The following is a 57671-nucleotide window of genomic DNA, read 5'->3' as shown; positions in this document are numbered from 1 at the left end:
AGGTCGACAAGCGGCTGCTGGCGATCTGTCGCGAGGCGATGGTCGCGCTCGAGCGGCGTGCCGTGCGGGCCGAGAAGGACTTCGAGCAGGCCCAGCGCCGGACCGAGCAGGCCGAGACCCAGGCCGGCCGCCACGAGCGGCGGGCCGAGGAGCGGGTGACCGAGGCCCAGGAGCTGCGCGGCAAGCTCGACAAGGCCGAGCTCGAGCTGGCGGCGCTGCGCGAGGAGCTGAGCAGCGCGCGGGCCCGCGGCGAGCAGCTCGCGACTGCGCTCGACGACGCGCCCGACGCCCCGGCCGAGACCTCGGGCGAGGAGCTGGCCGAGGACCTCCGGGCCCGGCTGGCGGAGCGCGAGGAGCTGCTGCTGGAGGCCCACGCGGAGCACGAGCGGCTGGAGGCGGCGCTCGACGCCGCCCGCCGCGAGGCCCTGCGGCTGCACCACGAGGCGGTCGAGGACGACGGCGACGACGACGGTGGCGAGGAGGAGCTGCCCAAGGTCGAGTCGGTGATCGAGGCGGTCGAGGTCGCCCGCGAGCGCTGCAAGCACCTGGTCTTCACCGAACGAGCGCTGGAGACCGCCGCCGACAGCCCGTTCTGGCGGCCGGACATGGTCCTCGCCGATCTGATCAAGCTCGACAAGGTCGCCGAGGCCTACCTCCGGCCGGAGGGGATCGGACAGCCGGTCGGCCAGTTCGCCCAGGACCTCGGCCTCGACTGGCGGTCCGGGGTCGGCGAGGTCTGGTACGGGATCCACCCCAACGACTACCACTTCACCTACGAGGGCCAGACGTTGCGGGTCGCCGAGCATGTGCGGGTGGCGAACGGTTCCGGCGCCCAGCGTTGCGCCCGGGTCTACTGCGCCTTCCACCCGGGATCGGACGCCGAGGGCGACCTGCCGCGCGGCGTCTACGTCGGGCCGATCGGGCGCAAGCTGCCGGATTCCACCACCGGCTAGCCGCGGTTGGTCTGGGGCGGCCGTGGACGCTTCGCATCTCGGGCCGGGTGGCGCTCGGCAGGACTGGCGTCCAGCTCTCGCACCACCCGACCCGACCTGCTTGGTCCACGACCACCTCAGACGCAACCGCTGCGGTTGGGGTGCGTCTTCTCGGTCCGGGTGGACCTCAGCGGGGCTGGCGGCCAGCTCTCGGGGTGGGCGGGCCAGTCTCACGACCTGCTCGGCCTACGCCAATCGCGGACGCAACCGCGGGTGGGCAGGTGTCCGAGCGGGTTCTGGGGTCATTCCGCGTCGGGCTGCCGGTCTGGGGTCAATCCGCGTCGCATAGCGGGGCGGAATGACCCCGGAAGCTGAAGCCGGGGCGGAATGACCCTACGTCCTCCCGCAGCCCGCGCCCCTCCCGCAGCCCACGCCCCTCCCGCAACCCACGCCCCTCCCGCAACCCCCGGCGGTCAGGCGGGGTGGCTGACGTTCAGGCGGGGTGGCCGTCGGCGGGCGGCGGGGTCTCGAGCGCGGCGTTGAAGGCGTCGGCGGCCTCGCGGATGCCCTCGCCGTGCTGCGGGCGCAGCGTCGCCTCGACGTGCCACCAGTAGCGACGCGGGGAGTGGCCGGGCAGGACGATCGACGCGAGTGCGCGCAGCAGGTAGGGCGCGGCCGCGAACGGACGGCAGCACCAGGCCACGAACGGCCCGTGGTGGGCCACCAGGTACCGCTCCTGGTTGCGGTGCAGCTCGACGATCCGGCGCCGTGCGCCGCTGCCGGTCGACAGGCCCTCGTGGTGGACGCAGCGGGCGGCCGGCACGTGCAGGGTGTGCCAGCCGGCGTCGGCCAGTCGCCGCTGGAGGTCGACCTCGTCGCCGTAGACGAAGTACTCGGGGTCGAGGTGGCCGATCGTCGCCGAGGCGCTGACCCGCACCAGCAGGCAGGCCGACTGGCACCAGTCGACCTTGCGGGTCGGGCCGGGCCCGGACTGGACGACCAGCGCCTTGTGCAGCAACAGGGCCTGGGCGACGGTCGTCCCGAAGCCCGGGAAGCGCCACGCGGACGGCTGCTCGACGCCGTCCGGCCGCAGCAGCGTCGCCCCCGCGCAGGCTGCCTGCGGGTCCCGCTCGAGGGCGTCGAGCAGCTCCTTGGTGGCGCCGGCCCGCAACTCGCTGTCCTCGTTCAGCAGCAGCGCGTAGCGGCCGTGGGCCTCGTCGAGCAGGCGACTGTCGTTGGCCGCCTTGCCCTCCCGCCGGTCGAGCGCGATCACGCGCGCCCCGACCGGGTGCTCGCGGGCGATCCGGACGCTGTCGTCGGTCGAGGCGTTGTCGAGCACCAGGACCTCGGTCGGGCGCTCCAGCAGCCGCTGCTCGAGCGCGATCGCATCGAGGCAGGCCGGGAGGAACTGGGCCCCGTTGGTTCCGACGACGCAGAACGTCACCAGCGGGGTGGACTCCACGGACGGCACGGGGCCACGGTATCGACGTAGGCCGCGGTTCGGCAGACTGCACCTGTGTGCGTCTGCGACCGTGACCGGGGATGACCGTGCCCGAACCCGGTGATCTGATCGACGACTACCGCATCGAGCGTCAGCTGGGTGCGGGCGCGATGGGGACCGTCTGGCTCGCCGAGCACGTGACGCTCGGGCGGCAGGTGGCGCTCAAGCTGCTGTCTCCGCAGCTCGCGGACGATCCGGCGTTCCGCGAGCGGTTCGCGCGGGAGGCACGACTCGCCGCCCGCCTCGACCACCCGAACGTCGTTGCGGTCTACGACGCGGGCACGGGCCCTGCCGGGCTCTGGCTGGCGATGCGCTACGTCGAGGGCGAGGACCTGCGCGCCCGGCTCCAGCGGGCGGCGCCGAACGGCCTGCCTCCGGAGCAGGCGGTCGCGATCATCGAGCAGGTCGCCGCGGGGCTCGACCACGCCCACGGCCTCGGACTGGTCCACCGCGACATCAAGCCGGCCAACGTCCTGCTCGAGCGGGCCGCCGACGGGACCGACCCGGGGCGGACCGCGATCTCCGGGGTCCAGCGGGTCCTGCTCGCCGACTTCGGGCTGACCAAGGAGCTGGACGAGACCCGCGACCTGACCCAGACGGGGATGATGCTGGGGACGGTCGACTACGTCGCGCCCGAGCAGATCGAGGGCCGCGCGGTCGACGCTCGCGCCGACATCTACGCGCTGGCGGCGATGCTGCGGGTGCTGCTGACCGGCCGCCCCGCGTTCGAGGGCACGACGATGGCGAAGCTCTACGCCCACGTCAACGCCCCGCCGTCGCCGGTCGCCGCGCTCGACGGGGCGCTGGCGCCGTTCGACGGCCCGCTCGCCCGCGGGCTGGCCAAGGACCCGGCCGACCGCTTCGCGACCGCCGGCGAGCTGGCCCAGGCCGCCCGCCACGCGCTCGCCGATGCGGTCCTCGCCGACACCGAGGCGACGATCGTGGTGCCGACCCCGCGCCGGCCGACCCCGCCCGCCGGTCCGCCGACCCCACGTCCGCGGCAGCCCGTCGCGGCCGTTGCGGCGGCGCCGACCGTCGCGCGGCCGGTGCGATCGGCACCCGTGACCCCGCCGCCGGGCCCGCCCGCCGGCCCTCCGGTCGACCCCTCCGGGAACGACTGGACCCGCTACCTGCTCCCCGGCCTCGGGCTCGTGGTGCTCGTGGTGGTGCTGGGCGCGATCGCCGCGCTCGCGCTCGGTGGGGACGACGACGGCGGCACGACCCGGGCCGGCGACGGCGACCGGACGACGACCCGCAAGCGCACGAAGACCAGCACGGCCCGGACCGCGACCACCGCGAGCACGCCGACCACGACCGCGGCCCCGGCGACGACGAGCACCGCCGAGACCCCGCCGGCGGACCCGAGCAGCACGATCCCCGTGCCCGGCGGCGGGACGATCACCGCCGGCGAGCCCGCGGGCGACAGCCAGGCCGGGACGCCGCTGGTCGGCGACGCGGCCTCGGCCGAGTACCTGGCGCCGGACGGGAGCTGGACCACGCTCGTCGCCCGCCCCGGCGACGGCTGGGAGACGCCGCAGCGGACGTCGATGAGCGGTGGCGCGCTCTTCCGGCTCCGGCAGGCCGGTCCCGACGGGCGGGTGATCCTGGTCGACCACACCCCCGACCAGGCGGCCAGCTTCGACACCAGCCCCGGCGTGCTCGAGACGCGCGCGATCGGCGACACCGGCTTCGGCGAGGTCCAGGGCTTCCGCTTCCGCGACCAGCGGCTCGGCGACATCGCCCCGTGCAGCAGCATGAGCTGCGTCGACGTCCCGTTGAACGCGGACGAGGACGGCCCCGGCTGGGGCGTGCTCGTCGCGGCGCCGACGGCGAGCGAGGCGTGGGCGACCGCCGAGCGGATCGTCCGCGCGACCGGGCCGACCGACGGCTGAGCGCGGCTCCGCCGATCCACGGGGCGTCTCGACCGATCGTCGGCGGAACCCGGCCGAGCGACGCGCCGCCGGGCGGCGTGCAGGCTTCGGCCCAGCGGCAGGATCCGCGGGCCCGGAGGCGTAGGGCAGGACGTCGTGTCCTCGCCCCTCCACCCCGGTGATCGTCTCGCCGGCTATCGCATCGAGCGCGAGCTCGGCCACGGGGCGACCGGGGTCGTCTACCTGGCCCGCCAGGAGACGCTCGACCGGCAGGTCGCCCTGAAGGTCGCGGGCGCGCCGCTGGCGACCGACGCGGCGTTCCGCGAGCGCTTCCGGCGCGAGGCCCAGGCGGCGGCCGGCCTCGACCATCCCAACGTCGTGACGGTGCTCGACAGCGGTGACGACGACGCTCACCTGTGGCTGGCGATGCGGCTCGTCGACGGCCCCGATCTGCGGGTCCTGCTGCGGCGGACGGGGCGGCTCGAGCCGGAGCAGGCGGTCTCGGTCGTCGAGCAGATCGCCGCGGCGCTCGACGCCGCGCATGCCGCCGGCCTCGTCCACCGCGACGTCAAGCCCGGCAACGTCCTGATCGAGGATCGCCCCGGCCGCGAGCTGCACGTCGAGCTGGCCGACTTCGGCCTCGTCCGGCCCGCCGGCGCGACCACCCCCGAGGACCCCGAGGGCACCCCGGGCTACGCGGCGCCCGAGCAGCTGGCGGGCCAGGACGCCTCCCCCGCGGTCGACGTCTTCGGCCTCGGCTGCGTCCTCTACGAGCTGCTGACCGGGGTTCCGCCGACGCCGGTCGCGGCCCGCGCCGCGACCGGGGACCAGCTCCCGTCGGGCGAGAGCTATGTCCACCGTGAGGGGCTGCGCCCGTCCGACGCGCTGCCCGCGCTCGGCGTCGCCTTCGACCGGATCGTGCTGGCGGCGACCGCGCCCGATCCCGCGGCGCGCCCGGCGTCGGCGGGAGAGGTGGCCGCGGCGGCGCGGGCCGCGCTCGAGGCGCCGCGGGTGGCTCCGCCGGCCTCGGCGGCGGAGGTCCGGGCCGCGGCTGCGGCGCCGGCGACGCCGGACGAGATGGCGATTCCGCCGGGCCACGACGACGAGCAGGACGAGCACGAGGACGAGTTCGAGCCGGCGGCCGCCGCGACGACGCTGGTGGCCCCGCCGCGGGAGCACCGTCGGTCGCGGCGTGCGCTCGGGCTGTTCGTCGCCGCGGTGCTCGCGGTCCTCGCCGCCGCCTTCCTCTTCATCGGCCCGCTCGGTCCGGCCGAGCGGGCGCGGGTCACGACCAAGGGGGCCACGGCCTCCGGGGGCGCCACGGGCGGCGCGCCGCGCGACCTGACCGGACGATCGTCGTCGGGCGGTGGGACGGGAGCGAACGGCTCGGGCGGGACCCGCTCGGGCGGGGCGGCCGCCGGGAGTCGCGGATCGGGCGCGGCCGGCGGCGGGACGTCCGCGCCCGGCGGGCGGGCGTCGTTGAAGGGTGGCGCGGCCGGCGGAGGGAGGACCTCCGGCGGCGGAGCTGCTGCGGCGCGCAGCGGGGCGGCTTCCGGGACGGCAGCGGGCCGCTCGGCGTCGGCTGCGGCCGCCGCGACGAGCGGGCAGGCCGCTCCGGGGGGCGCAGGCGCGGCTACGGCCGGGGGGTCGGGGTCGGGTGCCGCTGCGGGGGCGGACCGCGGGTCTGCCGGCGGCGCGGCGTCGTCCGCGCGCGGTTCGTCCGCCGCGGCCACCGCCGTCGGCAGCGGCCGCAGCCGGGCCTCGATCCCGGTCGTGCCCGACGGCGCGCCGGGCACCGGCAGCCGCGCTCTGGTCCGGCCGGCGCCGGCCGCCGGCAACGAGCGGTTCGGCGGCGGCGGCTGGTCGCTCGACCTGCCGGTCGCCGAGGGCTGGCGCCAGACCACGGTCCAGGAGCACGACGGCGGACGCCGGATCGTCACGCGGCTGCTCCGTCCCGACGGCGCGCGGTTGATCCTCGAGTACCTGCCGGGAGGCACGGCGGTCTTCGGCCTCGGGCCGTCGCTGTCGTTCCCGGCCCGTCCGGTCGGCGGCGGCCGGGTCACCGGGGCGCTCTTCCGCGGCGGCCGCTACGCGCCCTGCCGACGGGGCGTCTGCGCCGCGGTTCCGGTCAACGGGGCCGACGGCGGCGTGCTGCTGATTGCCGCAGCCGCCGAGCCCGACGCGGCCGAGCGGCTGGCGGTCCGGGCCGTCCGCGGCCTGCGCGTCCGCTGACGTCCGCGGCCGGCCGGGCAGCGTCGAGGGCCCGAATCCCGGCCGGCTCGCCTTCTGCGACAGACTCCTCGTACCCGTGCAGATCAGGATCGTCGACCCGTCCGCCTACACCCCGCCGTACGACCACGCGCTCTGCAGTGCGCTGGCGCGCGGGGGCGACGACGTCACGCTGGTCACCAGCGAGTTCCCCTACGGCCAGGTGCCGTCGCCGGAGGGCTACGCGATCGAGCGCGGCTTCTACCGCCGGAGCTTCGGGCCCGCCGGATCGCGCATGCGGCGGGTGGCGAAGCTCGCCCAGCACGTTCCCGACATGCGCCGGTTGGCGCGGAGCTCGCGCGGGGCCGACGTGCTCCACTTCCAGTGGCTGGCCGTGCAGCCGCTCGACGTCCACCTGCTGCCGCGCGACCTGCCGGTCGTCCTGACCGCCCACGACGTGCTCCCGCGCGAGCCGCGGCCCGGGCAGCTGACCGCCCAGCAGCGGCTCTACGAACGGGTCGACGCGGTCGTCGTCCACTCCCACCACGGTCGCGATCGGCTGGTCGAGGCGCTCGACATCGATCCCGAGCGGGTCCACGTGATCCCGCACGGGGCCTTCGGGTACCTGACGACCATCGACCCGGTCCCGCTGCCGCCGGTGCTGCAGACGGTCAAGCGCCCCGTGGTCCTGTTCTTCGGCCTGCTGCGGCCCTACAAGGGCCTCGACGTCCTGCTCGACGCCTGGGGCCGGATGGCCGGGGACGGCGGGGCCTCGGCCGAGCTGTGGATCGTCGGCCTGCCGAAGATGGACGTCACCGCGCTCAAGCGCGACGCCCCCGCCGGGGTCCGGTTCGTCGACCGCTTCGTCACCGACGCCGAGGCCGCGGCGTTCTTCCGGCGGGCCGACGCGGTCGTCCTCCCCTACCGCGAGATCGACCAGTCCGGCGTGCTCTTCACCGCGCTCGCGTTCGGGCGGCCGCTGGTCCTGACGGACGTCGGCGGCTTCCCCGAGATCGCCGCCGAGGGCGCGGCCGAGCTGGTCCCGCGGGGCGACGCGGCGGCGCTGGCGGCGGCGCTCTCCGGCCTGCTCGAGGATCGCGGTCGCCGATCTGCGCTGGCCGACCGGGCCGCGGAGCTCGCTGCGGGCCCCTACTCCTGGGACGGCGTGGCGGCGGCCCACCGCCGGCTCTACGCCCAGCTGCAGCGCTGAGCCTGGTTCCGCCGATTCCCGACCCGGTGGGGCCACGCGGGGCCGGAGTCCGATACCGTCGGTAGGATTGGCCGGGAGATGCCCGCTCTGAACCTGCCCGCCGCGTACCGCAAGCTCGAAGGGCTGCCGCTCGGTCGCGCGGTCGTCTCGCGCGTCTACCGGACCGCGGCGCCGTACTTCCTCACGATCCCGGCCTCGCTCGACGCGCTCGAGCCGGGCCGCGCCGAGGCCTCGATGCGGGCGGTGCCGTGGACCCGCAACCACCTCGGCACGGTCCACGCGATCGCGCAGTGCAACCTCGCCGAGTACGTGATGGGAGCGCTGGCCGAGGCCACGATCCCGCCGTCGCACCGCTGGATCCCGCGCGGCCTGAGCATCGAGTACCAGACCAAGGCGACCGGGCGGCTGCGGGCCATCGCCGAGCTGGAGCTGCCCGCCGAGCTCGGCGAGAAGCAGGAGCTGCCGGTCCAGATCCGGATCCTGAACCACGAGGACGTCGAGGTCGCCACGGCGACGATCCCGATCTGGGTCACCGCCCGCCCGGCCTGAGCGGCGCGCGGCGGGCTCGGTCGTCCGGCCCGCCGGTCGTCACCGATGGATCGCCGTGATCGGGCGGGTCCGGCCGATCGGCGCGGAGATCGCCGTCGGCCCGGCGGGTCCGAGCGACGTCGGTCGCCGGCCCCGATCGGCCCCGGGCGACGGCGGGGCGTCCGCGGCCGGCTGGCTGGCCCCGGAGGGCGTGCCCCTCGCCGCGAGTGACCTGGGGCTGAACGGACAGGGCGACGCGCTTGCCGTCGGGCGCGGAGCGGGTTCCGGCGGAGGCACGGCGATCCGGGCGACGGACCGGCCGCGCGGTGGTCATTGGAGCGGATCCGTCGCTGTCTCCGACAGTGGGGACAGCGCGGTCGAGCCCCCGCGGGTGGCGGTCGATCGCAACGGCGACGCCGTGGCGATCTGGTCCTCGTCCAACGCGGACGGAGCGAACCGGGTCCGGGTCGCAAGCCGCCCCGCCGGCGGCGTCTGGAGCGCGCCGGAGCGGCTCTCCGCCGCTGCGTCGTTCCCGGGCGCTGACTACGACGTCGTCATCGATGAGCAGGGCGGCGCGACGGCGACCTGGGTCGAGCACAAGGCCTCCGCCTCGGCCTACGTCGTGCGGAGCGCCAGCCGCCCGCGCGGTGGCCTCTGGAGCGCGCCGGTCGACCTCTCGGACGGCGGCGACGGCAACGCGGCCGATCCGCGGCTGGGGATCGACGCGCAGGGCACGGCGACCGCGATCTGGGCGGTGACCGACAGCGACGGCGCGGTCGTGCAGGCGGCGCGGCGCGCGGCTGGGGGCGACTGGAACACGGCGGTCGATCTCTCGGACGGCGACGACGGCTACGCCGGCGATCCACAGCTGGCGGTCGATCCGCAGGGCAACACGGCCGCGGTCTGGAAGTGGTTCGAGGTCGGTGGCGACCACGTCGTGGAGGCCGCGTATCGACCCGTCGGGCACGCTTGGAACGGGGCGTCCGTCCTGGGCGAGGGCAGCGCCCCGCAGGTCGCGATCGACCAGCAGGGCAACGCGACCGCGGTCTGGTGGTCGCTCGGGATCCTCCGGACCAGCACCAGCGCGGCGAGCGGACCGTGGAGCGGCTCGGCCGACGTGCCGGCTGATTCTGACGCCGGCAACCTGACCTCCTCGTGGGTGGGCGTCGATCCGCAGGGCGACGTGACCGTGATGTGGGGGCGGTTCGGCGGGGGCCAGGCGACCGGTCACGCCGTGCGCCGCACGTCCCGGGGCGCGTGGGGCTCGGTGATCGACCTGTCGGTCGGGCCGATCACCGCGGAGCCGGCGGCGGGCGTCGATCCGCAGGGCAACGTGACCGTGGTCTGGTCCGCGTCGCTCTCGTCGGGCTCCAGCAGCGTCTTCGACCCCGTCGCTCCCGAGCTGCGGAGTCCGTCGGTGCCGGTGAGGGGGATCGTCGGGCAGCCGGTCGCGATGTCGGTCGATCCGTTCGACGCCTGGTCCGCGGTGACGACCACATGGGAGTTCGGTGACGGCCAGTCCGGCTCGGGCGCCGCGGTTGGCCACACGTACGGCTCGCCGGGCGAGCGCACGGTGGCGATCACCGGCGTCGACGCGGCGGGGAACACGTCCCGGACGACGCGGACGATCACGATCGATCCGGTCCCGGTGGGGGCTCCCCCGCCGGGGCCCGGCCCCGCACCCGGCCCGGGCCCCGCCCTGACGGCACCGGTCTTGTCGGGCCTCCAGCAGTCCGCCTCGCGCTGGCGGACGCGCGCGGTCAAGCGCGGGCCGCGGCTGCCGGTCGGCACGAGCTTCCGGTTCAAGCTCGATCGCGCCGCGCGGGTCCGGTTCGCGTTCTCCCAGATCGCTCCCGGCCGGCGGGTCGGCGGGCGCTGCGCCAAGCCGACCAGGGCGAACCGCAAGAAGCCGCGCTGCGATCGCTCCCAGGCCCGGGGCACGCTGAGCGTCGCCGGCAAGGCCGGGGCCAACGCCTACGCCTTCCGCGGTCGGGTCGGCGGACGCACGCTGAAGCCGGGGCGCTACCGGGTGCTCGTGACCGCGCTCGCCGACGGCAAGACGTCGAGCGCCGCGTCGGTCCGGTTCACGATCGTCCGCTGACCTCTCCGGGAGCGTCCCGGCGCGGACCCGGGCGGGCGGGGCCGCGCGCCGGCGGCTTGCGACCGGTCGTCCGGATCTCGTCGAGGGTCCGCCGCTGGTGCCCGTCGGCGTCGAAGTTGGCCGGGGCCAGCCAGGTCCGGAACGCGCGGTCGGCCGCCGGCCACTCGCTGTCGAGCAGCGAGAACCAGGCCGTGTCGCGGTTGCGGCCCTTGACGACCATGTCCTGGCGGAAGGTCCCCTCGTAGGTGAAGCCGAACCGCTCGGCCGCCCGCCGCGAGCGCCAGTTGAGGGCGTTGCACTTCCACTCCAGGCGACGGTTGCCGAGGCCCTCGAAGGCGTGGCGGGCCATCAGCCAGATCGTCTCCGTCGCCGCCGGCGTCCGTTGCAGGGCGGCCCCGAACCAGATGTGGGCGATCTCGATCCGGCCGATCTCCGGGGCGATCCGGATATAGGCCAGCATCCCGGCGGGTGCCCCGGTCCGCTGGGCGACGATCGCGTAGAAGGGATCCACTGCGGCGGCCCGCTCGCGGAGGAAGGCGTCGAAGCTCGGGCGGTCCGGGAACGGCCCGTAGGCGAGGTAGTCCCACAGCCGCGGATCGCCCGCGTCGGCCGCGACCCGCAGCCCGTCGCCGTGGCGGTCCGGGTCGAGCGGCTCGAGTCGGACCCGCTCCCCGCTGAGCACGTCGGGGCCCGGCGGCCGGGCGGGGACCCAGTCGATCGGGATGCCGAGATGATCGCCTGTGCCCATACCGACAAGGTAGTCCGTGGAGCCGGCCAGCTCCAGCGTCTGGGACAGGTTCCTCGAGCGCCGACGCGAGCCCGCCCGCCCGGTTCTGGGACGATCCGTACGTGCGTCTCCTGCAGCTCTCGGCCCTCGGCCTGCTCGCCTGGACCCACGTCGGCTGGGGCGTGTTCCTGCGGCTCGCGCGGCGGCTCGGCCTCGGGCGGGTGGCGGACGACCGCGAGAGTCGTGCGGCGGGCTCCGGCGACGGGTCGTCCACGACCGACGCCGCCGGCCCGGGCGCCACCGGCGAGCCGCGTCCGATGGTCTCGCTGATCATCGCCGCCTACGCCGAGGAGGACGCGATCGCGGCCACGATCGGTCGGCTCCGCGCCCAGACCTGGCCCGCCGACCGGCTCCAGCTGATCGTCGCCTGCGACGGCTCGACCGACGCGACCGCGGAGCGAGCCCGGGCGGCCGGGGCCGACCTGGTGCTCGAGCTGGAACGCGGCGGCAAGCACCACGCCCAGGCCGGCGGGGTCGCCGCGGCCACGGGCGAGATCCTCGCCTTCAGCGACGCGAACACGCTCTGGGAGCCCGACGCGCTCGCCGAGCTGGTCGCCGCCTTCGAGGACCCGGAGGTCGGCTACGCCTGCGGCCGGGTCCGGTTCGTGGCCGAGGACGGCGCCACCAACCAGGAGGGCGCCTACTGGCGGCTGGAGATGGCCCTGCGCCGGCTCGAGAGCGACTGGTGGTCGGTGACGGCCGGCAACGGCGCGATCTACGCGCTGCGGGCCGAGCTCTGGCCGCGGCTGCGGACCCGCTTCGGACACGACCTCGCGCTCCCCCACCAGACCGTCCGCGCCGGCGCGCTGGCCGTCGACCGTCCGACCGCCCGAGCGAGCGAGCCGATGGTCCCGACCGTCGACGGCGAGTGGCGCCGCAAGCGGCGGATGATGAACCAGGCCTGGCGGGTCGTCCTGCACGGCGGCGAGGACGACGGCCTGCGCGGCGGGATCCTCGACCCGACCGGGCTGCCGCCGGCCTACCTCGCGGCGCTGGTCAGTCACCGCTGGCTGCGCTACGCGAGCCCCTTTCTGCACCTGATCGCCTACGCGGCTGGGGCGGTGCTGCTCGTGCGCGGACGGCGTGGGGGGCGCCCGACGCTCGACCTGCTGCTGCTCGCCGCGCACCTCGCCCTACCGCTCGGGGCCGCCGCCGCGGGCCGCTGGCGCTGGCGGCCGTTGCTGCTCTGCCGCTACTACGTGTTGATGACCGCCTCGATCGCCGCCGGGCTCGCCGACCACCTGCGACACGGCACCCCCGCGGGTTGGGATCCGGCGGAGGGCACGCGGTGACCGGCCGGGAAGCGGCGGACGTCGATCCCCGTGACCGCCACGCCGCGCTCCGGTCGGCGATGCGCGACGCCGGGATGGCGGTCGGTCCCGACGGCCCGATCGCGCGCCCCGGTGGCACCCGCCTCGGGGGCCTGGTCCGGCGTGCGTTCGACGTCGTCGTCGCGGCGGTGGCGCTGCTGATCCTGGCCGTCCCGCTCGGGCTGGTCCTGCTGGTCGTGCGGTTGGAGTCGCCGGGCAGTCCGATCTTCCGTCAGCGGCGGGTCGGCCTCGACGGCGAGGAGTTCGACGTGCTCAAGGTCCGGACGATGGTCCAGGGCGCCGAGCGGATGGGGGCCGGGCTGGCGATCGTGGCCGGCGACGCCCGGATCACCCGGCTCGGCCGCCTGCTGCGGCGGACGTCGGTCGACGAGCTGCCGCAGTTCGTCAACGTGCTTCGCGGTGAGATGTCGATCGTCGGCCCGCGACCGACCGTCCCGGTCCAGATCGCCGGCTACGACGACCGCCAGCGCGAGCGGCTGCTGGTCCGCCCCGGCCTGACCGGGTGGGCGCAGATCCAGGGTCGGACGACGCTCTCGTGGCCCGAGCGGATCGAGCTCGACCGCTGGTACGTCGCCCACCGCTCGCTGCGGGTCGACGTCGGGATCCTGCTGCGGACGGTGCGGGTCGTGCTCGGTGGCGCCGGGGTCCAGCGCGACGGCGCCGCCTGGGCGGTGCCGCCAACCGCCGCCGACGGAGCGCCTTCGAGCCCACCGAGTGCGAGCCTGACGGGCCCGAGTGCCGAGGCCCCGGACGCTGGTCTGGACGGTTCGTCCACCGCCGTCCAGCCGCCCCCGGCCGATCCGCGGCGCTGACCCGGACGATGGTCCAATCCGGCCCGGAGGCGCATGGCGCCCGGTGGTCCGGGTAACAGCATGTCGTGATCTACTCTCTCGTCGTACTCCTCGCGATCGTCGCGGTCATCCTGTTCATCGCCAAGGTCGCGGTCGGCGGTGGCATCCTGGCGATCGCAGCCGTCGTCGTGTTGCTCTACCTGCTGCTCAACGCCCGTGGGGGCCGCGGCACGCGGGTCTGATCTCGGCCTCCGCCCGCTGGCCGCCACCTCGCGCCCGCCGCGGCTCGCCGCTCACGCCGCGCCCACTGCCGTGCGCCCAGCGGCCCGCCGGCTATTCCCGCGGATCGAGCCAGGAGACGTGCAGCGAGGTACGGCCGCCGTCCTCGGCCCGCAGCGCCGCTTCGACCTGCCAGACCTCGGCCAGTCGCTCCGGGGTCAGGACCTCGGTCGGGGGGCCGACGGCGACGGTCCGTCCCTGCGAGAGGACCACGACCCGGTCGGCGATCGCCGCGGCGAGCGCCAGGTCGTGGACGACCAGGATCACGGCCAGTCCGTCGTCGGCCAACGAGCGCAGCAGCCGCGCCATCGCGGCGGTCGCGCCGAGGTCGAGGGCCGAGGTCGGCTCGTCGGCGATCAGCACCGGCGTCGCCTGGGCCAGGCCGACGGCGACGTGCACGCGCTGGAGCTCGCCGCCCGAGAGGGTCGGCAGCGAGCGGTCGGCGAAGCGGAGCGCGTCGGCGCGCGTCAGCGCCGCCTCGACCACGTCGCGGTCGGCCTGCCCAGCCCGTTGGAGCAGGCCGAGGTGGGGCGCCCGGCCGATCGCGACGGCCTCGCGGACGGTGATCCCCTCCGGCACCCGCGGGCGCTGGGGGACGAAGGCGCGCAGCTTCGCCAGCTGGCGGCCACGGAGCTTGCGGACGTCGTCGCCGCCCCAGCGGATCGTGCCGCCGGCGGTCGGCTGGAGCCCGGCGACGGCCCGGGCGAGGGTCGACTTGCCGGCGCCGTTCGGTCCGACGACGGCGACCAGCTCGCCGGCGGCCAGCGTCAGGTCGGCCCCGTGCACGATCGACTTGCCGGCGATCGTGACCCGGACGTCACGGGCCTCCAGCAGCAGCGGCCCGCTCTCGGGGTGCTCCGCGTGCGGGTGGACGTGGATCGGCAGTTGCTCGGCCGGGGATGGATCGGCGTGGTCGCCGGTCCGCGGGGTCTCCGCCAGCCGACCCGTGCTCGCGCCCGCGCCGTCGGGGCCGTGCTCGCGCCGCTCGTCGCCGTTCGGCCGCTCGCTCATACGGCCTTCCGCAGCAGCCAGAGGAAGAACGGCACCCCGATCACGACCATGAACGGGCCGACCGGCAGGTCGACGCCGGGCACGATCGTCCGCGAGACCTCGTCGCCGAGGGTCACCAGCGCGGCACCGCCGACCGCGGCGACCGGGATCACGAACCGGTGGCTCGAGGTCCGCCCGGCGATCCGGACCGCGTGGGGCACGATCAGGCCGACGAAGCCGAGCAACCCGGCGAGGGCGGCGGCCGAGGCGGCGAGCAGCGCGGCGGCGGTCGCGGCCACGATCCGGATCGTCGTCGGGTTGACCCCCAGCGAGCGGGCGACGTCGTCGCCGAGCGCGAGCCGGTCGAGCGGGCGGATCAGGACCAGCGCCGCCGCCAACCCGATGCCGATGTAGGGGGAGATCGGGCCGAGCTTGGCCCAGCGGTCGTAGGCGAGGAAGCCGGAGAGGAACGGCACCGCCGACGGCACGCGGTCGGGGTAGATGTTCATCACGGCCATCGTCGCCGCGCCGAACAGGGCGCTCATCGCGATCCCGGCCAGGATCAGCCGGACGACGCTGCCGCCACCCGGCCCGAGGGCGGCGACCGCGAAGACGACGACCGCCGCCAGCAGGCCCATCCCGAGCGCCAGGACCGGCAGTAGGTTCGGCTCGTTGGGGAAGATCAGCAGGGCGATCATGCCGCCGAGCCCGGCTCCCGCCGTCACGCCGATCACGTCGGGTGAGGCGAGCGGGTTGCCGAGCGCGCCCTGCAGCAGGGAGCCGGACACGGCCAGCGCGCCGCCGACGGCGATCGCGGTGACCGTACGGGGGATCCGCAGGTCGACGACGATCTGGACCGCCTCCGGGCTCGGATGCCCCGGCGTGCCCGGGAGGATGTCGCGCAGGAAGCCGGGCAGGACCTCCCAGTAGAGGACCTGGAGGACCTCGCCGATCGGGATCCGGACCGAGCCGAGCGCGAGCGACGCCACCGACACGACCACGAGGGCCACGAGCGCGACGACGGCGACGGTGAGCTGGCGCTTGGTCACCCGGCGGTGGCCGGCGACGGTCGTGACCGGCGCGGCGCCGGCCCGTGGCCCGCGGGCCGACTGCGCTTCGCGCGCGTTCGTCCCGCCGGTCCGCACTAGTTCTTCAGGTACTCGCGACGGACCTTGCTGATGCTGGCGCCCGGGGTCGTCGAGGCCTGCAGCAGCGTGTCGGGATCGGAGATGTAGATCCGGTTGTTGCGCGCGGCGGAGGTGTTCTTCCAGCCGGCCCGGTTCTTCATGTTCTGCTTCGTCTGCTCGATCGACGACGGCGTCCCGTGCGGGACGGCGATGATCACGTCGGGGTTCTTGGCGACCACGATCTCGTCGCTGAGCGGGGCGAAGCTGCCCGGGGTGCCGGAGATCGAGGTCCCCTTCATCCCGTCGGTCAGCAGCCGGCCGCCGGCGTTCTTGACGATGTCGCCGCCCCAGCTGTTGGGCAGGAAGGCCGAGGTCGAGCTGCCGACGCCGAGCACGAGCAGGACCGTCGGGCGGCCCTTGATGCCCTTGCGCGCGGCGGTGATGTCGCGGTTGATCTTGGCGACGAGCGTCTTGCCGAGCGCCTGCTTGCCGAACCGGGCGGAGAGCTTGCGGGTCGCGGCGGAGACGGTGTTGAGGCGCTGCGGGTCGATCCCGTCGTCGACGGCGATCCCGGACTTGCGGATCTGGTTGGTGCCCTGGCGCCAGTTCGGCGAGGAGAGGACCAGGTCCGGCCTGAGCGAGATCAGGTTCTCGAGGTTCGGCCCGTTGGGGTGCGTCAGGACCAGCCGCTTGACGCCGTTGAGGCGCCGCGAGAGGCGGTACGAGCTGCCGATCGGGGAGCCGACGGCGATCGGCTTGACGCGCAGGTCGGCCAGCGTGTTGGCGACGAACGGCGAGAGCGCGACGACCCGCTTCGGTGGGGCGGCGTCAGCGGCGGCGGGCAGCAGCGTCGCGCCGATCACGGCGGCGGTGGCCAGGGCGCCGGCGCGATGCGCGCGGCCGGAGCGGAGTGCGGCGGGCAGGGAGAACAAGCGAACCTCGGGCGTCGGGGTCGGGGGCCGTCGCGGAGACGGCGCCGCCGAGCGGTCGGTTAGGCAGCCCGAAGTAGAGTACCCGAACGTACCTGGGCCGGCGTTGCTGCGGCCGGTCGATCGGGGCTGGACGCTACCGCTGGTGGGCGCCGATCGGGGCGGTCGCCTCACTCGCCTGCTCCGGCCAGAGGCGCTCCAGGTAGGCCGCGATCTCGTTGGTCAGCCGCTCGGGGGCGATCCGCAGCTCGAGGATCGAGCTCGCCTCCAGCAGTCGCCCGTTCGGCAGCTCGGCCGCGAGCATGCCGGCGTCGGTGAACGGATGGACCGGATCGATGCGGTGGCCGATCACCAGCGTCGGGACCGTGATCGAGATCCGGTCGGCGCGCGGGGGCGCGACCCGGCCGAAGAACAGCCCGAGCAGCACGGCCGAGGTCGCCCGCGGGTCCTGGCGGACGGTGTCGAGCAGGACGTCGGCGGCCCAGATCCGCTTCGTCGGCAGCCGCCGCAGTCCGCGCCCGATCGCCCGCACCACCGGTTCGCCGCCCCGCAGCAGCGCGAACAGCGGCAGGAAGGTCGCGCCGATCGCGACCAGCGAGTTCTCGAGGACGGGCATCTCGATCACCATCCCGCGGATCTTCGAGGCGTCCGCGACCGCCGCCTCGAGCGACGAGTTGGCCCCGAGCGAGGTCCCGAAGAGGACCGCGTCGTCGACCTCGAGGTGGTCGATCAGGGCCAGCAGCAGCCGCCCGAAGCGGGTCATCGAGTAGGCCCAGCTGCGCTCCGGGCGGTCGGACTCGCCGTGCCCGAGCAGGTCGACGTTGACCACCCGGAAGCCGTGCCCGGCGAGCGCCGTCGCCAGCGGTCGCTGCATCTTGCGGTTGAGCGTCAGCCCGTGGATCAGGATCACCGTGCGGTCACCGGACCCCGACTCCTCGTAGGCGATCCGGTGGCCCTCGAACTCGAAGCTCTGCGCCATGGTTGCGCCAGCATACGACGCGGGGTAGGGTCGAACCTGACGGAGGCGTCACGTTTTGCGTGGGGCCGTCCCGACGATGCCCGCCACGCCGCCCTGTGCGGCCCGAGGAGACGACGCCAGCCATGGCACAGAACCGACAGCCCCGCGTCCTGGTCGGCCAGGTGGCCGCGATCACCGGCGGCGCCCGCGGGATCGGCAGGGCGACCGCCCGTGCGCTCGCCCGCGAGGGCATGAAGGTGGCGATCGGGGACGTCGATCTGGAGCTGGCCGAGGCGACCGCGCGGGAGCTGTCGGCGGGTGGGGCGACCGTCCGCGCCTACCCGCTCGACGTCACCGTCCGCGACTCGGTGCGGGAGTTCGTCGACGCCGTCGAGCGCGACCTCGGCCCGCTCGACGTCTTCGACAACAACGCCGGGATCATGCCCGTCGGCACCTTCCTGGAGGAGTCCGACGAGAGCACCCGCCGCCAGGTCGACATCAACGTCTTCGGCGTGATCCACGGCGCCAAGGAGGTCCTGCCGCGGTTCGTGGCTCGGGGCCGCGGGCACCTCGTGAACGTCGCCTCGATGGCCGGCAAGGGGGGCTTCCCGGGGGTGGCGACCTACTGCGGGACCAAGCACTTCGTGGTCGGGCTGTCGGAGGCCATTCGGGGGGAGCTGCACTACGCCGGCTCGCCGGTCGACGTCAGCTGCGTGATGCCGGCGATCGTGCAGACCGAGTTGGCGACGGGGCTGAAGGACACCCGCGGGGTCAAGAAGATCACGCCGGAGGACGTCGCCGAGTCGATCGTCGAGGTCCTCAAGAACCCGCGCTTCGACGTCTTCGTGCCGAAGTCGGCGGGGGTCGCGAACACGATCGTCGGAGTCCTGCCGCGGCGTGGCCGCGAGGGCCTGGTCCGGGCGCTGAAGGCCGACGTGGCCCTGATCGAGGCCGACCGCTCGGCCCGCGCGGGCTACGAGCTGCGGGCGACCGATGGCGGTCCGCAGCTCGAGGCCGGGGGCACGCAGGCCCGCTTGCCGGGCGGCGACTGAGCGGACGGCGCGGGGCCTGGGGTCGGCCGAGCGCCGGCCCCGATCGTGTCGCTGCCCGGGCTTCGGGCGGTTGCGGTCAAAACGTGTCTGGATGTCCCACATCGTGTGGCGGATGGTGTCCGCGCGATTCCGGCAGATGCGGGGTGTTTCCCGTCTGGGACGGGCGTACGCGGCGTCCGTCTCGGGGCCAAGACGTTTTGTACGTATGCACATTACGCGTTTCCGAATCGATCGGAAACTTGACACGGCCGCGTCGCAACTGTTCTACTTCACCCGCTTACGTGGCTATGGGGGTTAGAAGTGGAGCAAGAGATGAGCGCAGCGGGAGAGCGTGCCGCAACGGCACGAGGCCGCCTCGGAGAACGGGATCGCGAGCCAGGGGAGCGGCGTAGCCCAGGGGCCGCGGGCGTGCGCTCACGGCGCCGGATCGGCGGGATCGGGGCGCGGGTGAGCGCCCTCGCCCTGACCGCCGTGGCGCTCGGCATCGGCGCCGCTCCGGCCGCGGCCGCTCCGGGGACGACCCCCGACGGCAGCCGCGCCTACGAGCTGGTCTCGACCGGCGACAAGAACGCCGACGGCGTCCTGCCGGGCGCCGGCTTCGGGATGGGCCCGCCGCTGTTCGCCGCCGACGGCGACCACGCGCTCTTCGTCAGCGTGACCGGCTTCATCGGCGCCCACACCGCGCCGTTCTCCCAGAACTACGGCGCCCGGCGGACGGCCGAGGGCTGGACCTGGAAGCCGATGATCCCGGCGCCGCCGGCCGGCGCGACCGGGACCGTCGCCACCGGCGGCGACTGGCAGTCGGTCGGCTGGAGCAGCGACTTCCAGACCGAGTTCGCCCTCGCCTACACCGCCGCGTGGGACGCCGACGACCGCGACGGGGAGGGCGGCACCGACCTCTACGCCAGCGACGGCAGCGCGACCCCCAGCTGGGTCTCGCGCGGGAGCGGACCGAAGCTCGTCCCGGACGCGCCCCAGTACGCGGGCAGCAGCGCCGACGGGCGCTACGTCGCCTTCCAGACGCCGGCCAAGCTCGATCCGCGCGAGACGGACCCGACCAGCGGTCGCCAGAGCGGCGATGGCCTCTACCTCCGCGATCGCCAGGCCGGGACGACCACGCTGGTCGCGACCGGCGCGAACGGCGGCCTGCTGTCGCGCTGCGGCGTGTCGGGGATCTCCTCCTTCTCCACCGCGGGCCTCAACCAGATCTCGCGCGGCGGTGAGCGCGTCTTCTTCCGCTCCGGCTTCGCCTACGGCCCGGGAGCGCCGTGCAGCGCCTCGGCCGTCAACGGCCAGCTCTACGTGCAGCGCGACGGCGAGCCGGCGCAGCTGGTCTCGCCCTCGACCCGGACCACGCCCGACCCCGCCGGCCGGGCCGCGGTCGAGTTCCGGGCGGCCACGCCCTCCGGGAGCGACGTCTTCTTCGTCTCGACCGAGCTGAAGACCAACGACGCGACGATCACCAACGCGCTCTACCGCTTCCAGCTGCCGACCGCCGCCCACCCCGACGGCGTGCTGACGAACCTCACGCCGAAGGCCTACGGCGCCACCGCCCTCGATCAGTGGGGCCCGCCCGCGGTCTCCCCCGACGGCTCGGTCGTCGCGTTCAGCTCGACGACGGCGCTGACCGCCGACGCCCCCGTCGACGGCAGCAACAAGCTCTACCGCTACTCCGACGGCCAGCTGCGGCTGGTCGGCGTCGTCGGCTCGGACACGCCGAAGCTGCTCGACGGCAACCTCGCCCTCAGCGCCGACGGCAGCAAGCTCGCCTTCGCGACCGCGGCGCCCCAGTCGGGCGCGCCCGACCATACGGGCACGACGCAGGCGTACATCACCGGGACGTCGGGCGACGCGAAGCCGGTCTGCGCCACCTGCGGGACCGACGACCAGCCCACCGGCCCGTCAAGCATCGGCTTCAGCGTCGGCCGCAACGACGCGGCCGGGGCGTTCACGCGCAACCCGGTCACCAACGACGGCCGGCTCTTCTTCCAGACGGCGAGCCCGCTGGTCCGCGCTGACACGAACAACCGCAGCGACGTCTACGAGCGCCGGGCGGACGGCAGCTTCGCCCTGATCACCACCGGTCGGGCCGCGGTCGACGCCGACTTCATCGGCGCGTCGTCGGACGGCAGCAGCGTTGCCTTCTCCACCGGCGAGAGCTTGACCTGGGACGACGTCGACAACGGTGACGTCGACCTCTACGTCGCGCGCATCGGTGGCGGCTTCGACGCTCCGGCCGGTCCCGCCCGCTGCGAGGGCGACGTCTGCCAGGGGCAGCCGACCCCGCAGGCCCCGCTCGACCGCGCCGCCTCGGCGTTCGTCGTCGGGCCCGGCAACGTCGTGCCCCCGAAGGACGAGGTCGGTGGCGGCAGCAGCAAGCTGACCGTCCAGGCCGTGACCGCCAGCGAGCGGCGCAGCTTCGCGGCCGGCAAGCGCCTGAACCTGCGGCTGCGGGTGACCCGCGGCGGCACCGCCACGGTGACCGCGAAGGCCCGGATCGGGAAGCAGACCCGGACCGTCGCCCGCGCCAGCCAGCGCAAGCAGAGCGCGGGCACGATCAAGCTCGGCCTGCGGCTCTCGCGGGCCGCCCGCCGCGAGCTGACCCGCACGGGCCGGCTGCGGGTCACGATCACCGTTCGCCACACGGGCGCGCCGTCGCGGACGACGGCGCTCACCCTCACGACCAAGAAGGGCCGTTAGCCCATGCGTACGTTCTCCACCACGACCCTCCGGCGCGGTGCCGTGGTCCTGGCGACGGTCCTGGCGAGCTCGCTGGCCGGGGTCACGGCCGCCCAGGCGGTCGACATCGGCTTCGTGCCCGGGAGCCTCGTGTCCGAGGCCCAGAACGCCGACGGCACGCCCTACACGACGGCCGGCGGCACGCCGTTCCAGGTCGTCAACGCGTTCAAGCTCGAGCGCGACGCGGCCGGCACCCAGCCGAAGGGGTTGCTGCGCGACCTCGACGTCGGCCTGCCGGCCGGCCTGACCGGCAACCCGCAGGCCCTGAGCGTCTGCTCGCGGGCGGACTTCAACGGCCAGGGAATGTTCGGGCCGAAGCTCTGCGCCGCCAGCTCGCAGGTCGGGCAGATCGAGCTGACGATCCGCAACCTGGGCTACGTCGACGAGACCACCCCGGTCATGAAGATGACCCTCCCGGTCTACAACGTCGCCACCCGCAAGGGCGAGGTCGCCCACTTCGCGTTCCGCGTGATGACCACGGCGATCCACCTGTCGGCCCGCGTGCGCCCCGGCGACTTCGGGGTCAGCACGTCGTTCAAGAACCTGGCGACGACGCTGCCGCTGATGGACCAGAAGCTGACGCTCTGGGGCGACCCGAGCGCGGCCGACCACGACGCCGCTCGTGGCTACGAGTGCCTCACCGTCGACGGCGAGGAGCTGATGTGCGGTGGTGGCGGGCTCACCAGCGGCGCCACCTCGACGGCGTTCTGGCGGATGCCGACCCGCTGCGCCGACGTCCAGCCGACCACGTTCCGCGCGACCGGCTGGAACTCGACCAAGGTCCTCAACGAGACGGCCAACGCCGAAGCGAACGTCGATTGCGACCTGCTGCCGTTCGCGCCGACGCTCGACGTCACGCCGGACACGACCCAGGCCGGCGCTCCCGTCGGGCTGAAGGTCGACCTCGGCGTGCCGCAGTCGCAGGACCCGAAGGCTCTCGCGACCGCGCACCTGAAGGACGTGGCCGTCAAGCTGCCGCCCGGGATGACCGTCTCCGCGTCCAGCGCTGATGGCCTCGGGGCGTGCACCGACGAGCAGTTCGCGGTCGACAGCAACGAGCAGGCGACCTGCCCGCTGTCCTCCACGCTCGGCACGGCGACGATCGACACCCCGGTGCTCGACGGCCAGGTTCCGGGCAAGATCTACCTCGGGACCCAGCAGCCGAACCAGCTGCTGCGCGTGTTCCTCGCCTTCTACGACGAGCAGCGCGAGCTCTCGATCAAGCTCCCGGGGCGGCTCGTTCCTGACCCGATCACGGGCCAGATCACGGCCCACTTCGACGGCAACCCGGAGCTGCCGTTCACCAACCTGAGCCTGCGGTTCAAGGGTGGTCCGCGCGCCGCGCTGGCGAACCCGACGACCTGTGGCACGGCATCCACCAGCGGCCTGCTGACCTCGTGGGGCGGCCAGGTGACCGCAGTCCGCGACGAGTTCCAGGTCACCGGCTGCGGCGATCCCAATCGCTTCGAGCCGACGGTCGACGCCGGCACGCTGAACCCGCTGGCGGGGGCGTTCTCGCCCTTCTCGGTCACGGTCGCGCGGACCGACGCCGACCAGGAGCTGAAGCAGTTCGGCGTGCAGCTGCCGCCGGGCCTGCTCGGCGCGATCGGCAGTGTGCCGCTCGGCTCGCAGGTCGGTCGGGTCGCGGTCACCGCCGGTGCGGGCAACGCCCCGTACCAGCTGCCCGGCAAGGTCTACCTCGAGGGCCCGTACAAGGGCGCTCCGTTCTCGCTGAAGATCGTCGTCCCGGCCAAGGCCGGTCCGCTCGACCTCGGTGAGGTCGTCGTGCGCTCGCCGCTGCAGGTCGACGCCACCCGCGCGCAGGTCAGCGCGCCGGCCGACCCGCTGCCGACGATCCTCGAGGGGATCCCGCTCAAGATCCGCTCGGTCAACCTGACGCTCGACCGCGCCGGCTTCATGTTCAACGCGACCAGCTGCACCCCGCAGCAGGTCGGTGTCTCGCTCGCGAGCACCGCCGGTGCGAACGTCACGCGGTCGGTCCGGTACCAGCCGTCGGGCTGCGGCGATCTGCCGCTGAACCCGCGCCTGAGCCTGGACTTCAAGGGCAAGAGCGAGCTCACCAAGGGCAAGCACCCCGGTCTCGTGGCGCAGCTCTCGCAGCCGAAGGGGCAGACGGGACTGAAGCAGGTCGAGGTCAAGCTGCCGGCGGCGGTCGCGCTGGCCGCTGACAACGCACAGGCGCTCTGCACCCCGGCGCAGGCTGCGGCCCGCGCCTGCCCGGCGGCGTCGATCGTCGGTCGCGCCTCGGTCCGGACCCCGGCCCTGCACGAGCCGCTCGCCGGCCCGGTCTACTTCGTCGAGGGCACCCGCCAGACGGCGAGCGGCAAGACGGTCAAGACGCTGCCGAACCTCTGGCTGAAGCTCGAGGGCGAGGGCGTGCCGCTCGACCTCTGGGCCAAGTCGCAGGTCGACTCGTCCGGTCCGGTCCAGCGCCTGACGACGACGTTCGACGGGGTCCCCGACGCGCCGATCAGCGACTTCCGGTTGGAGCTCGCCGGCGGCAAGCACGGGATCCTCGCGGCGACGCAGGCGATCTGCACCGCTGACCGCAAGACGCAGACCCGCTTCGACGGGCAGAACGGCGCGCGCCGCAACGGCGCGGTCACGATCGGCGCGGCGGAGTGCGGCGTGCGGGTGGCCAAGGCCACGACGACGCGCTCGGCGGTGCGGGTGACGGTCTCGGGGATCTCCGCCGGCCGGGTGACGGTCTCCGGCCAGGGGATCGTGCGCACCAGCCGGACGATCAAGCGGGCGACGTCGGCCGCGGTCACGGCCCGGCTCTCGGCCGCGGCCCGCCGCTCGGTCGCCCAAGGTCGCTCGGTCCGGGTGCCGGTCCGCGTCTCCTTCACGGCGAAGGGGCAGAAGAAGGCCAAGACGGTCACCCGCACGGTGACGGTCCAGGGCGCGCGCCGCTAGCGGCACGCACGCGGACGGGGGCCGATTCGGCCCCCGTCCCGCCCCGCTCGGCGCAGGCCGAACGGGGCTTCAGCGGGGTCATCGAACGGGGCGCTTCGGCGACCCGTTTGGCGTTGCGTGCCAACTCGGGTCATGATGACGCGATGGACGCACCGTACGAAGTGGACGTTCCAGCGCGATCAGCGACCGGCCCGCGGCCCCTGATCGGTGAGCCGCTGGCCCTCGACCTGATCAACACCGTCTGGCGTCAAGCCGGGGTCGACTACGACCTGCTCGTCGACGACGACGGACTTCGGCGGTGGATCGACGAGCACGCGGACGAGGCCCACGCGGGGCCACTGGTGGTCCGGCCCCCGGCGGCTTCGCGGCTCGCCGACCAGCGGGCGGCGCTGGTCGAGGCCCGAACGGCGATCCGTGGAGTGCTCTCGCAGCGCGACGACGCGTCAGCCTGCGCCGCGCTCAACGCGGTCCTCGCTCACGGACAGGTCCGGGCGACGCTGACCGCGGGCGAGCCGACCGAGGCGATCGAGTTCGACGATTCGCGCTGGTCGCTGCCGTGGCGCGCGGCCCAGAGCCTGCTCGTGCTGCTGCGCGACCGGCCCGAGCGGGTCCGGGGCTGCGCCGGCGAGGGCTGCTCGCTGTTCTTCCTCGACGTGACCCGCAGCGGGACCCGCCGCTGGTGCTCGATGGAGCGGTGCGGCAATCGGGCGAAGGCCCGGCGGCACTACGCGCGGGTCCGGACCGAGGGCTAGGACCCGGTCGGCGGCGGACCCCGCAGGATCCGGCCGACCGGGAGTCGCTCAGGCCGTGGTCTTGCTGTCGATCAGGCGCTGCTTGGCGGCGGAGACGGTCTCCAGCGCCTCCTCGCGGGTGCGGAAGCCCTGGACCTCGACGACCTTGCCCTCGGGCTGCTTGTAGATCTCGAAGAAGTGCGAGATCTCCGTCTTCAGCTGGTCGGAGACGTCGTCGAGGGTCTCGACGCCCTTCCAGTTCGGGTCGGCGACCGGGACGCAGATGACCTTGTCGTCGACCTCGCCCTGGTCGATCATCTTGAACAGGCCGATCACGCGGACCGGGATCCGGCAGCCGGGGAAGGTCGCGTCGGAGACGAGCGTGAGCGCGTCGAGCGGGTCGCTGTCCTCGCCGAGGGTGTCGGTGATGAACCCGTAGTCGGCCGGGTAGACCACCGAGGAGTACAGGTAGCGATCGAAGACGATCGCGCCGACCTCCTCGTCCCACTCGTACTTGTTGCGCGATCCCTTGGGGATCTCTACGAACATCAGAAGATCGTCGGACACTCGGGGAATTCTACGGTTCGGCCGCCCGAACGGCGGGCCGGATGGGCCGGGCCCGCCGCCGCGCGCTCCCGTCGGGGACCCCGATCGCGCCCCGCGGCAGGCCCTCACTGCCGTTCTCTGTGTCCGCCGTATACTTCGCCGTCTGCCGTCCGATCGCCGGGAATTCGTCGAGCGGCCTTGGCCTTCGGCGCGGGATCGGGATACTGACGGGGTGAGCACCGACGCCGCCACCCTCAGCATCAACACGATCCGGACGCTGTCGATCGACGCCGTCCAGAAGGCGAACTCGGGGCACCCGGGTCTGCCGCTGGCCTTCGCGCCGGTCGCCTACCTGCTCTACGCCGAGCGGATGAAGCACGACCCGGCCGACCCCACGTGGCCCGATCGCGACCGCTTCATCCTCTCGGCGGGTCACGGCTCGGTGCTCCAGTACGCGGCGCTGCACCTCGCGGGCTACGACCTCTCGCTCGCCGACCTCGAGGCGTTCCGCCAGTGGGGCTCGAAGACGCCGGGCCACCCCGAGCGCGAGACGACCGACCACAGCACCGCCTTCGCGTCGGGCTCGGGCGCGCCGGTCAGCCCGCTGACGGCCGGGGTCGAGGCGACCACCGGCCCGCTCGGCCAGGGGATCAGCAACGCCGTCGGCTTCGCGATGGCCGAGCGCTTCCTGCGGGAGAAGTTCGGGACCGAGGTCCAGGACCACCACACCTACGTGGTCGCCTCCGACGGCGACCTGATGGAGGGCGTCTCCGCCGAGTCCGCCTCGTTCGCCGGGCACGTCGGCCTCGGCCGCCTGATCGTCTTCTACGACGACAACGACATCTCGCTCGACGGCCCGACCTCGCTCTCGTTCGACGAGGACGTCGAGCAGCGCTACCAGGCGTACGGCTGGCAGACCCTCCGCGTGACCGACGTCAACGACGTCGACGCCCTCCGCGCCGCGCTCGACGAGGCGGAGGCCGACGAGGCCCGCCCGACGCTGATCCACGTCAAGTCGATCATCGGCTACCCGTCGCCGAACAAGCAGGGCTCGAGCAAGGCCCACGGCGCCCCGCTCGGCGACGACGAGGTCCGCCTCACGAAGGAGGCCCTCGGCTGGGATCCGGACGCGCACTTCCTCGTCCCCGACGGGGTCTACGAGCAGTTCCGTGGCCAGAACCCGGGCCCGGCCGCGCACGCCGCCTGGAAGCAGCGCTACGCCGCCTGGCGCGCCGCCGACGCCGATCGCGCCGCCGAGTGGGACGCCGCCTGGGCGGGCAAGCCGCTGCCGGGCCTGAAGGCCGCGCTGCGGGCCGTCCCGGCCGAGAAGGAGGCGACGCGGATCTCCGGCAAGCGGGCGATGGCCGCCTTCGCGCCGTTCGTCCCGACCCTGGTCGGCGGCGCCGCCGACCTCGCCTCGTCGACCAACACGGTCCTGCCCGACGCGGGCTACTTCACCCGTGAGGCAGCCGGCCAGAACGTCCACTTCGGCGTCCGCGAGCACGGGATGGGCGCGATCGTCAACGGGCTCGCCGCGCACGGCGGGATCGTCCGGCCGTACGGCTCGACCTTCCTCCAGTTCGTCGACTACATGCGCGGCGCGGTTCGGCTCTCGGCGCTGCAGAACCTGAACGTCGCCTGGGTCTACACCCACGACTCGGTCGCGCTCGGTGAGGACGGCCCGACCCATCAGCCGGTCGAGCACATCGCCTCGCTGCGGGCGATCCCGAACCTGACCGTGATCCGTCCCGGCGACAGCGTCGAGACGCAGGCCGCCTGGGCGACGGTGCTGGAGGACCTGGCCGGCCCGGCGCTGTTCGCGCTCAGCCGCCAGGGCATGAGCCCGCTCCCGCGTGACGGGGGCGACGACGCCGCCTGGGAGGGCGTGCCGCGCGGCGGCTACGTCGTCAGCGAGCCGGCGGACGGCGCGCAGATCGTGCTGGTCGGGACCGGCGCCGAGGTCGGCGTCGCCGTCGAGGCGGCCGCGCTGCTCGGCGAGCAGGGCATCCGCGCCCGGGTCGTCTCGCTGCCCTCGTGGGAGCTGTTCGACGCCCAGGACGACGACTACCGCCAGTCGGTGCTGCCGTTCGACCTGCCGTCGGTCTCGGTCGAGGCCGGCGTCACGTTCGGCTGGGAGCGCTACGTCGACACCGCCGTCGGGATCGACCACTTCGGCGCCTCGGCCCCGGGCGGCGAGCTGCTCGAGCGGTTCGGGATCACGGCCACGAACGTGGCCGACCGCGCGCGCCAGCTGCTCGGCGAGTAGCCGCGCGGAGCCGGGCGGCCGCTGGCCGGTTCGGCGGTGAGGCTTCGGACTGGACCGGGCCGGGGCGGGGGCGGGCCGGGTCGGGTCGGGTCGGGTCGGGGGCGGATGGTGGGCCTCGCGCGGGACTGGGGTCACGTTGCGTCGGCCCCCGCGGGCTGGGGTCATCTCGCGTCGCCAGGCGACGCGAGATGACCCCGCTCCGGGACCCCGACGCGAGATGACTCCAGTCGCCGCTGCCGCCTCGCCACCTCATCGGGCCTCGGTGTTCCCGTCGGCCCGGGCCTGCGGAGGTTGCGAAGCGGGGAGGGGGGAGAGCCGCGGATCGCTCCGACATCCCCGTGCCGTGTCGAGAACCGCAACAGCCGTCGTCCCCCGGATCAGCCCCGCCCGGTCGAATCGACCTGCGCCGATACGGCGGTCCGCCACTCCCCCGTCCACCCGCTCGGTAACGCACCCCGCTCGCCCGCCAGCGAGCGACGGTCAGAGCGGGCGGACGGCGGACCGCACCCGTCCGTCTCCTCCCGGGACGGACGACCCCGGCGCGCGCCCCTCCCGTCCGGGCGGCGCCGTGGTCAGCAGGAGCTCGCCCCGCCTCGGCGGGGTCGGGTCTGGCGGCAGTGCGCGCCGTCTGGATGCCGTCGACTCCGGCGTCCGGGCGGCTCGTCCGCGGCGGGTCGACGCTCCGGCGCGCTCCTCGTGGGCGACGCTGGTCCTGGTCTGCGCGGCGCTGACCGCTCTGGTGCTCGTCGGCGGGCTCGCGCTGCTGCCCGCGTCGGTCGCCGTCGGCACCGGCCTGCTCGGGCTCGGCGCGGCCGCGCTGGCGGTCTCGGCCGGCGCCTTCGTGGTCTGGGCGCGGGTCTGGCGGGGCCGGGGCCTGCCCGCGGCGGAGGGTCGCGTCCGGGTCCTCTCGGGCGTGGCTGCGGCGACCGGCACGGCCTGGCTGCCGGTGCTGCTCGCACTGGCGCTGCACGCGGCCTGAGGGGCGTTCCGGCGTGCGGTCGGTGGCGGGCCCGGCGCTCCCCAGCGCAAGCGGTGCCGCGGGCCGGCGGCACCGGGTGACCCTCGGATCGGCGTCGCGCCGTCAGCTGCCGCTGACTACTTCCGCAGCGCCTCGTCGAGGACCGGCTTCAGCTGGCGGTCCGCGGCCGAGCTGAAGGTGATGTGGATCGCCGACGGCTCGCGGACCCAGGCGATCAGGTTCATCGCCTGGAGCCGGGTCAGCGTCCACTGGAAGAGCTGGGCGGTGTTGCCCGCGTAGCGGCGGCTGATGTCGAAGGCCCAGCCCGTCGTGTGCTGGGAGAGCGCGTGGGTCGCCTGGACGTTCTCGCTGCCGAGCAGCGCCTGGTACTTCTCGTCGCGCACGCTGCTGGTGACGATCAGGCGGGTCGCGGGCTTGCGGCCGGCGTCGAGCTCGCGGACGGTCGCGCCGATCGTCAGCAGGCCGGCGAGCGCCCCCGGGCGCAGCGCGCGGTAGCGCGAGCGTGGCTGGTCGAGGCGGGCGGCCAGCTCGCCCATCTCCTTGCTGACGACCACGCCGTTGGTGCGCAGCGCGGTGGTCGGGAGCGGGATCAGGACGCCGGTCCGCTCGGCCCGTGCGAGCGCCGCCGGATCGGCGAAGACCGGCGTCTTGCCCGGCGGGTGGAGCAGGTCCTCGCTCGACGCCTTGCGGGTCTGGAGCGCCGCCTCGCGTTCGAGCGCGGGCGGATCGTGCCGGAACTGGCGCATGATCCGCTCGGCGGCGCCGATCCGCCAGTAGTACGAGGACGAGTCGTCGCTGAGCCCCATCAGCAGCGCCGAGGCCTTCGGGCTGCGGAGCGGATCGACCCCGAAGTAGACCTCGACGTAGGGCACGTCGCCCTTGCCGTACGCCTTCAGGACGTTCTGGAGATTGCCGACCCCCATGTGGTAGCTGGCGACGGCGAGGTCGTCGCGGTCACCGAGCTGCTCGCGGGCGAAGTCGAGGTAGCGCGTCGTCGCCTCCAGCGCCTTGCGGGGATCGAAGCGCGGGTCGGCGCGGATCCGCGCCGCTTGCAGCGCGGCGAGCTTCTTCTTGTTGCCGCCGTCGGCCTCGCGCGCGATCCGCTTGGTCAGGCTGGCCGACTTCTTCAGATCGATCTTCATGTCGAGCAGGCTGGTGCCGGTCTCGGCCACGATCTGGGTGAACCCGGCCGCGTCGCGGACGTTGCCGGTCGCCATCGCGTCGGGCCGCCCGGCGCTCTCGAGGTAGACGATCGCCTCGAGCACGTTCGGGTCCTCCTTCGCCTTCTTGGCGACGTCCTCGATCAGCGGGCGGTAGGTCGAGACGCGCGCGGCGGTCAGGACCGCGCCACCCGGGACCAGCCGGTACAGCGGGTTGGCGAAGCCCGCCTGGGCGCTCCGGGTCAGCGTCGCCGCGTCGCGCTTGGCGTCGGGGCGGAGCCGGCTCAGGGCCGTGCGGCCGAGGACGGTCGTCGTCCCGGGATCGGTGGCCGGCGTGGCGGCGGGCTTCGGGTCGTCCTTGCCGCACGAGCCGAGCAGGAGCAGCAGGACGACGATCACCGCCAGCGCGGCCGCGATCAGGAGCCACGGCGGCTCCCTGCGCGCGGCCGGCACGCCGCCGCGACGGCGTGACGACGGGGACCGAGGGGAACGGTCGGGCACCCTTCGATGGTTGCAGGTGCGGGGCCGCGTCGAGCCGGCCGCCCGGGTCCGGTGCGGCGCGAGGACGGGGTCCTCGGCGACCCGCCCGGCCGGTCGCCAACGGCCCGCCGGGTGGCCCGCCGGTCAGTGCAGCTCGAACTCCTCGGCGCCGTCCTCGACGACCTCGGTCGCGGCCTTCGGGGGCGTCGCGGCGGCGGATCCGGTCCCGTTCGGGGTCGCGCCGGTGCTCGGGGTGGAGGGGCGGGCGGGCGTCGTCGTCGGCGTCGCCGGTGCGGTCGCGGTGGAGCCGCCGCCGGTGGTCGTGGTCCCGCTGCCGCTCCGGTTCGGGAGCGCCGAGGCCGAGCCGCCGGAAGCGGCGGAGCGGGACGCGGCGGCGGCGCTCCCGGCGCCCCGCGCGGCTCCGGTCGCTCGGGAGCTGCGCTTCCCGGAGGCGGCCGCGCTCGACGGGCGCGCGGTCGTCGCGGTCCGGCCGGACGCGTCGGCGCGGCGGGAGCCGGCGGACGAGCCGTTCCTGGTGCCGCGGTCGGCGCCGGAGCTGGTGGAGGTCGCGCCGCCGCCGGGGCGCGCGCCGTCGTGGGGGTCGGAGTCGCCGCTCGAGAGCGCCAGCGCGGTGGCGGCGACGGCGATCGTCGCGGTGACGGCCCCCGCGGCGACCAGGTTCGCCCGCCCCGACCCGCGACCGAGCCGGCCGAGCACGCGCCCGGCGCCCCGCGCACCGGCGGCGCCCGCCGCTCCCGCGACCCCAGCGGCCGGGCTCCCCGCGGCTCCACTCGTGCTGCCCGCCGCGCCGCCGTCCCCGGCGCGATCGCTTCCGCCGCTCCCGGCCACGACCCCGCCGCCGGCCAGTCCGCCCCCGCCCACCAGCAGCGGCACCGGCGGTGCGACGGCGGCCAGGCCGCGCAGCCCGAGCACGCGGCGGCGGCAGCTCGGGCAGTCGGCGAGGTGGTCGAGCGCCAGCTGGTGGCGCTCGCCGTCGGGGTCGAGGACCCCGAGCGCGTAGGCCTGGACCAGCGACCCCTGGGCCGCGCACCAGTCGCCCTGGACGTCGCGGACGAGCTCGCCGAAGCGCTTCGACACGCGGTCCATGATCTTCTCCATCCGGCGCGGGGAGAGGCCCATGATCTCGGCCGCCTCCGGCCGCGAGCGCTGGTGGATGTAGCAGAGGGTCGCAGCCTGGAGCTCGCGTCCGTTCAACCGCTCGCGCATGCCGGTGCGGAGCGCCCGGAGCTGCCGCTGCTGGTCGAGCCGGCGCTCGACGTCGGGCCGCGGGGCGGGCAGCTGCGGGTCGAGCTCGGCCCGGCGGTCGACCCGCAGCGCGCGGTGGTCGTCGAGCGACCGCCGGTGCGTGATCGTGACCAGCATCGCGATCCGGTTCTCGATCCGCTCACCGTCGGCGAGCATCAGGTAGAGCGCGTGCCAGGCCTGGTTGTAGGCGGCCTCGAGGTCGGCGTCGTCGAGCTCGACCCCGGCGGCCTGGAGCTTGGAGCGGACCGTCCGCAGGACCTCGTCGCGCGAGGCCTCGTACTCGCGATCGACGAGCAGCTCGGGGCCGTCGCGGTGCGGGCTGCGGACGTTCACGGGGCGTCGACCCGGACCTGGATCCGGGGGCCCCGCAGGGTCGGCCACGGCCAGGCCGGCGCGGTGGCGACGCTGGCCCGGAACGTGAAGCGGGTCGGCCGGGTGACGCTGCGGAACTGGTACCGCCAGCGCCAGTTGCCGTCGCGGTCGACGCGGACCGCCCCGACCGGACGCCAGCTGCCGCCGACGATCGCCTCGATCTGGAGCAGCGTCTGGTGGGTCGCCGGTCCGGCGCCGCGGAGCTTCCCACGGAGGCTCACCGTGCGTCCGCTCCGCAGCCGCCGTGGGGTCGCGGTCGTCGACAGCTGCAGGTCGGAGCGGGCGCGGATCTGCTTGGTGGCGGTCGGCGGGGCGCCCGCCCACGGGGCGAAGGTCGCCGTCACGCGGTAAGCGCCCGACGGCAGCCGCGAGACCGAGAAGCGGCCGGCCTCGTCGCTGGTCGCGCTGGCGAGCTCCTGGTCGGCGGTCGCGTTGACGCCGAGCGGCCGGCCGAGCAGCACGATCCGCGCGCCGGCGATCGGGGCCCCGTCCGCGGTCCGGACCGTGCCGGAGATCGGTCGCGTGCGCGCCCCGTCGGCGCGGCCCGCCTGCAGCCGGATCCGGGGCTGGGCGACGGCCGGGCTGCCGTTGTCCGGGGTCCCACCCTGGACCGGCGGGATCGGCGTCGGCGCGAGCGGCGGCACGGCCGGCGGCCCGGGGGTCGGCGGGACCGGCGTCGGCGGGGCGACCTCGAAGCTGATCGGCCCCCACGGCGTCGCGTTGCCGGCGGCGTCGGTCGCGGTTCCCGAGGCGGTGTGCGGCCCCGCCGACAGCGCCGCGGTGTCGACGAGGAACAGCGGCGCGGTGTCGGTCGGGCACGGCCGGGGATCGGCGTACGGCAGCCGGCAGTCGTTGAGCGGGTTGCCGGAGCCGATCGTCGTCGGGGGGCCGCCGTCGACGGCGAGCGAGACGGCCGCCACGCCGCTCTCGCCGTCGCGCGCGGCGATCTGGAGGGTGCCGGTACCGCTGACGGGGGCATCCGTGAGCAGGGTGCCGGTCGGCGCGGCGACCGCCGGCGGGGTCGGATCGTCGAGCCGCACGCGCGCGCGGTAGAGCGTCGTCGCCGCGACGGGCGTCATCGCCGGGTCGCAGCGGTTCGAGCGGCAGCGGGCGAAGACCTTGATCGTGTCGATGGCGCCGGCCGCGTCCTTCGCCAGGTGGTTGGCGGCGGCCAGGGGGTCGGCGGCATCGGTCCCGCAGTCGACCGGGCCGAACAGGCTGTCGCAGGCGCGGCTGGTGACCGCGGCCCCGGTCAGGACCTCCTCGACGCCGACCTCGTAGAAGCTGTCGCCGGACACGAGCGGATCGAGCACGGTCGCCGAGCGCCACAGCTCGTAGTCGACGATCTGGGTCCCCCGCGGCCGGTCGAAGCGGAGGTCGAGGCCGGAGATGCTGCGGCTGCGGTCCGGCCGCAGCGCGACCCGCAGGCCGCCGCTCGGCGCGGCGCAGTCGTCGCTGGTCTCGACCTCGTCAGCGGTCGTGAAGTCGTAGTTCACGAACCAGGCGCCGGTCCCGATCGGGGCGCCGGCCGCGTCCCGGCACGACCAGACCTCGTAGGGCGCGGCCGCCGCTGGGCGCGGGGTCGCCAGCCCGGCGAGGGCCAGCGTCAGGGCGAGCAGCCCGAGCGCGACCGTGATCCGTAGCGGACCGGTGGGACGGGGGACGGGGCGGGCTGGTCCACGCAACGGCAGCACGCGTCTGAGCATGCCACCGAACTCCACCCGCTGCCTGCTGACGGTGTCTGTGCGCGAACTCCAGGGGGGGAGTTCCGGGGGATTCTCCGACGTCTGTCTGTACACGACCCAGCGACCGGCGCCGCGCCACCCCTGCGCGCGACCGACGCCCCGATCACGAGCACCGTGATCCGGGGCGTCCCCCCGAACGCCGGACCCAGAAGGAGCAGCCTGAGATGGCCGCAGCACGAAGTCAGACATCCCCCATCCTCCCCCCGACCGCGACCGCGCGACGCCTGCTGGCGTTGGTCGTCCTGGTGCTGGGGATGCTCGGCGGCGGCGCCTCGCTCGCGAGCGCCGCCTTGACCACCGACGTGGCCCTGACCAAGGCCGAGACCGGGACCGCACCATTCGAGACCCCGGACGCCGGCGAGGTCGGCCCCGGGAAGGACAAGGACGCCGGCAACGACCAGGTCCGCTCGTACGACACGATCAAGTACGCCTGGAGCGTCAACGTCAACGAGTCGACCAGCCAGCAGGGCTCGTTCGACAAGGTCACGTTCGTCCAGACCCTGCCCGACGGCCTGACCTGGCGCGCCAACGACGTGCCCGCGTACTGCAAGGGCCCGGGCTGGTCGGTCACGGCTCAGACGCTGACCTGCGTCTACGTCCCCTCCGGCGGCGTCGGCCACACCGGCAGCACCCTCAACTTCGAGCTGATGGCGCAGGCCGACGGCCGCCCCGACGGCTTCGTCGCCACGCCCGACCCGGGCTCGGTCTCGGTCACGGCGAGCAAGGCCGACACGACCTCGGCGCCGTCGAAGACCGAGGCCCCGGCGGTGACGATCCGCTCGGCCCCGTACCTCGACATGGTCAAGGCCTGGCCGAACGCCGAGAAGGTCGCCGCAACCGGCGGCCGCCCGGCCGGCTTCCTGATCGAGTACCCCGTCCAGCTGCGGGTCCCGGCCGACCGCCAGGCGACCTTCGGGCGCCGCGGCATGATCCTGCCGGTCGCCCCCGTCTCCTTCACCGACGACTTCTCGCTGGTCAGCCCGAACGCCGAGTTCGACGCGTGCGAGGACGTCACCTGCGCGACGGTCCCGGGTGAGGCGCAGCAGCGCCGGATCACCTTCACCAGCTTCCGCAGCGACGCGCCGCGGACCGACGGCCTGGTCGCCGAGGGCCGCGTCCGGATCTTCGTGCCGGCCAGCGACGTCCCGGCCGATCCGGGCACGATCGAGACCCGCAACGTGCTGGTCGACCTCGACGCCAAGGCCCCCACGGCCGGCGGCGGGACGACCGCGACCGTCGGCGACCTCGTCGAGAACAACGCGCAGAAGTACCAGCTGATCGCGGTCGGCGGCGAGGGCAACCTCGGCTTCCGCAAGTACTTCCGCAACGCGACCGGCGGCCTGCTGGCGAACCAGTACGACGCCGGTGACGGCAACGCCCAGGTCGTCCCCGGCCAGGTCGTGCTCTCGTCGCTCGACGTCTGGAACGACAACAACACGGCCGAGGTCCCGGACGTCGTGCTCTGCGACGTCTGGGACAACACCCGCGTCAACCTCTCCGCCGACGGCCCCGGCCCGGCGGCCCACGGCGGCAAGCTCGTCTGGCCGGACCAGTCCCTCCAGGACTGGAACGAGGGCAGCGACTACGTCGTCGAGTACGGCGTGCAGGCGACCGCCACCGGTGACGACGAGACGATCTGGGGGACCCTCCGCGGACGCAGCGACTGCTCCGACGCCGGCACCAGCTGGCAGACGACCGCTCCGGCGAACCTGACCACGGTCACCAAGATCCGGGTCACGCTCAAGAAGGCGTTCCCGGCCACGACCTGGGGCGGGACCTTCCGGATCAACATGAAGGTCGCCGCGAACGTCGGCGACGACCAGACGATCGGCAACTTCCTCGGCCACAAGGTCGGGACCGAGGACTGGCGCCTCAGCAAGTACCGGCCGGCGACCCACGGCGACTGGGGCAGCGGTGACCGCCTCCACGTCAACGGCGTGACCGTCGCGCTCGAGAAGCGCGCGATCGAGCCGCTGGCCAGCCCGGTCGGCTCGCCGGTCGCGATCGTCTCCGGCGGTGGCGTCCAGTTCCAGCTCAAGCCGCGGATCACCACCCTCAACGGCGCGCTCGCCGACCAGCGGGCGACCAACGTCGTGATCAAGGACCGGCTGCCGCTGGGGATGACCTACGACGCGTCGAAGCCGAGCGGTCCCGACGGCATGGCGCCGACGGTGACCGTCGACCCCGAGGGGCGTCAGGTCCTGACCTGGAACGTCGGCACGCTGAAGGGCGACGACGACCTCAAGCTGACCTACTGGGTGAAGACCGCCTCGACCAAGATCGGCACGCTCGTCAACGACGCGATCGTCGACAGCACCGAGGACAGCGGCGGACTCTCGGAGTTCCCCACGTCCGGGGCCCGCAACCAGCACTTCTCGCGCCAGACGGTCAACCTCCAGTCGCCCGGCGGCGTGCAGATCTCGAAGAGCACCGACCAGCTGTTCGTCGAGCCGGAGGACGCGCTGCGGTACCAGGTGACCTACGCGAACCTGACGGCCAACCCGGTCGACGGGGTCGACGTGATCGACGTGCTGCCGTTCGTGGGTGACGGCAACGCCGCCGGCGGGACCGTCGGGCGCTCGCCCGCCAGCGCCTTCCACGGCCGTGCGCTGCTGGACCGGATCGAGGTCAGCGACGGCGAGACCGTCCGCTACACCGACGCCGCGCCGACCGCCGTCTTCGCGGTGATCGACCCGAGCCGCACCAACGGCTACGCCCCGCTCCCCGCGGGCAAGCAGTGGTGCGAGGAGAGCGAGCTCGGCGACCCCGGCTGCCCGGCGAAGCTCGAGGACGCGACCGCCTTCCGGGTGACCCGGACGACGGCGCTGCCGACCGGCCAGGACGTGACCGTCAAGGTCCGCCTGCAGCCGCGCGGCAACCGCTCGCAGGACCTCTACTCGAACACCTCGGCGATCCGGTACACCGGGGGCGCGCTCGGCGCGATCTCGAACATCGCCACGATCCGCGTCGTCGCCAGCAGCATCGGCGACTACGTCTGGGAGGACACGAACAAGGACGGGGTCCAGGGCGCCGACGAGCGGCCGCTCGCCAACGTCCTCGTGACGCTCGCGGGGACCGACAAGCACGGCCGCAAGATCGCGCTGCAGACCCGTACCGACAAGGACGGGAAGTACCTGTTCACCAGCTCGACCCAGGACGGGCAGGACGCGGGCGTGCTCGACCTCGTCAGCGGCCAGTACACGGTGACCTTCCACCGCGACGGCCTGCCGACCGGGACGACGTTCACGACCCGCAACTCCGACGGCTCGACGACGGAGAACGACTCCGACGCCGACCAGCAGACCGGCAGCACCCGGGAGTTCACGCTGCCGGATCCGTCGCCGACGGGCCTCGACGGCCAGGACCTGACCTGGGACGCGGGGATCGTCATCGGACCGGGCGATCCGCCCAAGCCGCCGACCCCCGAGCCCCCGACGACCCCGGAGCCGCCCAAGCCCCCGGTCCCGCCGACGCCCGAGCCGCCGCGCGAGCGGACGGTCGAGCCGGCCCTGCTGACGGTCAAGAAGACCTCCAGCCTGCGCACCGTCGCGGCCGGCCGGACGCTGAAGTACCGGCTGACGGTCCACAACGGCGGCAAGGGCGAGGCCGTGAACGTGCGGATCTGCGACGTGCTCCCGCGCGGTCTGACGCTGGTCACCCGCGGCAAGGGCACGCTGCGGGGCGGCAAGCTCTGCTGGACGGTCAAGCGGCTGGCCCCGGGCGCGTCGGTCACGCGCTCGTTCACGGCCCGGATCGACCGCTCGGTCAAGCCGGGCTCGCTGGTCAACCACGCGACGGTCGAGGCGGCCGGCGTCAAGGGCGTCTCCGCCTCGCGCAAGGTCAAGGTCAAGCGCGCGGCGCCGAAGCAGGTCGCCAAGCCGTACGTGACCGGCTGATCGCCTGACCGACCCGTCGTCGCCGGCACGCGCTTCGTGCGTCGTGCCGGTGGCGCGGGTTCCGGGGGCGTGCGCTCGGTGCGGAGCAGCGCGACCACCCTGCCCCCGCGGGGATACCGATCAGTGATCTGTCCAGATTGCTGGTGGCGTACACGGGCGGCGACTAGGGTGCCTCCCGCTATTCGGCTGGGCCTGTGACCTACGGGGCCAGCCGTCCACCCACCGGGGCGGATCTCCCGTTCGTGGCGTGCGTCCCGCAGGTCGGCTCGTGTCGTTGTGACCGCAGGTCATGTGCGGCCGCTCCGGGCACTGCTCGAGGAGCTCTCCCGTGAACCCATCCGTCGTCGTTCGTCGTCGTGCGCTTGCGTCGGCCGTGGCCATCTCCGGCCTGGCCGCGCTTGCGCTCCCGGCCTCCGTCATCGCCGCGCCGATCCCGACGGTCTTCGGCTACACCGGGGCCGAGCAGGTCTACGCGGTTCCGGCGGGCGTTCACCGCGTCCAGGTGACGGCCGTTGGTGCTCCTGGCGGTCTGTCGTCCTACCGGCCGTCGATCCGAACCAGCGTCGGGGCCCTCGTCACGGGCCAGTTCGCGGTGGACCCCGGGCAGCTGCTCTACGTTGCCGTCGGCGGCCAGGGGACGGAGACGGAACCGATCGACGCCGTGTGGGGTTCGCGGCCGGGGGGCTGGAACGGCGGTGGGGCCGGAATGTCCGGGAACGGCGCCTCGGGCTCCGGTGGTGGTGGCGCCAGTGACGTCCGGACGCTCGGGCGGTCCGCCGTCGGCACGCTCGCTGCACGGGAGATCGTTGCCGGCGGTGGCGGTGGCCTCGGCGCGGTGCACGACGGCGACGGCGGGTTCGGCGGGAACGGCGGCGAGGCCGGGGGCGAGGGGGGACCCGGCACCGACCCCACGGCGGTGGGCGGCTACGGTGGCCAGCCGGGAGGCGATGGTGTCGGTGGGGCCGGCGGTCTCGGCCGGGCCGGTACGCCGGGTGCGGGGGGCAGTGCTTCGGGTCAGGACGGGACCGCCGACGCCGGCGGCATCGGCTCCGTCCATCGGACCGCCGGTGGTGGTGGCGGCGGTGGCTACGGCGGTGGTGGTGGCGGCGGCGGTGGCATTCAGGTGGTCAGCAACTCGCAGGGCTCCGGTGGCGGGGGTGGCGGTGGTGGGTCGCTGGTGCCGGAGGGCGGCACGGTCGGTCTGCCACCGATCGGGACCGCCGCCTCGGTGACGATCACGGCAGCGGTTCCGTCGGTCGCTCCGATCAGTCCGGTCAGCTTTGCGGGCACGCAGCCGCAGGGGATCATGGGGCCGGGTCAGACGGTCACGATCGTCAACGACGGCCTGGCGCCGCTGCACGTCGGCGGGCTCGAGTTCGTCACCGGTGATGTCGACGACTTCGCGGTGACCTCCTCGACCTGCGGCGCCGCGGTCGCGCCGGGCGCCAGCTGCCGGGTGGTGGTGCGGTTCGTGCCGCAGGCGCTCGGTGCGCGGGCGAGCAAGCTGGAGGTCCTCTCCGATTCGGCGGATGGGTCGGTCTTCGTGGATCTGAGCGGCACCGGTGGCGAGCTGCCGACCGGGCCGACGGGCGCGACGGGGCAGACCGGTGCGACGGGTGGCATCGGGGCATCGGGGCCGGTCGGTGACACGGGTCCGCTGGGTCCGGTCGGGCCGATCGGCAACACGGGTGCGGTTGGCGCTCCGGGCGCCAAGGGCGACGTCGGTGCGGCGGGTGCTGCGGGCCAGAACGGTGCCAACGGCGCGGCGGGCGCTGCCGGCGCGCAGGGCCCGGCCGGTCCGGCGACGGTCTACGAGTGCCGCAACGTCAAGGCCAAGGGCAAGAAGAAGACGAAGCTCAAGTGCACGGTCGTGGTCAAGACGGCGAAGAACGCGCGGATCTCGGTCTCGGTCACCCGTGGCGGCCGCCTGTACGCGACCGCGACGACGCGGGGGACGGGTCGCTCGCAGCGGGTCGCCCTGCTCCCGACCGGGTCGACCGCGAGCCGCGGCCGCTACGCGATCCGGGTGACCGTGCGGTCGGCGGCGGGCAAGCTGATCGCGCGCTCGACGGGCGCCTACACCGGCTGAGTGGTTGGGGGTGGGTGGGGTCGGCGGGGGCCTTCGCCCGAGCCGGCTTCGCCCCGGCGCCCCCGGCCCCCTCCGGCACGCCCCGGCGTGGCGCCGCCGCCCCGCGCCCCGAATACGTCGCGCGTCGAGCGGGTACGGGCCAACGGTTCTGTCCGTGGCCGCGGTGCCCGGCGATCGACGGTCGCCGTCGGCCACCTCCGACATCCGAGGTGCCCCATGACCGACGAGCAGCGTCCGAAGACGACCACCGACTCAGGGATCCCCGCGCCCAGCGACGAGTTCTCGCTGACCGTCGGGCCCCAGGGGCCGACGGTCCTGCACGACCACTACGTCGTGCAGAAGATGCAGCACTTCAACCGCGAGCGCCCGCCGGAACGGGTCGTCCACGCCAAGGGCGGCGGCGCCCACGGCTTCTTCGAGGTCACCAACGACGTGACCCAGTTCACCCAGGCCGACTTCCTCTCGCAGGTCGGCAAGCGCACGCCGATGTTCGCGCGCTTCTCGACGGTCGCCGGCGAGCAGGGCTACCCCGACACCGTCCGCGACCCCCGCGGCTTCGCGCTGAAGTTCTATACCGACGAGGGCAACTACGACCTGGTCGGCAACAACACGCCGGTCTTCTTCGTCCGCGACACGTCGAAGTTCCAGGACTTCATCCACTCGCAGAAGCGCCTGCCCGACACGGGCCTGCGCTCGAACGACATGCAGTGGGACTTCTGGACGCTCTCGCCGGAGAGCGCGCATCAGGTCGCGATCCTGATGTCCGACCGCGGCACGCCGCGGACCTGGCGCCACATGAACGGCTACGGCAGCCACACGTTCTCGTGGACGAACGCGGGCGGCGAGCGGTTCTGGGTCAAGTTCCACTTCAAGACCGTCCAGGGGCCGAGCACCTTCACCGACGCCGAGGCGAAGGCGATGACCGCCGAGGATCCCGACTTCCACCGTCGCGACCTGTTCGGCGCGATCAAGGCCGGCGACGTGCCGGAGTGGCGGCTCGAGGTCCAGGTGATGCCGTTCGCGGCGGCGGCCGACTACCGCTTCAACCCGTTCGACGTGACCAAGGTCTGGCCGCACGGGGACTACCCGCCGATCGACGTCGGGCGGATGGTGCTCGACCGCAACCCGGCGAACTTCTACGCCGAGGTCGAGCAGGCGGGGTTCTCGCCCGCGAACCTCGTCCCGGGGGTCGGCCTGAGCCCGGACAAGATGCTGATGGGGCGGATCTTCTCCTACCACGACACGCATCTGCACCGGATCGGCGCCAACTACGAGCAGCTGCCGATCAACGCGCCGAAGTCGCCCGTCCACAGCTACAACAAGGACGCGCCGATGGCCTACCGCCACGCCGGCGACCAGCCGGTCTACGCGCCGAACTCGCGCGGCGGGCCGGAGGCCGATCCCGATCGGGCGGCGGACCTCGGCTGGTCGGTCGATGCGGCCGAGGTCGGGCGCTACGCCAACCTCCACCACCGCGAGGACGACGACTTCGGCCAGGCCGGGACGCTGTACCGCGAGGTGATGAGCGACGAGGACCGCCAGCACCTGGTCGGCAACATCGTCACCCACGCCAGCGACGAGGTCCAGCCGGAGACCCAGGCGCGGGTCGTCGCCTACTGGGCGAGCGTCGACGCCGATCTCGGCTCGCGGGTGGCCCGGGGGCTCGGCGTCCAGAGCGACAACGGTCCCGCGCCGGCGGCGGCCTCCGCGATCGTCTCCGAGCACGCCAACCGGGCGTAGGGGCGAGGCGGGTTCGACCGGTTGAGGTTGCGTGCCGTCGAGGTCCTCGACGTCAACCGGTCGTCGGTCGGTCGCGCCCTCGCTTGTCGGCGGCGCCCTTGCTCGTCGGTCGCGCGCTCTCGTTCAGCAGCCGCGCGGGCGCGCGCCGTCGAGGTCGAGCCGTTCGAGCAGCCGCCGCAGCTGCGCCTGCTCCTTCTCGCTGAGCGCGGAGAGCAGCTCGCCGGCCGCCTCCTGGCGGGCCTGGCGCATCTGGCCCAGCCGCTCGTGGCCGCGGGCGGTCAGGTGGACGAGGGTCGAGCGGCGGTCGCTCGGGTCCGGCTGGCGCTCGATCAGCTCGTCGGCCTCGAGCGTGTCGACGAGGGTCGTGACCGTCCGCGGGACGACGTGCATCCGCTCGGCGAGGTCGACCATCCGCAGCGGCTCCCCGCCGCAGGCCGCGAGCGTGCGGAGGGCGCGGGCGGCGGCCGGCGTCAGGCCGAGCGGGGCGAGCATCCGGCGCGACTGGACGTGGATCGCGCGGGCCGCACGCGACAGCAGCTCGCCGAGCGGCGTGGGCTCGGCAGGGGCGTCCACGGGGGCCGGAGGCAAGTCCTGCATGGCCATGATTCTACTAGGTCTCGCACATTATGAGTAGACCTCCGTATCTGCTACGGTACTGAGGACGCCTCATGAAATGACGCCGCGCGCCTCCCTCGGCGCCGAAGCGGCGATTCGCGACAGAGGAGACGCTCGCGATGGACCCGATTTCCCACCTCAGCCCTGATCCCCGCAAGCCGGACGGCTCGCCAGGCGCCGTTGCCAACGGCGATCCCGGTCTCGCGTCCGGACCCGAACCGACCCGTCGCGGACGCGCGGAGAAGCCGAACGACCGGATCGACCTGCGCCGGATCGCGGGCCTCTTCCGGCCCTACCGCGGCCGCGTCGCCGCCGTCGCCGGCCTGATCCTGCTCTCGTCGGTCTTCGCGATCGCGCAGCCGTTCCTGCTCCGCGAGGTCGTCGACGTCGCGCTGCCGGAGCGCGACACCACCCTCCTGACGCTGCTCGTGCTCGGCATGATCGGCGCCGCGATCGTGGGCTCCGGCCTCGACGTCGGCCAGACCTGGCTCTCCAACATCGTCGGCCAGCGGGTCATGCACGACCTGCGGACCGCGGTCTACGACCACCTCCAGCGGCTCTCGCTGGCCTTCTTCACCAAGACCCGCAGCGGCGAGGTCCAGTCGCGGATCGCCAACGATATCGGCGGGATGCAGAGCGTCGTGACCTCGACGGTCACGAGCCTGGTCAGCTCGTTCGCCACGGTGATCGCGACCCTGACGGCGATGATCGTGCTCGACTGGCGGCTGGCGCTGGCGACGCTGATCGTCGTGCCGTTCTTCGTCTGGCTCAGCCGGACGGTCGGCAAGGCCCGCCGCCGGATCGTGACCAAGCGCCAGAAGCGGCTGGCGGACATGTCGGCGATCGTCGAGGAGTCGCTCTCGATCAGCGGGATCGTGCTGACCCGGACGATGGGTCGCTCGCCCGACCTCGTCGCCCGCTTCGCGAAGTCCTCGGACGAGGTCGCCGGGCTCGAGGTCGCCTCGGCGATGGCCGGTCGCTGGCGGATGGCGACGGTCCAGATCGCCTTCGCCGCGATGCCGGCGCTGGTCTACTGGATCGCCGGCTACACCAGTGCCCACGGCGGCGCGTTCGTCACGATCGGGACCCTGGTCGCGTTCACGACGCTCCAGACCCGGCTGCTGATGCCGATGGTGACGCTGCTGCGGCTGGGGGTCGAGGTCCAGACCTCGCTCGCGCTCTTCACCCGCGTCTTCGAGTACCTCGACACCGAGATCGACGTGGTCGAGCCGGCCGCGCCGGTCCGGCTCGATCCGGCCCGGGCGGCCTCGGCGCTGCCGGTCCGCTTCGAGCACGTCTCGTTCGGCTACGACGCGCGCTCCGGCAAGACCCTCGACGACATCGACCTTGAGGTCCCCGCCGGCGGCACGCTGGCGATCGTCGGCGCGACCGGCTCCGGCAAGACCACGCTCGGGTACCTGGTCGCGCGGATGTACGACGTCGACGAGGGCCGGGTGACGATCGACGGGATCGACGTCCGCGACCTCTCCGCCGCCGACCGCGCGGGCCTGGTCGGCGTGGTCGCCCAGGAGACCTACCTGCTGCACAGCTCGGTCGCCGACAACCTCCGCTTCGCGAAGCCGGAGGCGACCGACGAGGAGCTCGTCGAGGCCGCCCGCGCCGCCCAGATCCACGACCTGATCGCGGGTCTGCCCGACGGCTACGAGACCGTGGTCGGCGAGCGCGGCTACCGCTTCTCCGGCGGCGAGAAGCAGCGGCTGGCGATCGCCCGCGCGATGCTCCGCAACCCGCCGGTGCTGGTCCTCGACGAGGCGACCAGCGCGCTCGACACCCGCACCGAGCACGCCGTCCAGCAGGCGCTCGAACGGCTGGCCGAGCACCGCACCACGATCGCGATCGCGCACCGGCTCTCGACCGTCCGCGACGCCGACCGGATCGTCGTCCTCGATCACGGCCGGATCGTCGAGCAGGGCACCCACGACGAGCTGCTCGCGCTCGGCGGCCACTACGCGGCGCTGGTCGATCGCGACGACGAGGACGCCCGGCTCGACCTCGCGGCGTAGCGCCCGGCCCGGCCGGACCGGGCGCTACCGCTGGTGCGGCTTCCGCGTGTGGCGCGCCGGGCCGAGGGGGGTCCGACGCGCCACGACGACGGGGGATCAGGCCCGGGTTGAGCGCCCCGGGCCCGACGTCGTGTGCGTACGACGCCTGGGTCGCCGCTCGTCGCCCGGCAGGAGCAATGAGCGGTAATCACAAGCGTCGTTGCCAGCATAGCGGTGCGCTTCGACGCCGGGTGAGAAGTGCGACAAGCGGTCGCTGAGTGCGCGCGAATCAGGCCTGCTGGTGCTTGCTCTGGGCGGGCGTCGCCGCGACGGTCGGGGGTTGCTTGCCGGATACATGGTGTGTATCGTGCTCTCCGCATTGAGGTAAGCAGTCATGAGCGTTGCGGATCATAGTGGCGATTTCGGGCTGGCCGGCCCGCAGTCGCCGCGTGACGCGCTACGAAGGGGAGAGAGAAGAGATGAGTCCACTGGAGATCGGTGGAGGGCGTGCCCGTGCCGGGCGCGAACGGTCGCGGAGGCGGCCACGGCGTCGGTCGCGATCGGTCGCGATCGGCGTGCTGCTCGGACTCGCCGCGGCGGCGGGGCCGGTGGCCTCGGCGCCCGCTGCTCCGGGCCGCGGCTACGAGATGGTCTCGCCGCAGGACAAGGGCGGCCTGAGCGTGACCCGCCCGGACGGCGGCTCCTACTCGAACGGCAACTCGCAGTACTCGACGTTGGTGCTGCCCGACGGCAACGGGATCTCGTACGTCGCCAGCGGCGCGTTCGGCGACACGGAGTCGTCGACCGGCGTCGGGCAGCCGTACCTGTCGCAGCGCGGCGAGGACGGCTGGACCACCGCCGGGCTGGCGCCGCCGTACAACCCCCCGACCTCGATTCGGCCCGGAATCGTGATGAGCTTCGCGGTCTCGTCCGACGGGACCCGCGGCGTGGTGCAGACGCCGGCGCAGCTGACGCCGGACGCCCCGCGCTGCACGCTGATCGTCTGTCCGCTGCTGCTGTACGTGCGCGACAACGTCCGCCACACGTACCAGCTGGTCAGCCGGTCGCCGGTCGCCGGCGCCGTCTCCGACGCCGAGTTCGGCACGGCCACGCCGACCCTCGACCGGGTCCTCTTCACGACCCGGATGCCGTTGGTCGACGAGGCCCCCGTCGGCGTGCGCAACCTCTACGAATGGATCGACGACGGGAGCCCGGACGGCCAGATCCGACTCGTCGGCCTCGATCCCGACGGGGACCCGCTGGCGGCCGGCTCGGCCCCCGGTGAGGCGATCTCCGGCACCAGCGACAAGATCCACGACCAGAGCCGCTCGCTCTCCGCCGACGGCCGACGGATCTTCTTCAGCTCGGCCGGCCAGCTCTACCTGCGCGAGGACGGGACCCGCACCGTCCAGGTGTCGGCCTCGCAGCGCACGGACTGCGCCGACGGCGGCCCCTGCACCGGCGCACCGGCGCCGGACCCGGCGGGCCCGCAGCCGGCCGTCTACCGGACGGCCGACGGGGAGCACGGATCGGCGGTCTTCTTCCTCAGCGAGGAGCAGCTCACCGACGACGCGCGGGCGACCCCGGGCGAGCCGGACCTCTACCGCTACGACGTCACCACCGGCAAGCTGGCCGACGTCACGGCGACGGCGGGCACGGCGGCGAACGTGCAGGGCCTGCTCGGCGCGAGTCGCGACGCCCGCACGCTCTACTTCGCGGCCACGGCTCAGCTGGTCAGCGGCGAGGGCACGGTCGGCGAGCAGAACGTCTACCGCTGGCACGACGGCGGCAGCCCCCGCGGAACCGTGAGCTTCGTGGCGACGGTCGGCGCCGCCGACGCCGACGGCAACTGGGGCGGCAGCGTGCCGCCGCAACGGGTCTCGGACGACGGGCGCTACCTGGCGCTGCTCTCGCGCGTCCCGCTCGCTGACGAGCAGACCAACGGGACGGCCCAGGCCTACCGCTACGACGCCGAGCGGGGCGGAGCCCCGGAGTGCGTCTCGTGCACCGCGGCGCCCGGCGGCTCGACCACCGACGCCTCGTTCCGCTTGGGCATGCGCAACGAGGCGTCGCGGGTCGTCTCCGACGACGGCCGGGTGGCGTTCCAGACCGAGGAGGCGCTGCGGCCGGAGGACACCAACGAGGCGCTCGACGTCTACCTCTTCGAGGAGGGCGCGGCGCAGCTGGTCTCGAGCGGAGCCAGCCCCGACCTCTCCGTCTACCTGGGGATGGATCCCGGCGGCCAGAACGTCTTCTTCGCCACCCGCGAGCAGCTCGTGGCCCAGGACGTCGACGATCTGGCGGACGTCTACGTGGCGCGGATCGGCGGCGGCTTCCCCGCCCCGGAGCCGGTCGTCCCCTGCGCCGGCGACACCTGCCGGGGGCGCCCGGCCGACCCGCTCGAGTCCCGCCCGCTGCCGAGCGGATTCGTCGGCGGACCCGGGAACGTGGTGGCGCCGCCCGATCCGCCGGCCGTGACCGCGACGAGCTTCCGGGTCGCGGCGATCAGCGCGAGCCAGCGGCGGGCCTGGGGGCGTGACGGACGATTGAAGCTCAGCGTCCGGTCGTCCGGCGCCGGCACGGTCGAGGCGACCGCGCGGGCCCGGGTCGGGAAGCGAACGACGACGGTCGCGACCGCCAAGGCGACCGCGAAGGGCGCCGGGACGGTCCACCTGAGCCTGCGGTTGAGCCGCGGCGCGCGGACCCAGCTGCAGCGCCACGGCCGGCTGCGCGTGACGCTGACGGTCTCCCACTCGAAGGTGAAGGCGAGCAAGCGCCTGTCGCTGAGCTTGCGCCCGGCGGCCAGGCCGACCAGCACGAAGGCGAGCCGGAGTGGCTCGTCGAAGGGCCAGCGGTGAGCGCGGCCATGAGCACGACGAGGACCACGACGATGACCAACCACCAGCTCAGCGGCCGGCGACGTCCCGGCCTGCTCGGCCTGCTGCTCGGCCTGGCCCTGCTCGTCACGCTGGTCGGGGCCTCCGCCGCCGCGGCGGCGTCGGACGGCCTGCGGATCGCCAGCGCCGGCGGCAAGGTCGCCGCCAACGCGGCCGGCGACCCGGGCACCCAGGCCGGCAGCCACCCGTTCTCGATCGGGACCCGGTTCTCGTTCGAGCGGACAGAGATCCCCAACCCGAGCCGGCCGACCCAGCCGTACCCGATCCCCACGGGCAACGTCAAGGACGTCAGCGTCGACCTGCCGTCCGGGATGGTCGGCAACCCGACCGCCGTGCCCGAGTGCCGGGCGTCCGACTTCGAGGACGGCACCGGCGGCACCTGCAGCGACGACGCGCAGGTCGGCTACGCCAAGGTCACCTTCCTCGGCCTCGGCGGGAAGGCGATCGACCAGTACTTCCGGATCTACAACCTGGTCCCGCTGCCCGGGCAGCCAGCGCGCTTCGGCAGCCGACTCGAGGGAGCCGGCGCGGCGGCGGTGCTGCTGCTGGGCGCCAAGGTCCGGACCGGTGGCGACTACGGGCTGACCATCGACTCGACCAACATCGAGAGCATGATCCCGGTGCTCGACGTCGAGGTCTCCTTCTGGGGCGTTCCGGCGTCGGCCGAGCACGACGGCTGGCGCGGCAGCTGCCTCAATCGCGACCGCGGACCGGTGGCGGACTGCGCGAGGTCCGCGTCGGTTCCCGAGCGTCCGTTCCTGACGACTCCGACCGACTGCTCGGCCGGCCCGCTCACGACGACGATCCGCGCCAACTCGTGGGAGACGCCGAACGTCTTCCAGACCGCCAGCTTCGACCACGACCTCGACGGCGTCCCGATGGCCGTCGAGGGCTGCGACGAGCTGACCTTCGCGCCGGCGATCGACGTCCAACCGAGCGAGCGGCGCGCGGGCGTGCCGACCGGGCTCGATGTCGATCTCGACGTACCCCAGAACGACGATCCGGCGCAACTCGCCACGCCGAGCCTGAAGCAGGCGATCGTGACCCTCCCCGAGGGGATGGCCGTCTCGCCGTCGTCGGCCGACGGGCTCGAGGCCTGCGCGCCGGCCCAGATCGGGCTCGACGACGCCGATCCGGTCCGCTGCCCCGATGCGTCGAAGATCGGTCGGGTCACGATCGACACCCCGCTGCTGGCGGAGCCGCTGAAGGGCTCGATCTTCCTCGCGGCGCAGAACGACAACCCGTTCCGCTCGCTGCTGGCGACCTACGTCGTGGCTGAGGGCTCGGGCGTCCTGGTCAAGCTCGCCGGGCGGATCGATCCCGACCCGGTCACCGGCCAGCTGAAGGCGACCTTCGACGACAACCCGCAGCTGCCGTTCAGCCACATGAAGCTGTCCTTCTTCGACGGGCCGCGCGCGGCGCTGGTCAACCCGCCGACCTGCGGCGACAAGACGACGACGTCGCAGCTGACGTCGTTCGGCGGCCAGGTCGCGCGTCCGTCGAGCACCTTCACGGTCGACCAGGAGTGCCCGACCGGGCAGTTCGCGCCGACCTTCACCGCGGGCACCAGCAACCCGCTGGCGGCCGGCTTCTCGCCGTTCGAGATGACCGTCGCCCGGACCGACGCGGACCAGGATCTCTCCGTGCTCAGGCTCGACCTGCCGTCGGGTCTGCTCGGCGCGCTCGGCTCGGTGCCGCTCTGCGGTGAGGCCGATGCGGCCGCCGGAAGCTGCGCGGCGAGCGCGCGGGTCGGGTCGACGACGGCGGCGGTCGGCGCGGGCGAGCGCCCGTTCCGGCTGCCGGGCCAGGTCTACCTGGCCGGCCCCTACAAGGGGGCGCCGTTCTCGCTCTCGATCGTCGTCCCGGCCAAGGCCGGCCCGCTCGACCTCGGTCTGGTGGTGGTGCGCGCCGCGCTGTTCGTGAACGCCAACGAGGCCAAGGCGACGGCGGTCTCCGATCCGCTGCCGACGATCCTTCAGGGGATCCCGCTGCGGTACCGCTCGATCGGCATCAGCCTCGACCGCCCCGGGTTCACGTTCAACGCGAGCTCGTGCGCGGCGACCGAGGTCGCGGCCACGTTCGGGTCGGTCGCAGGAACGGCCGCCGCGGCCCGCTCGCCGTACCAGCCGCAGGGCTGCGCCGGCCTGAAGCTCGAGCCGCAGCTGGCGCTCGAGTACACCGGCAAGAGCGAGCTGCGGACCGGGCGTCACCCGGGGATCGAGGCCCGCCTGGGCTCGTCGTTCGGGCAGGCCAACCTGAAGGCGGTCCAGGTCACGCTGCCACTGACCGCGTCGCTCGACCCGGACAACGCCCAGGCCCTCTGCGAGGCGGCGGACGCCGCCGCTGGCCACTGCCCGGAGGCGGCGCGGATCGGCTGGGCGTCGGCGACCACGCCGGCCCTGCACGTGCCCGTCCAGGGGCCGGTCTACTTCGTCAAGGGGACCCGGATCGGCGCCAACGGGAAGACGATCCCGACGCTGCCGAAGCTCTACCTGAAGCTCTCGGGGGAGGGGGTGGCGGTCGACCTCCACGCCGACTCCGACGTCGACGCGAGGAAGCGCCTGGTGACCACGTTCGGGCGGATCCCGGACGTGCCGATCGACGACTTCCGGCTGCGGATCAACAGCGGCAAGCACGGGATCATCAAGGCGACCGACGACGTCTGCGGTGCCGACAAGGGCACGACGGTCGTGTTCACCGGCCACAACGGCGCCCGCACGACCCGCAAGCTGGCCGTGGCGGCGCCGGCCTGTCGGACGCAGGTGCTCTCGAGCTCGGCCGCGGGCGGGAAGCTGCGGGTCCGGGTCGGCGGGATCGGCCCGGGCAAGCTGACCGTGAGCGGGTCGGGGATCGCTTCCGCCTCGCGCATGATCAAGCGCGCCGACGCGGCGACGGTCGCCGCGACGATCCGGCCCCAGGCTCGCCGTGCGCTGCGCGCGGGCCGGACGGTCAAGCTCGCGGTCCGGGTCCGGTTCGTCCCGAAGGCGGGCAAGCCGGTGACGGTGACCAAGACGATCACCGTCAAGGGCAAGCAGCGCTGAGCCGTGCGCGCCCGTCCGCTGGGGCGGGCGGGCGCGGATCTTCGCCGCTGGTCGTCGGCCGCACCCTCGAGCCCACGCGGGGGGCCTAGCGGTCGGCGACCACCGCGTCGCCGACCGTCGAGGCGCGGACCAGCAGGTCGGTCGGGACGATCGTCGTGTCGCCCTCGCCGTGGGGCTCGTCGATCGCCCGCAGCAGCCGTTGGACGGCGCGCACGCCGAGCTCGTGGCCGCGGTCGTCGAGCGTGGTGATCGGGGGCGTCGCGTGGCGGGCGAGCTCGGTGTCGGAGCAGGTGGCGATCCGGATGTCGTCGGGCACCGTCAGCCCGCGCGCCTGGGCCGCCCGCTGCGCGGCCTCGGCCAGCTGGTCGACCGTGCCGTAGATCGCGTCGGGGCTGGCGCCGGAGGCGAACAGCTGCTCGGCGGCGTGCTCGGCGTCCTCGCGGCCCTCCGAGCGGGACATCCGGACGACCGGCTCGACGTCGTGCTCGCGGCACCAGCGGCGGTAGCCGTTGATCGAGTCCTGCTGGAACGAGTCGGGCGGGTCGCAGGCGATCAGCGCCGGGCGGCGGGCACCGTTGGCGGCGAGGTGGTCGAGGACCTCGCCGGCGCCGGCGGCGAAGTCGCTGTCGATCACCGGGAAGCGGCCCTCGCGGGGGCCGAGCGGGCGGCCGATCGTGACGATCGGGATCTCCCGCCGCCCGAGCTCCTCGATCAGCGGATCGTGGGCGACCGGATCGACGACGAGCACGCCGTCGACCGCGAGCCGCTCGAGCCCGACCGGATCGGCGGGTACCACGACCAGCGCGTAGTCGTGCTCGAGCGCGGTCGCGACCGCCGCCCCGACCAGGTGGAAGTAGTACTCGACCGCGCCGACCAGCATCGGCATCGGGCGGATCCCCGGCATCGTCAGCGCGAGTACCCGGGAGCGGCCATCCCGCAGCGAGCGGGCGAAGGGGTTCGCCCGGTAGCCGAGCGTGGCGGCGGTCCGCTTGACGTGCTCGCGGGTGTCGGCGGCGACCCGGCCGGTGTCCCGGAGCGCCATCGACGCCGTGGCCACCGAGACGCCTGCGGCGGCAGCGACGTCCTTGATCGTCGGCCGCGTCTGCATTCGACTTGAGGATAGACCCGCCGTTGCTATAACGTTTCAACACCCGGCGTAGTCCGCCGGTGTGACCGGAGGAGCAGTACCCCTATGGGCTCGAAGTCCTGGTGTTCTCGTGGTGTCCTCGTCGCGGCGCTGGTCGTCGCGACACCAACCGTGGCCGACGCCGCCCAGCCAGCGGACACGGTCCTCCGGCACGGCAAGGTGATGACCGTGGACGCGAACGACCGCGTCGCCGAGGCGGTCGCGATCCGCAAGGGCCGGATCGTCTTCGTCGGCAGCGACGCCGGCGCCAAGGCGTTCGTCGGCAAGCGCACGAAGGTCGTCGACCTCGAAGGCAAGACGGCGATGCCGGGCCTGATCGACGGCCACAGCCACCCGCTCGCCGGCGGCGACATCCTCGACGACTGCGACCTCGGCAACGGCGAGGGCACGATCGCCGACATGCAGAAGATGATCCGGGCCTGCGACGCCGCGACCCCGGCCAAGGACGAGAACGACTGGCTCCAGGTCTCGAACTGGAACCCGGCCGGGATGAAGCCGACCGGCACCGTCGTCTCGCGCGCCGACCTCGACGCGATCTCGACGACCCGGCCGATCATCGTCTCGGGCTCCGACGGCCACAACAGCTGGGTCAACTCGCGCGCGCTGGCGATCGCCGGGATCACCACCGCGACGCCGAACCCGCCCGACGGCGAGATCGTCCGCGACCCCGACGGCAGCGCCCGCGGCCTGCTCAAGGACGGCGCCTCCGGTCTGGTCGAGAGCAAGATCCCGGCGAAGCCGGTCGCCGAGGTGCTCGCCGACGCCCGTCGCGGCCAGCAGGCGCTGAACGCCACCGGCGTCACCACCGCCGTCGACGCCTCGGCGGGGGAGAACGCGCTCAAGACCTGGCGCACGCTGGCCACGCGCCGCGACCTGACGCTGCGGCTGTCGTCGTTCGTGCGCGTCAACAACGACCAGACGCCGGCCCAGGCGTGGAAGTACGCCACCGACCTGAAGAAGCGCTACTCGGTCCCCGGCTCGACGGTCGACGGGATCAAGCTCTTCCTCGACGGCGTGATCGAGCACCCGGCCCAGACGGCGGCGCTGCTGGCGCCCTACCTGGAGCAGAAGGACGGGCGCTGGGCTCCGGGCGACAACCGCGGCGACCTCTACTTCAAGCCGGCGGCGCTGAACGCGGTGGTCACCAAGTTCGACGCCAAGGGCTGGCGGATCCACATGCACGCGATCGGCGACGGTGCCGTCCGCGAAGGGCTCGACGCGGTCGCCGCCGCGCGCCGCGCCAATCGCTCCAAGCCGAGCAGGCTGAACGCGACGATCGCCCACCTGCAGCTGGTCGATCCCGCCGACTACGCGCGCTTCCGCAAGCTCGGCGTGTTCGCGTCGATGCAGCTCCAGTGGGCCGGGCTCGACGTCTGGACCGACGAGGCCCTGAAGCCGTACCTCGGCAAGCAGCGCCAGGCCCGGATGTATCCGGCGGCGAGCCTGGTCCGCGCCGGCGCGCCGTTCGCCCAGGGCAGCGACTGGCCGGTCGACGCGCTCAACCCCTGGCTCGAGCTGCAGGTCGCCAACACCCGCACGCTGGTCGCCAAGCGCGGCCCGCTCAACCGCAACCAGAGCATCCCGCTGAAGACGTCGATCCGGGCGCACACGATGGGCTCGGCCCGCCAGCTCGGGATCCAGCGCGAGACCGGCTCGCTCGAGGTCGGCAAGTCGGCCGACGTGATCGTGCTCGACCGCGACCTGCTGCGGACCAAGCCGACCGCGGTCGCCGCGACCCAGGTCCGCCGGACGTACCTCCGGGGCCGCCAGGTCTACGTCGACTCGAAGGCCGGCCGCGCGCTCACGCGCGTCGCCCACGAGCGGCACGAGGTCAACGGTCGCTCGCACGACCACGACCGCGAGCAGGGCTGATTGCGGAGGGGGCGGGGCCGCTGAGGGGACCTGAGTCCCCTGTCGTACGCACGCCCAGGAACGAGGGTCGTGCGCGTCGGCCCCGGGCGGGCCGCGGGCGGCCCCCGTCGGCGGCGGGCGCGGCTCGTCACGAGGGGGAGCTCTTCCTGGGCGTGATGGGCCGACCTCATCGTCGATGGGGTCGGCCCATCACCAGCGGAGCACGCGCCGATATCCAGAGACAGCCGGCGGTTGTGTGCGGCTCGTCGCCGCCGGGTTGTTAGGCTTTAGGCCGGACCGTCCTACCGGCGGTAAGAACGCACCGGAGATCTCCATGCCCGCCAGCACCCGCCGCGTCGCCATCCTCGGCGGCAACCGGATCCCGTTCGCACGCTCGAACGGCCCCTACGCCCAGGCGTCCAACAGCGACATGCTCGCCGCCGCACTCGACGGCCTGATCGATCGCTTCGGCCTCGCCGGTGAGCAGGTCGGCGAGGTCGCCGCCGGCGCCGTCCTCAAGCACAGCCGCGACTTCAACATGGTCCGCGAGGTCGTGCTCGGCAGCCGCCTGGCGAACACGACCCCCGCCGTCGACCTCCAGCAGGCCTGCGGCACCGGGCTCCAGGCGACGATCTACATCGCCAACAAGATCGCCCTCGGGCAGATCGACGTCGGCATCTCCGGCGGGGTCGACACGACCTCCGACGCGCCGCTGGCCGTCAGCGACAAGCTCCGCAAGAAGCTCGTCAACGTCAACACCAAGAAGAGCAACGCCGACCGGATCAAGGCGCTGCTCCAGATCCGTCCGGGCGACATCGGCCTCGACATCCCCAAGAACGGCGAGCCGCGGACCGGCCTGTCGATGGGCGAGCACCAGGCGATCACCGCCAAGGAGTGGGGGATCACCCGCGAGGCCCAGGACGAGCTGACGGCCGCCAGCCATCAGCACCTCGCCGCCGCCTACGACCGGGGCTTCCTCGACGACCTGATCACGCCCTACCTCGGCGTCGAGCGCGATCAGAACCTCCGTCCCGGCTCGACGGTCGAGAAGCTGGCCAAGCTCAAGCCCGTCTTCGGTGGTCCCGAGGGCACGATGACCGCCGGCAACTCGACCCCGCTCTCCGACGGCGCCTCGACGGTGCTGCTGGCCAGCGAGGAGTGGGCCAAGGCCCACGACCTGCCGATCCTGGCCTACTTCACCGACGCGCAGACCGCGGCCGTCGGCTACGTGGAGGGCGAGGAGGGCCTGCTGATGGCCCCGGCCTACGCCGTCCCGCAGCTGCTCGACCGCAACGGCCTGACCTTCGCCGACTTCGACTTCTTCGAGATCCACGAGGCGTTCGCGGCCCAGGTGCTCTCGACGCTGAAGGCGTGGGAGGACCCGGTCTTCAACGAGAAGAAGCTCGGCCGCAGCAAGCCGCCGCTCGGCAAGATCGACCGCAGCAAGCTCAACGTCAACGGCGGCTCGCTCGCCGCCGCGCACCCGTTCGCGGCGACCGGCGGCCGGATCGTCGCCAGCCTCGCCAAGGCGCTGGACGAGAAGGGCGGCGGACGCGGCCTGATCTCGATCTGCGCCGCCGGCGGCGTCGGCGTCGTCGCGATCGTCGAGCGCTGAGCCGGCTCGGCTCCGTCGCGAGCGTGTCCACGGCCTCCGCCGTCGTGAGCACGAGCGCCACGGGCCGATCCCGCCCGGGGCCGGAGCGCCCCGGGCACCCGCAGCATCCGCCGCGCCCGGCTTCCGGTCAGGCGCGGCGGGCCCGCAGGACCGAGCACCGCAGGACCTGAAGCACCGTCACCCGTCGCCCCGCCCCTGAGGAACCCCATGTCTGACCGCTACCAGAAGTTCGTCAACGGCCCGATCGGGCGCCAGATCGCCCCCCGCCTGGGTCTGCCCCAGCCGCCGGTGCTCAAGCGCTACGCGCCGGGCCAGGCCGTCGTCGACGGCGCGGTCCTGCTCGGCCAGGCACCGGGCGGGCGGCTCGCCGCCCCCGTCGCGAAGGTCCTGGCCACGGTCGGCGCGGAGACCTGGACGACCGAGGCGGGCGACCTTCGCAGCGTCGCCACCGAGGCCGGCCTGACCCCCAAGATCTGGGCCGCCGGAGCGGGCGGGGACCAGAGGTTCCAGGCGCTCGTCTTCGACGCGACCGGGATCAAGGACGCCGCCGGCCTCGCCGCCGTCCACGAGTTCTTCAAGCCGGTCGCCCGCAAGGTCCGCTCCAGCGGCCGCGTGATCGTGCTCGGCACCAACCCGGAGCTCGTCGCCGGGTCCGAGCGGATCGCCCAGCGCGCGCTCGAGGGCTTCACCCGCTCGTTCGGCAAGGAGATCGGCCGCGGCTCGACCGTCCAGCTCGTCTACGTCGCCCCCGGCGCCGAGGACCAGCTCGAGTCGACGCTGCGGTTCTTCCTCTCGCCGAAGTCGGCGTTCGTCTCCGGCCAGGTCGTGCGGGTCGGCACCAGCAAGCGCAAGCCCGAGGTCAACTGGACCGAGCCGCTGAAGGGCAAGGTCGCGCTGGTGACCGGCGCCTCGCGCGGGATCGGCGAGGCGATCGCGGAGACGCTCGCCCGCGACGGCGCGCACGTCGTCGGCCTCGACATCGAGCCGCTGGCCGACGACCTCAAGAAGGTCATGGACCGGATCGGCGGCAGCGCGATCACCTTCGACGTGACCGCCGACGACGCCCCGGCCCAGCTCGCCGCGCAGCTGAAGAAGGATCACAAGGGCGTCGACATCGTCGTCCACAACGCCGGCATCACCCGCGACAAGCTGCTGGCGAACATGAAGCCCGAGGTCTGGGCCCAGGTGATCGCCGTCAACCTCGAGGCCCCGGAGCGGATCACCCGCGAGCTGCTGGCCAAGAAGGTCCTGCGCCAGGACGGCCGGATCATCGGCGTCGCCTCGATCGCCGGGATCGCGGGCAACCGCGGCCAGACCAACTACGGCGCCTCGAAGGCCGGCGTGATCGGCTTCGTCGACAGCCTCGCCGACGAGGTCGCCGCCAAGGACATCACGATCAACGCGGTCGCCCCGGGCTTCATCGAGACCCAGATGACCGCCGCGATCCCGCTGACGATCCGCGAGGCCGGCCGGCGGATGTCGTCGCTCGGCCAGGGCGGCCAGCCGGTCGACGTCGCCGAGACGATCGCCTGGTACGCCAGCAGCGGCTCGACCGGTGTCAACGGCAACGTGGTCCGCGTCTGCGGCCAGAGCCTGATCGGGGCCTAGGACCATGGCCACCCGCACGCTCTCCTCGCCGCCCGGCACGCTCGGGCTCTACGGCCGCGCCGCGCTGCCGATGATCCCCGGCGCCTCGCGGCTGTCGTTCGTGGCCGGGTCGGCGAAGACCCTCCCGGACCTGACGCTGACGCTGCCCGAGGTGCGCGTCGACATGGCCAAGCTGCGGGCCTACGCCGACGTCTGCGGCTTCACGCTCCGCAACGACCTGCCGGTGACGTTCCCGTTCGTGCTCGGCTTCCCGCTGCACATGGCGCTGATGACCGACGGGAGCTTCCCGTTCCCGGCGATCGGGCTCGTCCACATGCACAACCGGATCGTCCAGCACCGGCCGATCTCGATCGCGGAGACGCTCTCGGTCGCGGTCCGCGCCGACAACCTGCAGCCGCACCCGAAGGGCCGCACCTTCGAGCTGACGACGACGGTGCGGGCCGGCGACGAGCTGGTCTGGGAGGACATCGCCACGATCTTCCGGGCGGGTGGCGGGAAGGGTGAATCCCCCGCCGGCAGCGAGGACCCGACCGCGGGCGTCGCCGACCTCAGGATCGCCCCGACCGACGAGTGGCGGCTGAAGGGCGACCTCGGTCGTCGCTACGGCTTCGTCGCCGGTGACGTCAACCCGATCCACCTGCACCCGCTCAGCGCCAAGCTGTTCGGCTTCCCGCGGGCGATCGCCCACGGCATGTGGACGAAGGCCCGCTCGCTGGCCGCGCTCCAGAACCAGCTGCCGGACGCCTACGCGGTCGACGTCCGCTTCCAGCGCCCGGTCCTGCTGCCGACCACGGTCGGCTTCGGCAGCGTCGAGACCGAGGGTGGCGGGCTGGCCTTCGTGCTCCAGGACAAGACCAAGGGCACGCCGCACCTGCGCGGGGTCGTGACCCCGGCCTGAGGTTGGCGACCTGGGGTTGGCGGCCTGGGGTTGGCGACCTGGGGTTGGCGCCTGGGGCCCCGGCCTGAGGCTGACGGCTTGAGGTCGGCGGGGGCCCGGCCGGCGGCGGCGAGGTCGCCGCCGGGGTGGGGGCCCGTTGGGCGGGGCGGCCGGGGGACGCTGGACCCCGAGGCCCCGTCCGGTCGCGGGGGCAGGTTCGCGCCTGCGTTCTCCTTGAGGTTTGCCACCTATGCGGTGGTCAACCTCAGGGAGAACGCCCCGGCCCCGTCTTGACGGCCCCGCCCGTCCGGTCGCGGGGGGCGGGTCCGCGCCTGCGTTCTCCTTGAGGTTTGCCACCCATACGGTGGTCAACCTCAACGAGAACGCCCCGCCCGTCCGGTCGCGGGGGGCGGGTCCGCGCCTGCGTTCTCCTTGAGGTTTGCCACCCATACGGTGGTCAACCTCAACGAGAACGC

General features: G+C 73.9%; 37 protein-coding genes (1 of these 37 running past the window's edge). 25 read left to right on the top strand and 12 right to left on the bottom strand.

Features of this window, described 5'->3' with window-relative positions; genetic code table 11:
• A protein-coding gene (locus ACVUH9_RS14195; RefSeq protein ID WP_475757987.1) for a hypothetical protein crosses the window boundary here: on the top strand, window positions 1-953 show its 3' portion. 298 nt of this gene lie to the left of the window's left edge; 953 of the gene's 1251 nt are visible here — the last part of the coding sequence; the start codon falls outside the window, past its left edge; it ends in the stop codon at window positions 951-953.
• A gap of 472 nt (window positions 954-1425) precedes the next feature.
• Here ACVUH9_RS14195 and ACVUH9_RS14190 read toward each other — a convergent pair whose 3' ends face one another.
• Window positions 1426-2403 carry a glycosyltransferase gene (locus ACVUH9_RS14190; protein WP_475757985.1) on the bottom strand — a complete coding sequence of 326 codons (978 nt, stop codon included), beginning with the start codon at window positions 2401-2403 and terminating at the stop codon, window positions 1426-1428.
• A 71-nt stretch (window positions 2404-2474) separates the two neighbouring features.
• Between ACVUH9_RS14190 and ACVUH9_RS14185 the strand changes: the two genes are divergently transcribed.
• The 5 genes from ACVUH9_RS14185 to ACVUH9_RS14165 all read left to right on the top strand — a co-directional run bounded on the left by ACVUH9_RS14185 (window position 2475) and on the right by ACVUH9_RS14165 (window position 10351).
• On the top strand, window positions 2475-4325 hold the full coding sequence (locus ACVUH9_RS14185; protein WP_475757983.1) for a serine/threonine-protein kinase: 1851 nt from the start codon (window positions 2475-2477) through the stop codon (window positions 4323-4325).
• Between the two features lie 135 nt (window positions 4326-4460).
• Window positions 4461-6536, top strand: coding sequence for a serine/threonine-protein kinase (locus ACVUH9_RS14180; RefSeq protein WP_475757981.1), 2076 nt, complete (start codon window positions 4461-4463; stop codon window positions 6534-6536).
• A gap of 76 nt (window positions 6537-6612) precedes the next feature.
• Window positions 6613-7722 (top strand): glycosyltransferase family 4 protein, encoded by a 1110-nt coding sequence (locus tag ACVUH9_RS14175; protein ID WP_475757979.1) that lies wholly within the window; start codon window positions 6613-6615, stop codon window positions 7720-7722.
• A gap of 78 nt (window positions 7723-7800) precedes the next feature.
• Window positions 7801-8271, top strand: a complete 471-nt coding sequence (locus ACVUH9_RS14170) for a hotdog fold domain-containing protein (protein ID WP_475757977.1) — start codon at window positions 7801-7803, stop codon at window positions 8269-8271.
• Between the two features lie 370 nt (window positions 8272-8641).
• A complete protein-coding gene (locus ACVUH9_RS14165) occupies window positions 8642-10351 on the top strand; it encodes a PKD domain-containing protein (RefSeq protein WP_475757976.1) in 1710 nt (569 codons plus the stop codon).
• Here the strand turns inward: ACVUH9_RS14165 and ACVUH9_RS14160 are convergent.
• Window positions 10335-11099, bottom strand: a complete 765-nt coding sequence (locus tag ACVUH9_RS14160) for a GNAT family N-acetyltransferase (protein ID WP_475757974.1) — start codon at window positions 11097-11099, stop codon at window positions 10335-10337. The genes ACVUH9_RS14165 and ACVUH9_RS14160 overlap by 17 nt on opposite strands.
• 101 nt (window positions 11100-11200) lie before the next feature.
• Between ACVUH9_RS14160 and ACVUH9_RS14155 the strand changes: the two genes are divergently transcribed.
• The 3 genes from ACVUH9_RS14155 to ACVUH9_RS14145 all read left to right on the top strand — a co-directional run bounded on the left by ACVUH9_RS14155 (window position 11201) and on the right by ACVUH9_RS14145 (window position 13502).
• A complete protein-coding gene (locus tag ACVUH9_RS14155) occupies window positions 11201-12430 on the top strand; it encodes a glycosyltransferase (RefSeq protein ID WP_475757972.1) in 1230 nt (409 codons plus the stop codon).
• Window positions 12427-13281, top strand: coding sequence for a sugar transferase (locus ACVUH9_RS14150; protein ID WP_475757970.1), 855 nt, complete (start codon window positions 12427-12429; stop codon window positions 13279-13281). Before ACVUH9_RS14155 ends, ACVUH9_RS14150 begins: the two co-directional genes overlap by 4 nt.
• Window positions 13282-13346: 65 nt before the next feature.
• Window positions 13347-13502, top strand: coding sequence for a hypothetical protein (locus tag ACVUH9_RS14145; protein ID WP_475757968.1), 156 nt, complete (start codon window positions 13347-13349; stop codon window positions 13500-13502).
• Between the two features lie 91 nt (window positions 13503-13593).
• On the opposite strand, the gene ACVUH9_RS14140 is transcribed toward ACVUH9_RS14145, so the two are convergent.
• From ACVUH9_RS14140 to ACVUH9_RS14125, 4 genes are all read right to left on the bottom strand, one after another.
• Window positions 13594-14550, bottom strand: a complete 957-nt coding sequence (locus tag ACVUH9_RS14140; protein WP_475757966.1) for an ABC transporter ATP-binding protein — start codon at window positions 14548-14550, stop codon at window positions 13594-13596.
• Window positions 14547-15674 (bottom strand): FecCD family ABC transporter permease, encoded by a 1128-nt coding sequence (locus ACVUH9_RS14135; protein ID WP_475757965.1) that lies wholly within the window; start codon window positions 15672-15674, stop codon window positions 14547-14549. The genes ACVUH9_RS14140 and ACVUH9_RS14135 overlap by 4 nt, the downstream gene beginning before the upstream one ends.
• The gene (locus tag ACVUH9_RS14130; protein ID WP_475757963.1) at window positions 15674-16588 is read right to left on the bottom strand and encodes an ABC transporter substrate-binding protein; all 915 of its coding nucleotides are present in this window, start codon (window positions 16586-16588) and stop codon (window positions 15674-15676) included. The genes ACVUH9_RS14135 and ACVUH9_RS14130 overlap by 1 nt, the downstream gene beginning before the upstream one ends.
• Window positions 16589-16721: 133 nt before the next feature.
• Entirely contained in the window at window positions 16722-17564 is an 843-nt protein-coding gene (locus ACVUH9_RS14125) for an alpha/beta fold hydrolase (RefSeq protein WP_475757961.1), read from the bottom strand.
• Window positions 17565-17686: 122 nt separating this feature from the next.
• Between ACVUH9_RS14125 and ACVUH9_RS14120 the strand changes: the two genes are divergently transcribed.
• From ACVUH9_RS14120 to ACVUH9_RS14105, 4 genes are all read left to right on the top strand, one after another.
• Window positions 17687-18595, top strand: coding sequence for an SDR family oxidoreductase (locus ACVUH9_RS14120; protein WP_475757959.1), 909 nt, complete (start codon window positions 17687-17689; stop codon window positions 18593-18595).
• A 408-nt stretch (window positions 18596-19003) separates the two neighbouring features.
• Complete coding sequence (locus ACVUH9_RS14115; protein ID WP_475757957.1) at window positions 19004-21295, top strand: hypothetical protein; 2292 nt, start codon at window positions 19004-19006, stop codon at window positions 21293-21295.
• 3 nt (window positions 21296-21298) lie between these two features.
• Window positions 21299-24271 carry a hypothetical protein gene (locus ACVUH9_RS14110; protein WP_475757955.1) on the top strand — a complete coding sequence of 991 codons (2973 nt, stop codon included), beginning with the start codon at window positions 21299-21301 and terminating at the stop codon, window positions 24269-24271.
• A 143-nt stretch (window positions 24272-24414) separates the two neighbouring features.
• Window positions 24415-25023, top strand: coding sequence for a CGNR zinc finger domain-containing protein (locus tag ACVUH9_RS14105; protein WP_475757953.1), 609 nt, complete (start codon window positions 24415-24417; stop codon window positions 25021-25023).
• A 48-nt stretch (window positions 25024-25071) separates the two neighbouring features.
• Here ACVUH9_RS14105 and ACVUH9_RS14100 read toward each other — a convergent pair whose 3' ends face one another.
• Window positions 25072-25569 carry an inorganic diphosphatase gene (locus tag ACVUH9_RS14100; RefSeq protein ID WP_475757952.1) on the bottom strand — a complete coding sequence of 166 codons (498 nt, stop codon included), beginning with the start codon at window positions 25567-25569 and terminating at the stop codon, window positions 25072-25074.
• A 211-nt stretch (window positions 25570-25780) separates the two neighbouring features.
• On the opposite strand from ACVUH9_RS14100, the gene tkt reads away from it, so the two are divergent.
• Together tkt and ACVUH9_RS14090 are read left to right on the top strand one after the other, a co-directional pair.
• On the top strand, window positions 25781-27814 hold the full coding sequence (gene tkt / locus ACVUH9_RS14095) for a transketolase (protein ID WP_475757950.1): 2034 nt from the start codon (window positions 25781-25783) through the stop codon (window positions 27812-27814).
• A 568-nt stretch (window positions 27815-28382) separates the two neighbouring features.
• Window positions 28383-28793 carry a hypothetical protein gene (locus ACVUH9_RS14090; protein ID WP_475757948.1) on the top strand — a complete coding sequence of 137 codons (411 nt, stop codon included), beginning with the start codon at window positions 28383-28385 and terminating at the stop codon, window positions 28791-28793.
• A gap of 116 nt (window positions 28794-28909) precedes the next feature.
• On the opposite strand, the gene ACVUH9_RS14085 is transcribed toward ACVUH9_RS14090, so the two are convergent.
• The 3 genes from ACVUH9_RS14085 to ACVUH9_RS14075 form a co-directional block, all read right to left on the bottom strand.
• A complete protein-coding gene (locus tag ACVUH9_RS14085; RefSeq protein ID WP_475757946.1) occupies window positions 28910-30454 on the bottom strand; it encodes a DUF5715 family protein in 1545 nt (514 codons plus the stop codon).
• A 123-nt stretch (window positions 30455-30577) separates the two neighbouring features.
• Window positions 30578-32032, bottom strand: a complete 1455-nt coding sequence (locus tag ACVUH9_RS14080; RefSeq protein WP_475757945.1) for a sigma-70 family RNA polymerase sigma factor — start codon at window positions 32030-32032, stop codon at window positions 30578-30580.
• Entirely contained in the window at window positions 32029-33765 is a 1737-nt protein-coding gene (locus tag ACVUH9_RS14075; protein WP_475757943.1) for a carboxypeptidase-like regulatory domain-containing protein, read from the bottom strand. The genes ACVUH9_RS14080 and ACVUH9_RS14075 overlap by 4 nt, the downstream gene beginning before the upstream one ends.
• A gap of 215 nt (window positions 33766-33980) precedes the next feature.
• On the opposite strand from ACVUH9_RS14075, the gene ACVUH9_RS14070 reads away from it, so the two are divergent.
• From ACVUH9_RS14070 to ACVUH9_RS14060, 3 genes are all read left to right on the top strand, one after another.
• Window positions 33981-37712 carry an SdrD B-like domain-containing protein gene (locus ACVUH9_RS14070; protein WP_475757941.1) on the top strand — a complete coding sequence of 1244 codons (3732 nt, stop codon included), beginning with the start codon at window positions 33981-33983 and terminating at the stop codon, window positions 37710-37712.
• A gap of 328 nt (window positions 37713-38040) precedes the next feature.
• Window positions 38041-39801, top strand: coding sequence for a choice-of-anchor D domain-containing protein (locus ACVUH9_RS14065; RefSeq protein ID WP_475757940.1), 1761 nt, complete (start codon window positions 38041-38043; stop codon window positions 39799-39801).
• A gap of 216 nt (window positions 39802-40017) precedes the next feature.
• Window positions 40018-41541 carry a catalase gene (locus tag ACVUH9_RS14060; RefSeq protein WP_475757938.1) on the top strand — a complete coding sequence of 508 codons (1524 nt, stop codon included), beginning with the start codon at window positions 40018-40020 and terminating at the stop codon, window positions 41539-41541.
• Window positions 41542-41664: 123 nt separating this feature from the next.
• Here the strand turns inward: ACVUH9_RS14060 and ACVUH9_RS14055 are convergent, their stop codons facing one another.
• Complete coding sequence (locus ACVUH9_RS14055; RefSeq protein WP_475757936.1) at window positions 41665-42138, bottom strand: MarR family winged helix-turn-helix transcriptional regulator; 474 nt, start codon at window positions 42136-42138, stop codon at window positions 41665-41667.
• Between the two features lie 137 nt (window positions 42139-42275).
• Here ACVUH9_RS14055 and ACVUH9_RS14050 point away from each other — a divergent pair, with 137 nt between their 5' ends.
• The 3 genes from ACVUH9_RS14050 (at window position 42276) to ACVUH9_RS14040 (ending at window position 50097) form a co-directional block, all read left to right on the top strand.
• Window positions 42276-44180 carry an ABC transporter ATP-binding protein gene (locus tag ACVUH9_RS14050; RefSeq protein ID WP_475757934.1) on the top strand — a complete coding sequence of 635 codons (1905 nt, stop codon included), beginning with the start codon at window positions 42276-42278 and terminating at the stop codon, window positions 44178-44180.
• A 554-nt stretch (window positions 44181-44734) separates the two neighbouring features.
• On the top strand, window positions 44735-47017 hold the full coding sequence (locus ACVUH9_RS14045; RefSeq protein WP_475757932.1) for a TolB-like translocation protein: 2283 nt from the start codon (window positions 44735-44737) through the stop codon (window positions 47015-47017).
• 8 nt (window positions 47018-47025) lie between these two features.
• Window positions 47026-50097, top strand: a complete 3072-nt coding sequence (locus tag ACVUH9_RS14040; RefSeq protein ID WP_475757930.1) for a hypothetical protein — start codon at window positions 47026-47028, stop codon at window positions 50095-50097.
• A gap of 85 nt (window positions 50098-50182) precedes the next feature.
• On the opposite strand, the gene ACVUH9_RS14035 is transcribed toward ACVUH9_RS14040, so the two are convergent.
• Window positions 50183-51205, bottom strand: a complete 1023-nt coding sequence (locus ACVUH9_RS14035; RefSeq protein WP_475757928.1) for a LacI family DNA-binding transcriptional regulator — start codon at window positions 51203-51205, stop codon at window positions 50183-50185.
• An 84-nt stretch (window positions 51206-51289) separates the two neighbouring features.
• On the opposite strand from ACVUH9_RS14035, the gene ACVUH9_RS14030 reads away from it, so the two are divergent.
• From ACVUH9_RS14030 to ACVUH9_RS14015, 4 genes are all read left to right on the top strand, one after another.
• Window positions 51290-53116 carry an amidohydrolase gene (locus ACVUH9_RS14030; RefSeq protein WP_475757926.1) on the top strand — a complete coding sequence of 609 codons (1827 nt, stop codon included), beginning with the start codon at window positions 51290-51292 and terminating at the stop codon, window positions 53114-53116.
• 313 nt (window positions 53117-53429) lie between these two features.
• Window positions 53430-54710 (top strand): acetyl-CoA C-acetyltransferase, encoded by a 1281-nt coding sequence (locus ACVUH9_RS14025; protein ID WP_475757924.1) that lies wholly within the window; start codon window positions 53430-53432, stop codon window positions 54708-54710.
• Window positions 54711-54917: 207 nt separating this feature from the next.
• Entirely contained in the window at window positions 54918-56318 is a 1401-nt protein-coding gene (locus tag ACVUH9_RS14020) for a 3-oxoacyl-ACP reductase (RefSeq protein ID WP_475757922.1), read from the top strand.
• A 4-nt stretch (window positions 56319-56322) separates the two neighbouring features.
• Window positions 56323-57216, top strand: coding sequence for a MaoC/PaaZ C-terminal domain-containing protein (locus tag ACVUH9_RS14015; protein WP_475757920.1), 894 nt, complete (start codon window positions 56323-56325; stop codon window positions 57214-57216).
• Window positions 57217-57671: the final 455 nt, after the last annotated feature.

The organism is Patulibacter ginsengiterrae (assembly GCF_056269115.1).
This window is presented reverse-complemented; position numbering and strand designations above follow the sequence as displayed.

Bases quoted from the DNA above. Each gene is read 5' to 3' on its own strand.
- ACVUH9_RS14125 (WP_475757961.1), bottom strand. From the start codon at position 17,564: ATGGCGCAGAGCTTCGAGTTCGAGGGCCACCGGATCGCCTACGAGGAG.
- ACVUH9_RS14110 (WP_475757955.1), top strand. From the start codon at position 21,299: ATGCGTACGTTCTCCACCACGACCCTCCGGCGCGGTGCCGTGGTCCTG.
- ACVUH9_RS14035 (WP_475757928.1), bottom strand. From the start codon at position 51,205: ATGCAGACGCGGCCGACGATCAAGGACGTCGCTGCCGCCGCAGGCGTC.
- ACVUH9_RS14030 (WP_475757926.1), top strand. From the start codon at position 51,290: ATGGGCTCGAAGTCCTGGTGTTCTCGTGGTGTCCTCGTCGCGGCGCTG.
- ACVUH9_RS14025 (WP_475757924.1), top strand. From the start codon at position 53,430: ATGCCCGCCAGCACCCGCCGCGTCGCCATCCTCGGCGGCAACCGGATC.
- ACVUH9_RS14140 (WP_475757966.1), bottom strand. From the start codon at position 14,550: ATGAGCGAGCGGCCGAACGGCGACGAGCGGCGCGAGCACGGCCCCGAC.
- ACVUH9_RS14020 (WP_475757922.1), top strand. From the start codon at position 54,918: ATGTCTGACCGCTACCAGAAGTTCGTCAACGGCCCGATCGGGCGCCAG.
- ACVUH9_RS14060 (WP_475757938.1), top strand. From the start codon at position 40,018: ATGACCGACGAGCAGCGTCCGAAGACGACCACCGACTCAGGGATCCCC.
- ACVUH9_RS14105 (WP_475757953.1), top strand. From the start codon at position 24,415: ATGGACGCACCGTACGAAGTGGACGTTCCAGCGCGATCAGCGACCGGC.
- ACVUH9_RS14070 (WP_475757941.1), top strand. From the start codon at position 33,981: ATGGCCGCAGCACGAAGTCAGACATCCCCCATCCTCCCCCCGACCGCG.
- ACVUH9_RS14185 (WP_475757983.1), top strand. From the start codon at position 2,475: ATGACCGTGCCCGAACCCGGTGATCTGATCGACGACTACCGCATCGAG.
- ACVUH9_RS14055 (WP_475757936.1), bottom strand. From the start codon at position 42,138: ATGCAGGACTTGCCTCCGGCCCCCGTGGACGCCCCTGCCGAGCCCACG.
- ACVUH9_RS14050 (WP_475757934.1), top strand. From the start codon at position 42,276: ATGGACCCGATTTCCCACCTCAGCCCTGATCCCCGCAAGCCGGACGGC.
- ACVUH9_RS14120 (WP_475757959.1), top strand. From the start codon at position 17,687: ATGGCACAGAACCGACAGCCCCGCGTCCTGGTCGGCCAGGTGGCCGCG.
- ACVUH9_RS14040 (WP_475757930.1), top strand. From the start codon at position 47,026: ATGAGCACGACGAGGACCACGACGATGACCAACCACCAGCTCAGCGGC.
- ACVUH9_RS14170 (WP_475757977.1), top strand. From the start codon at position 7,801: ATGCCCGCTCTGAACCTGCCCGCCGCGTACCGCAAGCTCGAAGGGCTG.
- ACVUH9_RS14160 (WP_475757974.1), bottom strand. From the start codon at position 11,099: ATGGGCACAGGCGATCATCTCGGCATCCCGATCGACTGGGTCCCCGCC.
- ACVUH9_RS14015 (WP_475757920.1), top strand. From the start codon at position 56,323: ATGGCCACCCGCACGCTCTCCTCGCCGCCCGGCACGCTCGGGCTCTAC.